This window comes from Metabacillus sp. RB-C-LZQ-3-1, from assembly GCF_058315175.1.
In genome coordinates this window covers 230685-287529 of the sequence record NZ_JBZFLI010000007.1, presented here as the reverse complement: position 1 = coordinate 287529, position 56845 = coordinate 230685, and the positions used below count along the sequence as shown (strand labels likewise).

Genomic DNA, 56845 nt, shown 5'->3' with positions numbered 1-56845 from the left:
ACAGACCTACCGCATTTGGTAGGTCTGTGGAAGTTTTCGTAATTAACCACCAAACTATGTATTTTGGTGGAGACGGAGGGAGTCGAACCCTCGTCCAGACATAACGGCACTTAAGCGTCTACGAGCGTAGTCGATATATTTGCGGTTTCGCTAACTCCTATGCCTATCGACAGGCGTCAGAGCAGCTAGTCTGATTGGTCTCTTCCATCATCCCCAGACGGAGGAATTAGGCGTAGTCCACTAAGAGTGAGTCCCTTACCCTACCACATGGACGATGGAGGGAGGAACAGCTAAGCAGTTATTAAGCTGCTAAAGCTAAGTTATTGTTAGATTTGCCAGTTATTATTGGCGTGACGTTTTTACGAAGACGATCCCTTCGGCCCGCAACCTAAGCTCGAACTATCCCTGTCGAATCCGTAACGTCCCCATGATAAGCCGTATTATACCAGCTAGGGAATACGGGAAGTTTAAAGATAGAATAAGCTTAATTGCTTATGAAGTTTTAAAAGTAAGTTGACTGCCTTACAAAGACTATTATAGCAGATTGACCTAAAATTGCAATTGTAAGGTTTTCCCACTACATTTTCTGACGTTCTCTGAAGGCACGTTCGATATCACGTTTTGCTTCTTTCTTCTTAAGATCCTCACGTTTGTCGTATTTCTTTTTCCCTTTTCCAAGGCCGATTAACACTTTTGCATAACCATTTTTGATGTACATCTTTAATGGTACAAGTGCATAACCCTCTTCTTTTGTGGCCCCAATTAGTTTGGCGATTTCACGTTTTTTTAACAAAAGCTTTCTTGGTCTTAATGGATCATGGTTGTAACGGTTCCCTTGTTCATAAGGACTCACATGCATATTAAGCAAGAAAACCTCACCGCGTTCAATACGTGCGTAAGAATCCTTTAAGTTTACACGTCCATTACGAATTGACTTTATTTCCGTACCTTGAAGGACAATGCCAGCCTCAAATGTTTCCTCAATGGCGTAATCATGATTAGCTTTTTTATTTTGCGCTAATGCTTTTCCCATTCCTTTAGGCATTGTATTCCCTCCCCTCGATATAGCGATACGTACTATTTTAACAAAAAATGGACGGTAACTCAATTATAATACAAAAGCAGGATATGATGTTTACAGTATCGAAACTATTAGGCAAATCGATAGTACGAGGTGAGCTATGGACGTAAAACTAATAGAAAAATCTGCTTTTCAAGGAATAGGTATTATGTGGCAAGGTACATTTAAGCAAGCTGACCAGGGAGATATAAGGAAAGTTCTACATCAATTCCGACAGCAAATTTTGAGCGACCCTGTATTAAAGGATAACCAATCCATCTATGGAATCTCTGTTCACAATATTCCTAACGGGTTTACCTATTATATTTGTGTCGAAGAAAATGATGTATATACATCACATGGACTTTCAGTCTTTGAGTTCGAAGAGAACACATACGCAGCACTTGATTACAAAGGTTCAAAAGTCCAAGAAGCCTACTTTTCCCTTTACAAATGGATCGAAGAGCACGGCTACCAAGTGAATGATCAACACATCGGTCAAATTGATGCTTATCCAATTAGGTATGATCCTTTGAAAGATGATCCTGAACTAACTATTATGGTACCAATTAAGATCTAGGAGAACGAAATGGGGTTAACTTTATTCATATAAAGCCTACCCCATTTTTTCCTTTTATCTCTTTTTCTTTTTCCGCTTTGCTTTTGGAGAATTTTCATAATGCTTTTTCTTCTTTTTGCGTGGTGGACGAGTTGACCATTCTCCATCTCTGTCACTTTCACGTTTTTTTCCATTGGCGCGTGAAGTAGAATCTTTTCTGCCATTCCCCGCCACAATAACTTTTGGTGTTTCTTTAGCCTGAAGTCTTCTTGTCCCTTTCATACCGACAATTTCAAAGTCGATTGAGCGTTCGTCTTTATTTACGTTTACGACACGTACAGTAATTTCATCACCAATGCGGTACACATTTCCTGTACGTTCACCAATCATCGCATAGTGACTCTCATCATAGCGATAATAGTCATCTGTCATATAACTTACGTGGACAAGACCTTCAATCGTATTAGGCAGCTCAACAAACATACCAAAGTTTGTGACAGAGCTGATGATACCGTCGTATTCTTCACCAATTTTATCAAGCATATATTCAGCTTTTTTCAATTCATCTGTTTCACGTTCTGCTTCAACTGCTCTTCTCTCCATATTAGAAGAGTGTTCAGCAATAACAGGAAGACTCTCAGCCCAGCTTGAACGTGTTTCCTCATCGACTTTTCCTTCAATTAAATATGTTCTTATTAATCGATGAACGATTAGGTCAGGATAACGACGAATTGGTGATGTAAAATGTGTATAATACTCTGTTGCAAGTCCAAAATGTCCAAGGCTCTCTGGATCATATTTTGCTTGCTTCATGGAACGAAGCATGACAGTTGAAATCACCGTTTCTTCAGGTGTACCTGAGACTTCCTCTAAAATATTTTGCAGAGCTCTTGGGTGAATATCGTTTCCTGATCCTTTTACTGTATAGCCAAAGTTTGTAATAAACTCTAAGAAACGCTGTAATTTTTCTGCATTTGGATCTTCGTGAATACGATAAATAAACGGTACATTCATCCAGTGGAAATGCTCAGCCACCGTTTCATTTGCTAAAAGCATGAATTCCTCGATAAGACGTTCCGCTACAGAACGCTCACGGAGCACAACCTCTGTAGGATTTCCCTCTTTATCAACAAGGACCTTAGCTTCTTTAAAATCAAAGTCAATCGCACCGCGAGTCATTCTTTTTGTTCGTAACACTTGAGCAAGCTCACCCATGAGTTCAAACATTGGAATTAACGGCTCATATTTTTGTAAAAGCTCTTCATCACGATCCTCTAAAATCTTATTCACATCAGAGTAGGTCATTCGTTCTGTTGTTTTGATGACACTTTGGAAGATTTCGTGATTAACCACAGTTCCTGTTTCATCAACTTCCATTTCACATGATAATGTAAGGCGATCTACCTTTGGATTTAATGAACAAATCCCATTTGATAGTCGATGCGGGATCATCGGAATCACTCGGTCAACTAAGTACACACTTGTCCCGCGGTCTAGAGCTTCCCGATCAATCGGTGACTGTTCTGTTACATAATGACTGACATCCGCGATATGGACACCTAGTTTATAGTTTCCGTTTTCTAACTTTTGAACGGTTACTGCATCATCCAAATCTTTTGCATCTGCTCCGTCAATTGTGACGATTGTTTCGTTTCGAAGATCGCGGCGATCCTTTAGATCTTCTTCTTTTATTGTTTCTGGTACATCGTTTGCTTGTTCCAACGCTTCAACCGGGAATGGACCTGGAAGTCCGTGCTTATGGATGACTGATAAAATATCAACACCAGGATCATTTTTATGACCCAAAATTTCAATCACTTCTCCCTCAGCACTCATTCGTCCCTCAGGGTATGTTGTTAGTTTAACAACAACTTTATGTCCCTCAACCGCTCCATTTGACGCATTTTTCGGAATGAAAATATCATTAGCTATTTTTTTATCATCAGGAATGACAAATCCAAAGTTTTTACTTTCTGTATAGGTACCGACTACTTCGGTTACCCCGCGCTCTAAAATTCTGATAATGGTTCCTTCTTGTCTTGAACCACCTGTTTTGGGGCTAACTCTTACAATAACAACATCTCCATGCATCGCCGTTTTTAGCTCTGTCGGCGGAATAAAAATATCATCTAAGCTTGTATCTTCTGGATCAACAAATGCAAACCCTTTTGCATGACCAATTAATTTCCCCTTTATGAGATTCATTTTTTCTGGCAAGCCATAGCGATTGCTTCGCGTACGAACAACTAATCCTTGGTCTTCCATAACAACTAATGCCTTCACAAAGTCCTTGAACACCGCAGAGTCTTCAATTCCGAATGCTTCTTCAAGCTCCTGAACCGTTAATGGCTTATAGGCCTCTTCCTTCATAAAAGACAGAAGCTTATCAATATGTACTTGAATGTCTTGGTCCATGTCATCATCCTCCTTATATTTTTTATGTTTACCAATCAAGGCTCTCTAAAAATTGATACACATCCTCGTGCAATTGGTCACGCTCTTTATCAAGTGTGATCACGTGCCCGGATTCCTCGTACCATTTTATTTGTTTATGATCATTTTCTACTTCGTTATAAATAATATTTGCACTATCCGTGTTAATCATGTGATCATGTCTAGCTTGTACAACAAAGGTTGGCGAGTAAATCATATCCACATTATTACGCACATCTGCAATTAACTCCTGCAACGCTTTTAATGTATTCATAGGCGTTTTTTCGAATTCCTTCATCTCTTCTTCAATTTGCTCTGGAGTTTTTCCTTCAAACTTCTTATAGTTTCTAGCATACTCAAGTACGCCTTGATACATAACTTCCTCACTTTTAATATACATTGGCGCACACATTGGAATAATACCCTTAACTGGCATTGTATAACCTAATTTTAAGGAAAACACTCCACCAAGAGATAAGCCCCCAACAGCAATATCTTCAAATCCCATTTGTTTTAAATGCTCATACCCCTCTTCGACATCCTTCCACCAATCTTCGGGCCCTGTGTGAACAAGCTCTTCTGGCGGTACTCCATGTCCTTTGTATTGTGGGGCGTGACAGGTATACCCTCTCTCACTTAAGTAGCGCGCAAGCATACGTACATCTGCTGTATTTCCTGTAAATCCGTGTAATAACAACACGGCTTTGTCTCCACCTTCAAACGTAAATGGCTTTGGTAAAACTCTTTTCATTTCTTTGTGACTCCTTCTACATCTTTTATTTAGTTTAACCCAGATGGGCTTTCAGTATTACTTACAGTATGTATACTATTTTAAACAAACTTACTAGAGCTTGACCAATATGTTCACTTAAGAACAAAAGCGCAAGCGCCCGTTTAGCAACGTATGAACTGGAGCACTCCGTATGAGATAAAGGAAACACGAAGAGCGATAGCGATTCGATGTTGACTTATCGTAAGGAGGAGTGTGAAGTTCACTAGTTGCTGGGAGCTGGAGCTGGATGCCGTGCGCTTATCCACAGTACAAGAATTTTATAATTTCCTAGATGATAAAAAAAAGAGCCTGTTTCTACAGACCCTTACTCTTTATCATTATTGTACGACATATGCCACTAAAACTGTCAAAACAAAAAATAATACGGATAATACAATCGTTGCGCGGTGTAAAATTAAATCCAAACCACGAGCCTTCTGCTTACCAAAAAGCTGCTCAGCACCACCAGAGATCGCACCTGATAATCCTGCACTTTTACCAGATTGTAATAACACAACTGTAATTAAAGCGATAGAAACGAGAACAAGTAGAATAATTAATGCTGTATGCATGAGTTGACACCTCCTGAAATGCGCACAAATAGATAGTTTAAATGTACCATAAGTGGGTGGGGGATACAATATTAAGTTGGAAATGGTGGGTAATTAGGGAGCAAGGTTTGAAATTTGTTGTGTTATTTTCGATTTTGGGGGCTTTTTCTCGATAATAAGAATTTATAATCTATTCTTGGATTATATTTTCGATTATCAAGATTTATTCACTATTAGACATTTTTCGACACACTTCACCCCACTCCTTTAAATAGTAAACCCTTCCTTTCTTTTCCCCACTATACGGCAGGTTCATTGATTTCAGTAATCTACTTGCCGATGCTACAGAGTCTATTGATAGAAAATCTCTTAGTTCACAATTTGTTATTTTTGGCTTAATAAGTAATTTATAATCATTAAGAGCTGAAATATGGGCTTGTTTGTCTTTATTTTGACAAGCTGGGCAGTGCCAATTTGCTTTTATTCTAACGAGAGGGAGTGATCCACAGTGCTTACATATCGCTCCTTTTAATAGCTCGCTTTCATTAAGTTTAAACCTTTCAAGTATAGAGGAATCTCTTTCAGTATGTTGCTTAATTAATTTGCGAGAAATTTTTTTCAGTTCTTTTTCATCAAGTGTGTGCTTGTTTTGGGATTTTACTAAAAGAGGTATTTTGGTAGGTAAATCTTCTTTGTGGATAATTTTTTGATGAAGGAATTTCTCTTGTGCAGAGGTGCGGATAATTGAATAAGGATTGCTAATAACGACTAGTGAAGTGATGTTTATTGGATTTAATTTATTTTGCAATAACCACTCTTTTAGCTGTAATTCATGACGCTCTAATTGTGTTAGTGGATAAGGATATCCTTTTTCAACTCCATCCTTTATTTGAATAAGCTGTTTAAATTCTGGATCAAAGAAGATAGTCCCGGAATAATTTTTCACTTCGAGGATAATTGCCACTTTTGAAGTTAAAATCAATGTATCTAGTTGAAAATAGTGTTTGTTCGTTTTTAGTCTTAGGTTGTGAAAGATATAGTAGTCTTTTTCCTCCAAAAGGCTTAGTGGATATTCAATAGCTAGTTCTCCTTTAAAACCAGCGTTTCTTATATTTAATTCTTCAATAATTTGTGGGACTTTCGAATGGTTTTGAGGTAATCTCTTGAGCAAAGCTTCTAATTGAAGGATAGTACGGGGGATTTCTCGGGTTTTTATGATCATGATCTCACTCCATATTTGGTTTTGCTATATATGTTCCATGCTTTTCCCGGAAGTCCTGCTAAGATCTAAGATTTATTTTCTATTTTTGATTTGATTTTTTCGATTCTAAGAAGTTATTTTCGATTCCGAGAACTTATTCACGATTTCCGACTATTTATCTTCGATTAGACAAAATTCGCCAAAACTCCACACACACAAAAACTGCCGCATAAAGCGGCAGTTCCCTCATCTTACATTATTTCTTTAAGTTATAGAAAGTTTTGATTCCATCGTATCTTGAAGCGTCTTGTAATTGGTCTTCGATACGTAGAAGTTGGTTGTATTTCGCAACACGGTCTGTACGTGATGGAGCACCAGTTTTGATTTGGCCAGCGTTTGTTGCAACCGCGATGTCAGCGATTGTGCTGTCTTCTGTTTCACCAGAACGGTGAGAGATTACTGCAGTGTAACCAGCGCGTTTTGCCATTTCGATTGCTTCGAACGTTTCAGTAAGTGTACCGATTTGGTTAACTTTGATAAGGATTGAGTTACCGATTCCTTTTTCAATACCTTCAGAAAGCTTCTTAGTGTTTGTAACGAATAGGTCGTCACCAACAAGTTGAACTTTACCGCCAAGGCGTTCAGTTAATAGTTTGTGACCTTCCCAGTCGTTTTCATCTAAACCGTCTTCGATAGAGATGATTGGGTATTTAGAAGCCATTTCTTCGTACCAGTCAACCATTTCTGCAGATGTTTTCACAACACCTTCACCAGAAAGGTGGTATTTACCGTCTTCTTTGTTGTAGAACTCAGAAGATGCAGCATCCATAGCTAGCATTACTTGCTCACCTGGTTTGTAACCAGCTTTTTCGATTGCTTCGATGATAGTTTGAAGAGCTTCTTCGTTTGAACCTAAGTTTGGAGCGAATCCACCTTCATCACCTACAGCAGTGTTAAGGCCTTTACCTTTTAATACTGATTTTAGGCTATGGAAGATTTCTGCACCCATACGTAGTGCTTCACGGAAGTTTTCAGCACCTACAGGCATGATCATGAATTCTTGGATGTCAACGTTGTTATCAGCGTGCTCTCCACCGTTAACGATGTTCATCATTGGAACTGGAAGAGTTTTCGCGCTGAAACCGCCAAGATATTGGTATAAAGGAACTTGTAAGTAATCTGCAGCAGCACGAGCAACAGCCATAGATACACCAAGGATTGCGTTCGCACCTAGTTTACCTTTGTTATCTGTACCATCAAGCTCGATTAACGCTTGGTCGATTGCGATTTGCTCAGTTACTTCGAAACCAAGTAATTCTGGAGCGATTAATTCGTTTACGTTTTTAACAGCTTGTAGAACACCTTTTCCTAGGTAGCGTTCTTTATCACCGTCACGAAGCTCAACTGCTTCATATTCACCAGTTGAAGCACCACTTGGTACTAATGCACGTCCCATAGCGCCTGATTCTGTGTGTACTTCTACTTCTACTGTTGGGTTACCGCGAGAGTCTAATACTTCACGAGCATATACGTCTACAATGTATGGCATATTGTTTAATCTCCTTTTTATAAAAAATTTATAGTTTGTTCAATTACGGCATTCCGGGTTCCCCTCTGCGGCCGACTTTGGGGTTCCCTTCTTTGCAAAAGGTCTTACTTCTTAATTAAAGTTGTTCCAGTCATTTCAACTGGTTTATCAATGTTTAATAGATCAAGCATTGTTGGTGCCAGATCTCCTAAAATACCACCGTCACGAAGAGTTACTCCATTTTCAGTCACAATGACTGGTACTGGGTTTGTCGTGTGAGCTGTCATAGGCTCACCTTGCAATGTAACAACTTCGTCTGAGTTACCATGGTCAGCGGTGATGATCGCTTTACCGCCTTTAGCGATAATCGCATCAACAATCTTACCAAGGCACTCATCAACCGTTTCGATTGCTTTGATTGTTGGTTCAAGCATTCCGGAGTGCCCAACCATATCAGGATTAGCAAAGTTCAAAAGAATCGCATCAAATTTGTCAGCTGCAATTTCGCCTAGTAACGCCTCCGTTACTTCGTAGGCACTCATTTCAGGCTGCAAATCATATGTCGCAACTTTTGGAGAATCAATTAAGATTCGTTCTTCACCAGGAAACTTCTCTTCACGTCCACCACTCATAAAGAACGTAACATGTGGATATTTTTCCGTTTCCGCAATTCGAAGCTGTGTAAGGTTGTTTTGTGATAATACTTCACCGAGCGTATTATCAAGGTTTGTTGGCTTGAACGCCACATATCCGTCAACTGTTTCACTGAAGTGTGTTAAACACACAAAGTGAAGGTGTTGAGGATGTTTTTCTCCACGATCAAATGAACGGAAATCTTCATTTGTAAACGTGTTTGAAATTTGAATTGCACGGTCAGGGCGGAAATTATAAAAAATCACCGCATCATTGTCTTGAATTGTAGCTACAGGTGAACCGTCTTCTTTTGTCATAACAGATGGAATCACGAATTCGTCAAAAATTCCATTGTTATAAGAATCCTCGATTAGCTCATCAGGAGTGCTGTAAGTAGGACCTTCACCGTAAACCATCGCACGGTAAGACTTTTCTACACGATCCCAACGCTTATCTCGGTCCATTGAATAGTAGCGTCCAGACAATGTTGCAATTTCCCCGACACCGTATTCTTTGATTTTTGCTTGAAGTTCATCCAAGTAAACTTTTGCCGTTTTCGGACCAACATCACGACCATCTAGGAAACCATGGATGTAAACTTTTTCAACGCCTTCTTTAGCTGCTAGCTGTAAAAGTGCATATAAATGTTGAATATGGCTATGAACTCCACCATCAGATAAAAGACCGAATAGGTGAAGGCTTGTGCCATTTTTCTTTACATGATTAATTGCTTCTGTGAATGTTTCATTTTTCTCAAATTCACCTTCACGGATCGCAACATTTACACGAGTTAAGCTCTGGTACACAACACGTCCAGCCCCAATGTTTAAGTGACCAACCTCAGAGTTCCCCATTTGCCCTTCAGGTAGACCAACGGCTTCACCGGAAGCTGTTAGTTGAGCGTGCGGGTACTGATTCCAATAGCGATCAAAGTTAGGTTTTTTCGCATGTGCAACAGCATTCCCTTGTGTTTCCTGGCGGCATGCAAATCCGTCAAGAATAATCAATGCAACTGGTGCTTTACTCATTGCTGCTACCCTCCAAAAGTTGAAGGAAAGATTGTGCTTCTAAGCTAGCTCCACCAACTAATGCACCATCGATATCAGGCTGTGCCATATATTCTTTAATGTTAGCTGGTTTTACGCTGCCGCCGTATTGAATGCGAACTGCTTGTGCAACGTCAGATGAAAATTGTTCTGCAACTACTTGACGGATGTGTGCACATACTTCATTTGCATCTTCAGCAGATGAAGATTTACCAGTTCCGATTGCCCAAATTGGCTCATACGCAATAACAGTTTCTTTTACTTGATCTTCTGATAAACCTTGTAAAGCTTTCTTTACTTGGTCTCCAACAAGATCATTTGTTTTACCTGCTTCACGCTCTTCTAATGTTTCACCACAGCAAACGATTGGTGTTAAACCATGTTTGAATGCAGCTAGAGTCTTTTTGTTAACTGTTTCATCAGTTTCAGCGAACATTTCTCTGCGCTCAGAGTGTCCTAAGATCACGTAGCTAACACCTAAATCTTTAAGTGCAACAGGGCTAATTTCGCCAGTGAACGCTCCATTTTCTTCAAAGTGCATGTTTTGTGCACCTACTTTTAGGTCACTGCCTTCTGTTAAACCTACAAGGCTTTCTAAAAATAGAGCTGGAGCACAAACTACTGAGTCCACATTTTCTGCGTTAGGTACCAGGCTTTTTACTTCTTCAACAAAGCTTCTAGCTTCAGAAGAGACTTTGTTCATTTTCCAGTTACCTGCGATAATTGGTTTTCTCATTTCCTACACCATCCTCATTGCATACAACATGTTTGAAGTCAGGTAGATGCTGCGACTAACCCAGTATCTTTCAAACGTTTTGTATTATTTTTTATTTATCGTTTAATGCTACTACACCTGGAAGCTCTTTACCTTCCATAAATTCAAGAGATGCTCCACCGCCTGTTGAAATGTGGCTCATTTTGTCAGCCAAATTGAACTTTTCGACAGCGGCAGCTGAATCTCCTCCTCCGATAACGGAATATGTATCATTTGCCTCAGCTAATGCTTCTGCAACTGCTTTTGTACCACCCGCGAATGTATCTAATTCGAATACACCCATTGGTCCGTTCCAGATCACAAGCTTAGAGTTTTTGATCACGTCAGCGTAGATTTCACGTGTTTTAGGACCTGCATCAAGACCTTCCCAATCACTTGGGATACTGTCAATTGATACAACTTGTGTGTTTGCATCATTTGAGAAATCATCAGCTACAACTACATCTACAGGCATGTAGAAGTTTACGCCTTTTTCTTTTGCTGTATCAAGGTATGATTTCGCTAAATCAATTTTGTCTTCTTCTAATAGTGATTTACCAACATCATGGCCTAAAGCTTTGATGAAAGTGTAAGCTAATCCGCCACCAATGATTAAGTTGTCCACTTTATCAAGTAAATTATCGATTACACCAATTTTATCTTTAACTTTTGCTCCACCAATGATTGCTGTGAATGGACGATCTGGATTAGAAAGTGCTTTACCTAATACTTCAAGCTCTTTTTCCATTAAGAAACCAGCAACTGCTGGGATATGTTTTGCAATCCCTTCAGTAGAAGCATGTGCACGGTGTGCTGCTCCGAACGCATCGTTTACATAAACATCAGCAAGGTCAGCAAATGCTTTTGCTAATTCTGGATCATTTTTCTCTTCACCAGCATAGAAACGTACGTTTTCTAGTAATAGAAGTCCGCCTTCTTCTAATTTAGCAATTTCAGCTTTAACCGCATCGCCGTAAGCTTCATCTGTTTTTACAACATTTTTACCAGAAAGCTCTTGTAGTTTTTCTGCTACAGCATTTAAGCGTAACTCTTCAACTACTTCACCTTTTGGACGCCCTAAGTGACTAGCTAGTACAACTTTTGCACCTTGTTCACTTAAGTATTGAATTGTTGGTAAAGCTGCACGAATACGTGTTTCATCTGTAACTTGTCCATCCTTCATCGGTACGTTAAAATCAACGCGACAAAAGACGACTTTCCCTTTTACATCAATGTCTTTAACTGACTTTTTGTTCATGAAAAGCCCTCCCTAAATTGAAATGCGTAAGCGCCTTGTTCAGCCTCGACAAGCACAAGACAAGCCTCACAGAAAGGTGTACTTTACCTTTCAGTGAGGATTGGCTTGTGACTCGAGGGCCTAGGCGCTGCAGCTAGACACCAAAACTTAGTATAAAGCCTATGTTTCTAAAATAAAAGGGAAAGGGGATGATCCCCTTTCCCCATTGGTTTATAGCTATATAGTTCGATAACTCTTAAGAATTAAAGACCTTTAGAAGCTAGGTAGTCAGCAAGGTCAACTACGCGGTTAGAGTAACCACTTTCGTTGTCATACCAAGAGATTACTTTTACCATTTGGCCTTCCATTACCATTGTTGATAATGCATCAATTGTAGAAGAGTTGATGTTACCATTGTAGTCACCAGATACTAATGGCTCTTCGCTGTATCCAAGGATACCTTTAAGATCGCCTTCAGCAGCTTCTTTTAATGCTGCGTTTACTTCGTCAACAGTTACTTCTTTCTCTAACTCAGCAACTAAGTCAACTAAAGAAACGTTTGGAGTTGGAACACGCATAGCGCCACCGTTTAATTTACCTTTTAATTCAGGTAATACTAGAGAAACAGCTTTCGCAGCACCAGTTGAAGTTGGGATGATGTTCTCAGCTGCCGCACGAGCACGACGGTAGTCTTTATGTGGTAAGTCTAGGATTTGTTGGTCATTTGTGTATGAGTGAACAGTTGTCATCATTCCACGTTTGATACCGAATTTATCGTTTAATACTTTAGCAAATGGAGCTAAGCAGTTAGTCGTACAAGATGCGTTAGAGATTACATCGTGGCTAGCAGCATCGTATTTATCTTCGTTAACACCCATAACGATTGTGATATCTTCGTCGCTTGCTGGAGCAGAGATGATAACTTTTTTAGCGCCTGCTTCTAAGTGTTTCGCAGCATCTGCACGTTTTGTGAAGAAACCAGTAGATTCAACAACGATTTCAACACCTTGAGCACCCCAAGATAATTTTGCTGGGTCACGCTCAGCTGAAACTTGGATTGTTTTTCCGTCAACAACAAGGTTGTTACCGTCAACAGAAACTTCTGCATCTAATTTTCCGTGTACAGAATCATATTTTAAAAGATGAGCTAACATGTTAGCATCTGTTAAGTCGTTAACTGCTACTACGTCAACGTTAGGATTTTTTAAAGCTGCACGGAATACATTACGTCCAATACGACCAAAACCATTAATACCGATTTTTACTGCCATGATTAATTTCCTCCTTTAATTTGTCCATGATTATATCTTGGACACTTTCATAAGAAATGGTTCTACTCTTAAAGAGTAAGAACTTTTTATAATCAGGGAGTGTTAATCCCTTATTAACTCATTTGCTGCCGCTTCATCTGTTATAAGAACAGAATCCAGCGATTGTTTCATATAGGCTTTAATCGCCTTTGCTTTTGAGGCCCCGCCTGCTACAGAGATAACAGATGGAATTTCCTCGATGTCATCTAATTGAATACCGACCGTCTGAACTTTATGTACAATCTCACCTTGCTGGTCAAAATAGTAACCAAACGCTTCAGCAACAGCCTTTCCTTCGATAATCTTCCGAAAATGTTCCTTCGGAGTTTTTCGACGTTCCGCCATTGTTTTAGCGTCCCCTATTCCATGAACGACCATACTGGCTGATTTCAAGATTGTTAAAGTTTCTTTAATCGACGGTTCTTCAATAATGGCCTGGTAGGCATCTTTACTAAGTTGTTGATCAGGTGCATACAGAAGTCGATAATTTCCACTCGCACGCTCGGCCATTTTGGCACAAATTGTGTTCGCTTGATTTTCAACTGTTTCCCCTAATCCTCCACGTGCCGGGACGAATAAAGTATCGCGGATTTTACTGTCGGGAGTCATCATTTCGGCAACTGCTGCAAGTGTCGTTCCGCCGGTAACAGCGACGATATTATTGCCCGTTAAACGCTCCTTTATACATGTTACACATGCTCTTCCCATTTCTTTTTTAACCCATGGAGATTGATCACTATCACCTGAGACAACAATGACTCTGTTTAAATTGAATTTCTCCTTTAATGTATTTTCCAAAGAAGACAATCCTAAAACATCTTTCATCATTTCTTCGAGGTGAATTAGTAAAGACGTTCCCTCATCTGTCAAGGTCATACCTGAAGTTTGAATGTCAATCAGATTTTGATCCTTCAGAAACTGAACTTCATTTCTTAAAATTCTTTCACTAATGCCCAGGCTAATTGAGAGACTTCTGCGTCCAATCGGCTGCATTAATCGTATGTACTGAAGGATTTGATAGCGTTTTTGCATAACCTGCAAGAGGTCAGGCAATAATTTCTTTTGTACTGTGATAAGTGATTTCATTTTTGCTATCCCTCTCTGAGTCGATATGGACTAAAATGGTCCCTCTGTGACGTATTATGTCCCACCATCTCAAAAAAAAATCTCCCTTGCCATAATTTTATTTTAACAGGGGAAAATGGCATATTCAAGAAATGTTTACTGACTTTTTAAAGTAATCGCTTTCTTATGGAATCTTTATCCAAAATTCCGTATGTGACCACTTCTTCTGCTATTTCTACGACTGGAATCATAATTTGAAACTTCTCCAAAAGCTCATCATCTTGATAAATATCGACTACTTTATACTCAAAATCAAACTCTTCTTGTAATTCATGAATAATGGCCAATCCTTTATCACACAACGAACAATTTTCTTTCGAATAAAAGATTACTTTCTTCACAGCTGCTTAGCACTTCCATTTCGTAATTAATATTCTTTCCTTATTGAAGATATTGGAATATTTAATTGTTCACGATACTTTGTTACCGTTCTTCTGGAAATATCAATATCATACAACGTTTTAAGGGTATTGGCTATTTTTTGATCTGACAATGGCTTTTTCTTATTCTCTGAATCTATCACTTCCTTAAGCTTCAATTTCACTGATGAAGCAGAAACATCTCCTTGATCTTCTGATAACTTTGTTGAGAAAAAAGACTTCATATTCATTAGTCCATGCGGGGTTTGCACAAACTTGTCTTTTACTGTACGACTGACAGTTGATTCATGGATGTCTAACGTATCTGCAATATCTTTTAATGTTAAGGGCTTTAATGCACCTTTCCCTTTAGTGAAAAAATCAATTTGCCTTTTTAAAATTTCATTCATTACATTGATCATTGTTTCTTTTCTTTGTTCAATAGCCCGCACAAGCCATTTACCTTGAGTGACATTTTTGGCGTAATAGCTTTTCGTTTCTTTATCAATTGTAAACGAGCCGCTCGCCACAGAAGGATCATGAACCATTAGTTGCGGGATGATTTTATCATTGTACACGATATGCCAGGCACCATTTACTTCCTTTATCATCATATCAGGTGTCACATATGTGCTCTCATCCACTCCATACTTTAACCCGGGTCTAGGTTCCAGTTGTTTAATGATTTCATGAATTTCTTGTATGTGAGTCATTTTTATTTTTAAGATCTTGGAAAGTTCTTTCCAAGACTTTTCAGCAAATAAACGAAAATGGTCAGAGATAATCGTTTCCGCCAGCTGATTTCTGGTTTTTAGTCGTCTTAGTTGCAGTAAAATGCACTCCTGAAGAGAACGGGCACCGACTCCTGCCGGCTCTAAGCTTTGAAGAAAATACAATTTACTTTCAAGTACTTCTTCGTCTACATTCATGATAAGAGCCAGTTCTTCAAGTGAGTCTTTTATATACCCGTTTGAATCCAATGCATGAATAAGTAGTTCAAGGCAAGCACGGTCTTGCTTTGATAATGAAAAATCTATCAACTGATCGCGCAGATGATCACGAAGATTTGTTTTTTCTTTTACGGTATTTTCAATGAAGGATTGCTTGTTTGAGGAAGATCTTGACTGCCGAAAAGGTGACTGCCTGCTCTCCTTTACTTCAATTAGAGGATTTTCTAGTGTAAGCTCTCGAACATATGAAAGCAAATCTGCCGAGGAATATTGCAAAAGTGAGATGGCTTGTTGCAGTTCTTGAGTCATATTAAGTTTTAAACTCTGTTGGTGCACTAAATCCATTTTCATTTTAGTTTCCTCCTACTTTACATTCTATACGCAATTGTGAATAAAGTGCTCAGAACACAAACGGAAAGCGTTTTCAACAAAATGTTGGTTGCTATACTTATTCAGACCTTTTACAAACTCCTACATACTATCCTACTACATGCTTATGATTCTGTAATTAAAAAATGCAAAATTTACGATGTGAATGATCATCCCATCCAATTTTTCTTTGTACACATATCAATGTACTTGAATACTTTATTTTTCAATAGATGGTTATCTTTGAAAATGGTATATTATTTTTAGAAAAAGATAATAAACTTTTACTGTTTATTCATTTAAAGGAGTTACTTCGATGCAATATAAAAGGAAAGAACCTTTTCGATATACATTTAATCCCTCACTTCCATGTATTTTTACTATTGTAGAGATAGATAACGTACCATTTGAATCGAAAAATGCGGAAGGAAATTTAATTGACATTAGTCCAAGTGGTGCAAAATTAGCTTCTAAGCTTGATATACCTATTAACCAAAAAAACATCAATATTAAATTAAGCTTTAAAATTAATTCAGATATGATTTATGCTGTCGGGACTTTAGTTTGGAGAAAAGAATCTCAACTCGGGATTAACTATGGAGTTCAATTCGTAAATGTATCTGTCCTTACAGATGTCATTATAGAAGAATTAAAGATGTATGCTAAGCAAAAAAAATAAAACTATTTTTATAAAAAAAGCAAGCTACTTTAACGTAACTTGCTTTTTACTCAGTTGATTTGTCTGTCTTAGCAGTTGATTCTTTAATAATATCGTTGATGGCCTCTTCGATTCTATTTAATTCAGAATGTATACTATCAACATAATCTTGTTTATCAGGATTTTGTTGTAGTGACTTCAATAGCCCTCTAATAGAAGTAATCGGATTTCTAATCTCATATGCTGCCATTTCACTAACGATTGATAAATGCTCAGACTTCCACAATTTCTGTTCTACTTCTCTTTTTTCTGTTATATTTCTCGCGACACCAATTACCTGTTTTACGCTTCCCTTATCATCCAATACAGGTGTTAACAAACTTTCAAATAGACACCATCCACCGTCGCGTTTTGCAATTCTTATTTCATGTTGAAGCGGGTGTTTGGATGTAATTACATTCGTAAAGTTCCTTGCTAGATGATCTAAATCATCAGGGTGATACAGATTCGTTGGGCATCTTCCTTCAAAATAGCTCGGCGGATACCCCAAGACAGACTTATGTGATGGAGAAGCGTATACGATATTCTCGTTGATGTCAAAAATAGTGATTAGATCATGTGAATTCTCCGCTACTAATTTATACATGTCCTGGCTTTTTTGTAATTCATTTTCAATTTCTTTTAGGTTGGTAATGTCAATACAGGACCCGATTACCTCTACAACTTCTCCTCCCCTTTTGATCGGAGTCAATGCAGCTAAATAGTAAACACCATTATACCCAGCTTCATAAGTTACATGTTCTTCTCCGTCCCACGCCCTTTGATAATACATTATTTTTTCTTTAGCCATATCTTCCGGTAGGAAATCAAATAAATCCTTACCTAATACTTGTTTCGGTATAAAACCCAATCGATAAACAAGTTCTCCATCACATAGAGTATGAATAAAGCGTCCTTCTTTTTTTTGGAATTTTAACGTCATTCCTTGCTGTAATCGAACTGTTTCCTGAAGCTCTCTTCGCGCATTTTGAATTATTTCCTCTGACCATAATTGTTCATTCAGGTCTTGAGAAATTCCGAACAATATCACCTTCTGCTCAATGTCCAAGAAATTCCTTTCCAGGTCTTTAGGAAGGACTGGTTTACTAAAGAAATATCCTTGACCTACATCACACAGATGCTGCTGAAGAAATACTAATTGCCCCTGAGTTTCAATTCCTTCAGCCACAACATTTAAATTTAGATTATGAGCCATAGAAATGATCGTTTTGACGATCGTTTCATCATTTGGATCATTATGAAGTTCACGTACAAATGATTGATCGATTTTCAGTGTATCGACAGGGAATTGCTTTAAATAGTTGAGTGAGCTAAAGCCTGTACCAAAGTCATCTATGCTAATTCGAACTCCTAATTTTTTGAGATTTTGCAAGGTGATTATAGTTCTCTCAATATCTACTGTCATACTCTCCGTTATTTCAAGTTCCAAAAATTTTGCATCAAGACCTGTCTCAAGTAGAACACTTGCTATCGTACGAATGAGGTTTTTCTGTGAAAACTGACGTGCTGAAAGATTCACAGATACAATTAAATTAGAATAACCTTGATCATGCCATTTTTTATTTTGCTGACATGCAGTAAGCAGTGCCCACTCACCTATAGGTATTATTAAGCCTGTTTCCTCAGCGATTGGTATAAATTCACCAGGTGACACCACTCCCCATTCAGGATGACTCCATCTTACCAGTGCCTCTACCCCAATGATTTCCCCTGTTTTCAAATTCAATTTTGGTTGATAATGCAAAAGCAGCTCGTTTCGTTGAATGGCTTTGTGTAATTCCATTTCTATTTGAAGTGGATTGGTATTTTTTTTATCATTATCACTTGAATAAAACCTAAACGTATTCTTTCCGGCTGCTTTAGCTTGGTACATGGCAAAATCAGCTTGTTTAATTAATGCTTCAAGCTCTTCACCATCAAAAGGGAATAAACTGATTCCTATACTGGGTGTTACAAATATATCATAGTGGTTAATATTCATTGAAGAAGATACTGACTTTAGAATTCTTGTTGCCACCATAGAGGCTACTTTACGATCGGCATCCTCTAAAATGACAATAAATTCATCTCCTCCTTGACGAAACACAATATCTTTTCCATGGACAGAAGCTTTCAACCTTTTTGCTACTTCCTTTAAAAGAAGATCACCAACAGAATGGCCTAATGTATCGTTGATTACTTTAAAACGGTCGAGATCGATAAACAAAACGGCTAGTTTTTGATTTTCTTCTAGCTTGTATTGATTCAGAAAACGTTGATTAAGTAATTTTCGATTGGGCAATCCTGTTAAATAATCATGATTAGCCGTATGCTGGATCATTTGTTCAGAATTTTTTTGTTCTGTAATATCTTTTACAATCCCATAGACTCCAACGACTTCATCATCTATGACGATTGGGATATTCGTTACACTAATATCTATTAGACTTCCATTTTTATGTTGAAGAGCGCTTTGATAGTTCGTCGCTGTCCCTTCAACCGCTTTATGAAAATGATCATTTGTCACGTCTATATATTCCGACACAACAAACTGGTCATAATGTCTGTTAATTAATTCTTCCATTTTAAAACCTGTAATTTTTTCGATAGCTTGGTTTATTGAAATCACGACTCCATCGCGATCAAAATTCACTACGATATCAGGGTTATATTTGAAAAGAGATTGATAATGTTGTTCTGTATGAGCTAATTTTAAAGATTGGTTCTTGAATTTCCTTTCGATAACAGAACTAATTAAAAAAATGAGCAAAATAATAACACTACCAAATACTAATCCCACAGATAAAAATGAATTTTGATGGATTATTTCATTATTTGAATATGAAAGTCGAATGGTTATTCCAATAAATGTAATATAGTGTAAGGTCACCAGATTAATACCAATAAGGAAACTGCTAATTAACTTTGTACGTACAATAGAAAATTTTGACTTGCTCAGCACTGAGTTCAGTACCATTTGCATAAAATAGAATGGCGGCAAAATGGAGATAATGATAGATGCTATCACTGCAATAGGATGGTAAATTAACTGGCCACTAATCGACTCCATACCAATAAAATGAAGAACAAGAAAATTGAGCCCAAATAAAATTCTTGCTGCAAAGGAATATGCTGGACTCTTAAGCCCTTTTGTTAGGATTTCTAGTATTAAATACAAAGATGCAACAGATAGCAATAATGATAAAACCACTAATGGTTTGTCAAATGCCTGAAACATGTGGAAAGACATCATACTCAAAAAATGAGCCGTCCATACCCCAATCCCAATGACAACAGCTCCATATATCTGCCAAAGAACTTTTTTGAATCCTTTACGATATGACAGGTGAAAAAAAAAGTCATATGCTGTAAAAGCTGTTAATATCGATATGATAAATGCAGCTAAGGCAATTGGTAGATTGAATTGATTTACTATGCTTTGAATCATACTTTCCATCCCCCCTCCTATTGAGGGGTAAATAATCTGTTCGTTTGACTCCCAAAAACAATGCAGTCATTATCACACGAAATCTCGACCAAATCACTTCAACACCATAATTATGACTCTCATTAACTGTTAGTGTTGAATTTTACCCCAAACATTTACTAATTTAAAATGATTACTTTACGATAAAACTCTCAATCATCATTACCTATATCAGGATTCTTGAAATGTGAATAAGTGATGATCAAACATTATACAAATACTTCTTCACCTAAAATATCCGGTAGTTGTAAAAGTTCAAAAACCTCCATGACGTCTTCTCTAACATTCATAACGAGAACCTTTGCATTTGAGTCTTTGATTGTTTGCACTAAATTCATTAAAAGTCCCATTCCCGAGGAATCTACAAAAGGTACATGTTCAAAGTTTATTTTAATCAATCGATGGTTTTCTATAGCAGGGAGCAGTTCTTCTTCTATGACTTCTGTTCCATCTATATCTAAATCGCCTTCTAATATCACTTCAATGTAATTCTCTAGTTCATTTAGTGAAAATGTAAGCATGATACTTCCTCCAATTTTCATTATCCAAATACGATTCTTTCATTCTCATCAAGTCGAGCTTTCACTCGATATTTTGTATCTTTAAACGTGTATTTTACATTACCTATTTTAATGGTGACCCCTTCCATCGCTTTGTTCATGGTTATTATTTGGTCACTTGGTACAGATATTGCTGTAGGTGTTCCACTCTCAGAACCAACTTCATTCAATTGAACACCGAGTCTTCCGTAAGCTTCACCGCCACGTAAAACACCGTCAATTTTTAATGTTCCGCCCGCATGAATTTTCGTGTTAATACACCCTTGTCCTAATACCAAGATGTTACCACTACTATATAAACTACTATTTTGTGCGTTAGGTATTGTAATGTAGGAATTAGGTTCAACTTGGACCTTACTGATCTCATGTAGTTGAGCTATTTTTTTCGACAAGAGTTCAATCCGTTCAATAGATGTCACTTCATTCGTTAAAGAAAGAAAAAGCTGTGATAACGAAACCGCTATTTCTCTCCATTCATCATCATGTAGGTATCCTTCTCCCCTTCTCACAATTTCAACATACTTTTTAACCAACGGAGGAAAGTTTTTGAATTTTTTCTCCATTAAGATTCTAATCAGAGGCTGTAATCCTCCTCGTGAAAAATCACTTGATTTAAATGCCGGTGAAATTGTAAGCTGTTTAATCAGAGAAATGATTTTTCCAATGTTTTGATTAATATTTCCAAGTAAATGGCCTAATTCCGTAACGAGAAGATTATTTTTCCCTGCAGAAACCTCTGATCCAATAACACTCCCAAATGTTGTTATGGCACCTGAAGCTGTAATGGAAGAAAAATTCACTGCTCTATGAATCATGATATCTCCTTCTGCTTCAACCACCATTCGCTCTTCTACTTCTCCAAAAATTTCAACATCACCCATAAAACGAATATTTCCACTCGCAAGATCCACATTTCCCATATGAGTAAGCTTTGGCATAATTGCCACTTTCACCAATTGACCTCTTTGTTCAATACGAGGTCTCCCAGGCTCCGTTGAGACAACTTTATCGTCTACAATTGAAACTCCCTGCCCGGCTTTTAAAACAATTGGTAATGTTTGCTTTGCTGGTAGCGGCTCATTCGTGACTGTACAACCTATTTGCCCCGGAATAGGTGGATGAATAACAGCTATAACCTTTCCTCTATCTACTGTGGGAATCGTATGAAGGTCACGAAAGTCAACTAAACCTCCGTCCTTCTCCTTTGGCCCTTTCAGAGAATCTACATTCACTTTTAATTCAACCCATCCATCTTTTCCTGATATAGGGCTTCTTCCACTTGCAATCTCAAATATACCTGGTTCTTTTGTTTCCATTGCCCTTACAATCTCATCCTGGTGAAATCCGTGTTTGACTCGTAAGGATTCTAATCGCTGCATCACTTCTGAGTAATTGATTGAATTCAAAATTTCCTTCTTCTCTTCTACTACGATATCAATATGATCGTCAGGAGCAATATCAGGGACATTCCGTATTATCTTATATCCCGGCTCAACATGTAGAAAGACCTTTAATTTTTGTTCATCCATGGAAACCTTCCATTCTGTAGGCTTCTCTTCATCTTCAACCTTTAATTGATAAAAGTCTTTTTCTGATACAATCAAAGTCTTTTCATTTACACGTTGGTCATTTTTATAAAGCTTGACTCCTTCTGTTATCGTAACCATCGGAAATTGATCAGGTGATGATTTACAGAATACTTGTCCGTTTTTCACCCAAACCTTTCCTTCAAGAGAATCAGGAGACATTTCTTCCATATTCACTTCTTCTAAACTTCCATTTGATGCGGTTGGAACTTGGTCAATTTCTTCATCTGTTAAGTTTGAAATATAGTCCTCAAAATCGATTTCTTTTTCTGATTCAATATCTTCTTTTCTTTCCGATTGATTTTTTTCTAGTTTTGTAAGCTTTACAACTGCTTCTTTAGAGCCAAATCCCATAAATCCTTTTGTTTGATTTTGAATGATTTCAATATTCACTTCTTTTTTGGTTGCATCCAATAACTCGAGTCCAAGCTTTACTGCTTCACTTACATCTTTGCCCTTCGATATAATACTTTGCATAACTTCCCCACCTAAACAGTTAATACTGGTGAATTAAAGCTTGTAATATCGGATTTTTCATGTGTTACCTTTAATATAACCATTGTAATATCATCCTTTTGCGGAAGACCTTCGGTAAAGACATGGATCGAATCCATCACGCGTTTTTCAATTTCTTCAACTGCTTCATCTTGATGTTCTGCTAATGTAGATATTAGTCGTTCTAATTGATATTGCTCTCCATTTTTATCTACAGCTTCAATGATTCCATCTGTATAAAAGAAAACAGTATCGCCATTTCTTAATGTCATCGATTCTTCTTTGTACATCTGATTCGGAAGTCCTCCAACCATAATTCCAGATACTTTAGGAAGTGTTTTCACATCCCGATCCTCTCCACTTATCAATAACGGTAAATTATGCCCGGCATTTGCAAAAGTAAAAATTCCTGTTACCGGATCCCAATCTGCGCAAAATAACGTAACAAATGATTTCAAATTACGTAAATCATCGTATAAAGCTTGGTTCATTGCTGTTAAAGTTTCACCTGGACTTTGTGTACTTTCAGCAGCACTTCGAAAGGCACCTCTGGTTAAAATCATTAACATAGCAGCAGGGATTCCCTTTCCCATAACATCACCAATCACGATTCGAATTTTTCCGTTCACCAAAGGATAAAAATCATAATAATCTCCACCAATTAATCGTGCTGGAAGAGATGTGCCTAACACCTCGCCTCCTTCAAATGTAGGAGTTTTCCCGTTTAAAAGCTTAGTCTGGATATTTTTCGCCAGGTTAATCTCACGTTGAAGTGTTTTAGTCATGTCCTCATGATTTTGTTTATTATTTTCATGTGAGAGAGAGAGATGATCATAATACATTAGACAACCTCCCCTTGAACAGCTTCAAGGATTTGATAAAGTCCTACGGTTTCGAAAACAGTATGGGTCATTTCATCAATTCCTTGAAATTTCAAATTAAAACCTTTCTCCTGTGATAAAAAAATCGCATTCATGATGGAACCTATTCCTGTCGAGTCGATAAATTCCAGACCTGAAAAATCAATCACTAATGTTTCAATTTCCTCCATATTTTCTAAATAAGGATCAATATGATGAGTTGTTGAGATATCTAATATGCCATTTAATTCAAGTATATAAGTGTTCTCCTGCACCACTTTTTTAACGATTAAAGACACTGTTTTCACCTTCTTAAAGTTTAAATTTACTCATAGATTTAAGTAATGTATTTGAAATATCTGATAGTTCACTAGATTGACCATGCAATGATTTTAGTAAATCCGATAACGTAATCGTCATGTCTGTCGTTGATGCTGTTCGTTCATTTGCAAGTTGTTTCATACCTTCTATCTTTTCCATGACAGATAAGACTTGCTGATTTTCTTTATAACTTCCAAGTACATCAGATAATTCATCCAAAAATGACGTAATTTCAAAGAGTTGATCTCTTGATTTCATTGTTGCTTCCGTTGACAATTCATACATTTTTTCAATTGATTCCGAGGCTTCTTCTTCTAACACAACTGAGAGCCTTTGGGTTTTTGAAGCTTGTTCTTGTGTATCTGTTACGAGTTTATTTAATTTGTCTACCATTCGGTTTGTACGTTGAGATAACTTTTCTAATTCGGTACCATCCTGCACATTACTTTTAGCTGTCAAATCTCCTTGTTCCAGTAATTTCATTTGATCCATAATCCTAGAAATACTTTCATAGATTCTATTAAAGAAGCGAGCTGTTAAGAAGATGAGTACAACTAATGAAAGTAATCCTGAAACAATAAGAATGATCGAATGTCTATAAAGAGGTCCACTCATTTCACCATAATCTAAAGCCAAATAAATAACTCTATTTTCATCTAAAGGTAAAAACATTTTATATACCTTATTTCCGTTTACTTTTTCTATATAAGAGATCTTTTTAATAGATGATTGCGTTAACACTTTTGTATCTTTTTTAGTTTTCAGCTTAAAACTGCCTGCTTCTATTTTTTTCATGGGTGGATATAGTTGTTCTTCAAGAGATGGATCAGCAAAAACTTTTGGATTTAAAACGGCTATTTCTTCTACAACTTTATTCTCATTTACTATATTTCCAATTAATGCATCAGGTCCCACAGATTCTGTGTAGTTATGAACTTCATTTGCCTCGATGTAAGGGCTAATGATGTAGTCTGAATTTGGAGCATGGTAGTATGCATATTTAAAATAAGTTGGTTCCTCATGCACAGCTGATTGTGCTATTGGCAAAATTACTGTGTTTTGATCAGTATAGGTAGCTCCTGGAACTTCAACTACTTCTCCACTTAATACCATTTTTCCAAGTTCATAATATCCAGCTTCTTTTAAACTCCATCCAAGTTCTTTTTTATCTGTAGAATCTACTACTATTATATCTTCTTCCTGTTCACTTAAAATAGAGATACCCGCTAATCCTAATCTTTCGCTTATTTCAAGTAATTTCTCTTGATTGATTTGATTAATTGATTGACCGTTCAATAATGTTTCAATATTTTTGGAGTAAGCAATCATTTTCAAATCAATTTGTTGTTCGATCGTTTTCGTACTAAGATCAGTCTGTATAATCCCTTCAAGCACATTGTTTGCAATTGCGGTAGCTTGTTGATTTGTTTGATTGATAATTTGATTTTTCATTAAACTAAGTTGAATTGCTCCTGATACTACAGCAATGATTAGGAGAACAGAAAGTATCCAAAATAGAAATTTTTTACGTAGTGTTAAATATTCAGCTTTCATTGAAAGTACCTCTCTCAAATTGAAGTTGATTAGTAAACCATTTTATTGATATTTTTCGAATCTCATCTAAGCGATTATTACAACAGTGGCCCTCATCATTGTATTCAATTAGTTCTGTTTGTGAAGATATGTTCCGCACCAACTCATACATTTCTTCATTAGGTACCATCATGTCTTTGTTCCCATGAAATACTAGAATAGGATTTTTATAGTGAATTTCATTAAATTTAGGGATTGCTCTTCCATATGCTTCAACAACACATGAACAATTCATGCGGTCCATAAAGTAAGCTGGCATATTCATTTTTTCAAGTTCAACTGCCGGACTAACTGCAACTGCTTTTTCCACTTTTTCATTGGCACTACCATAAAGTACCCAGGAAGCACCAAGGCTAATACCAAATAGATAGATAGGTAGATTCGAAAATAAAGTACTCGTATAATCTATTAATAAATTTGTAAATCTCTCCCACCTGTCCCTTGTACCAATGACCTTATTAAAAATAAAAGTTTCACCTTGTCCCGGTCCATCAAAACTTACCGTTATGAAGCCTTCATTCAAAAAGTCCATTTCATATTTAAACAGCTCTTCTTTAGAAGAATCAATTGGGTTGATGATTAAAATACACCCTTTTGCATTAGAAGGTATTCTTATTCTTCCAGAACAGTGGTCGTCATCAATTTCCAATGTTTTATAAATGGTTTCTACTTCAGATATGTTGTCTGCTTTCTGGATAAAGTGTAAACATTTGTTATACCAATTTATTTTCTCCTGACTATAAGCGGGGTTGATCCAATAATTAAGGTTATATAACAATGCTGTTTGTCGATATACATATTCTGCCTCTGAATAATTCCCTTCTATTTCTAAAAGAACAGCTTTTTGTTCTTTTTCCTTGGCAAGATTGTCCCAAGATTTGTTCCAATCTTCTATAGATGTTAACTCTTTTCTCACTTTAGTTAAATCAGTAGGATCCAATCCGTGAACTATCCACCTTTCCCAAAAAACATCAAATAGTTTTGCGGTTTTTAGTGTCCGTTTGATCGTTCTCGAAATATTGTTTTGATCGATTGTTTGCAAACTGATCACCTCACTTTTTTATTTATTCAACTAACAGCGTTTTGATTGATCGTTTTCTTATTTGACTCAAATATCAAAATAATTGTTGAGCCTTTTGCATTTGTAAACAACAAAACCTGCTTTGCTATTTTCATCATTAATGTAAATCCTTGTCCCATCGATTTTTTCGTTGAGTATCCTGCTAATAAAGTTGTTTTAGGCAAGTCCTCTAATGAAAACCCGGGTCCTTTATCTTCTATCACAAAACGAATTTCATTCTTTTCTACATCATCAATGATGGTCATTCTACCTTCTTCCGCATGCTTGATCGTATTCGTAATTCCTTCTGATAGGACTAATAGCCAACTCATAAGCTTCGCCTTATCATAGCCATGTTGTTCAATGGCCTCTTTAGCAATGTTCCGACATAGTGGAATATCTCCACGGTCTTTTATGGTTCCCTCGCAAAGCACAGTCCCAGCTTTATACTCGTTTATTTCTTCTTCATTAATTAATAAAAATTGCCCTTGAGTTGCAGCATAAATAACGTCTCGATACACTTCCCATTTACTATTATCAGGTTTTGCTCCTGTCGAATATTCATTGTCATTTTTTATAGAAAGTCTCGTAAAACAATCTTGTTTATAGATCTCGTAAGCTTTTAACATCGCATTTTGAATATCAGATTTAATTTCTAAGCTTTTTATTTGTTGTTGGATATTCTTATCCTCTTCAAACCAAATCAGCATTTGTTCACTTAAATGTAGGTATAAATCTTCTTCTCTTTCTGAATCTAAGAAAGTATCATTTGATATCGAGCGATATAACAGGGAATCTCCATCCGTATCTGCACTTAAATAATGAGCCAATTTCCTCGCTAGAAACCCTCTTTTTGTCCTGAAGTTAAGATCTGAGTATGATAAGTCAGAAGGGAGAGACGGAGAAATAGGCTGTTTTTCTTCTATGGAAGAACCATTTAAGACTCTCTCAAAAAACCGTCTCATTTGACCTCCTCCTATAGGATTCCTAGTGGGGGCATGATGGTAATTTCATCAATAAATGCCCCTGGAGGCTGATTAATGATCGATACTAAGTGCTCCGCCACTACTTCTGTTGGAATCATATCTGAAAGGTCCGGTTTTGGTTCTATTTTATCCCAAAAACTGCTAGCTATCGCACCAGGTATTACAGATGTTACTTGAATACCCTTTTGACGAAGTTCTGCCTGCAATACCTTTGTTAACCCCATTAATCCAAATTTAGATGCAGAATATCCTCCACAGCCAGGTAAGGCGGTTGTACCTGCAAGTGATACAATATTAATAATATGACCTTTTCCTTGATCGAACATTTTTTTGCCAAAATATTTACATGTTAAATACGTACCACGTAAATTCACATTTAGCATTTGATCAAAGTCTTCTGTTTTAGAATCTAATAAGCTTTCAAACATCCCGATCCCTGCACAGTTGATTAAAACATCAATTGTGTTAAATTGGCGGATAGCAATTTCAAAGAAGTCTTTTACTGAGTTTTCATCCGTTACATCAAGTGGAAGTTCTAAAACATTTCCACTTAGAAGGTGTTTATTATTTCGACTTCCAATCACAAGATTTGCTCCTTGATTCTTGAGTAGAGTAGCCGTTTCTTTTCCGATTCCTTTGCTTGCTCCAGTAATAACGATTGTCTTACCCGATAAATTTGCATCCGTCACCATCAGCTACTCCTTTTCCGGCCCATAATATTCAAAATAGTTCTTCTCTGTTTCATATAAGCCGATTTTATATAGATTTGTAAGTTTAGGAGATAATAAGTTCCAAGCCACTACAGCGACATTTTCGGAGGTTGGATTTAACTCTTTAAATTCTTCTGTATCGAGATTCAAGTTCTTATGATCAAATCGTTTCATGATTTCTTCTTCCACAACTTCATCCAGATCTGCTAAATTTGTAATCATTCCTGTAACCGGATCAGGCTTTCCACTAACCGTTACCTCTAAATAATAATTGTGACCATGTCCATATGGGTTATTACACTTGCCGAAGAGTGCAAGGTTTTCTTCTTTACTTAATTGATCACTGTTTAAGCGATGTGCCGTACAAAAATGATATTTCCTTGTAAGTCTAACCATTGAATTGTCCTCCTTTTCGGAATATAAAAAGTCATTTTCTCTTAAGCGAATTTTATGAATATCGCAATGATCAATTTTTCCATCTAATGAATCCCAAATATATGAAATAATGTTTTCTGTTGTAGGGATATTTTCTTTAAAATATGGAATCTCTTTATTTAAGAACTTGCCATCTAATTCATTTTGCACAAAAGATTTTACAACTTTATCAATATCTGTGATATTTACAACAATTCCCGATTCACTGTTTAAATGACCTTTTACCATGACTTCAAGTGTATAATCGTGCCCATGACCGTGTTTGTTACTACACGGCCCAAACACCTTAATATTTTCCTCTTCACTCCAATCTTCAATGCGGTAGGAATGTGCTGCTGAAAAATACATTTTTCTTGAAAGGTAAAGCATGAAGGTGTCCTCCTATCAATTTTTTCCTATAGGGAAAATATTGCTTCATTATTAAGTTAAGATAAAATCTAAATGATGTAGGAACCTTTATCTTTTAGGATCTCTTCTTCATCATGTAACTATATCCGAATACATCTGTTATTCTTATCACTTCTTCATCAATTTTCTCAATGGTTTGAATCCAATCATTATTAATTTGTTTTTCAATTTCTTTAGCTTTTCTTAATAAAGACTCTTTTTCTATTAAATAAGTATTAGATTCTTGATTTATTTGAATCATACTAAAATGATTACGTTCAACATGTACAACATGATAGAAAATCCATGCTAATGAATCTTCAATTCTTAACAAATATCCTTCTTTTGTTTCTATTGGGATAGGCCTCGTAATCGTATTTTGAATGACTTCTTGAAGATTGTCATCCGCTATAGAAGGCATCAGAAGTTTAAATGTGAATTGCTCATTATTATTGAAGTCAACATCTGATAAATAACTAAAAGCCTCAATTTCCAGCTCTTTTTCTCCAACAAATTCCTTTAGTTTTGTTAGTTCGTATAAAGAAAAGGGTATATCAGATTTTTTGATATAAGATGATCCGCTTAAATATTCAGGATTAAAGTCTTCAATAAACGAATGAAGATTGATATTTATATCCATCTTTGAGAAGCGTTTCTGTGTTGTTCTTATCGAAAAGGCATGATTATCACACGCAAACCAACGTCGTTTTAATTCCTCTGCTACATAGGGCATCGTCCCGCTTCCACAATAAAAGTCACCTATTAAATCCCCTTTTTTTGTAGTAGCTTCAAGGATCCTTTTTAACAATGCTTCGGGCTTTTGAGATGGAAAATACGTATTCTCTTCTCCTAAATCATAACCGCCTAGATCATCCCAAACCGATGGATATACAACATCATCTTTTTTAAGATAATTCCTAGTTTTACTATAAAAGAACAGTGTTTCATGTTGATATCCGAACTGATTTATACCAGTATTCCATGGCGTTTGGGCATGTTTCCAGATAACCTCCATTAAGAAGTTCTCTTTGCCAAAAACTTCATCTAAAACTACTTTGACGTAATGAGCCATAAATAGATTAATTTGTAATACAACTGTTCCTGTATCACTCAGTAATTCTCTCGCAAGTTCTATTCTTTTTTTATAGTCTTTTAAATACAATTCGGGTTGAAAATAATCTCGAACAGTCCTTAATTCATCCCAGGGATGAACAAATTCAATCCCCTTATCATTTTGCATAGAAAATATTAATCCAGAATTAAATGGTCCATCTAAGTAAATCATGTCAAACTTTCCGGAATAACCATCTGCAATTAACTGCTGCATAATTCTTTGATTATCACCAAAAACAATAGAACGATGTAAATTATTTATTTCTGGGTAAATGAACAACGTGATCTCTCCTTAGCATTTACCGATATGAGCGGCAATCCTTTTTATCATTATTTTTATCTTCTGGACCTATCAATCTCTCTGCAAAGCTCTCTCAAATTCATCTACAAGTGCAACATTTTCTTTAAAAACACCTTTTTTAATCGTTGTTACTGTTGAGCTTCCTGGTTTTTTCACCCCTCTAGCACACATACATAGATGCTGGCCTTCGATGCTTACGATCACTCCATCAGGTTGCAGAACATTCATGACAGCATTTGCAATTTGTTGTGTCATACGCTCTTGAACTTGCGGTCTTTTGGAGACTAATTCTACCAGGCGGGCAAACTTACTTAACCCTACGACTCTGCCATTTGGAATATAGCCGATATGCGCCTTACCAAAAAACGGAATTAGGTGATGTTCACAAAATGTATAATAGTTGATATCTTTCACAACAACGATGCCTTCATACTCTTCTTCAAAAGTTGTTGTTAAAGCTGTTTCAGGATCAACACCTACTCCCGCAAATACTTCACGATACATTTTTGCCACACGTTTTGGTGTATCTACTAATCCTTCTCTATCAGGATCTTCTCCCAATAACTCTAAAATTCCACGTATATGTTCCTCTAATAAAGCCTTTTTCATTTCAACAGTCATAATCTTTCCTCCTCATAAAAGTATAAAAAAATGCCTACCAAAATAAGATTGGTAGGCATAGCTTTTTTCCAATCCTTTTCGGTAACCCGGCGACCGTAGAGAAGTTCTCCTTAGGCCCGTAGCTTTGCGTCCCCAACTTTCGAAGGGTTTGCCATTATCGAAGGTATGTCATTTTTATTTATATCGTCAAATAGTCCTGAATTGTTTAGTGGTACTTTTACCCTTTTAGTATATAACTACTATATTTTCAAGTAAATATATTTTTATTTTTTATAATTATATGATAATTCAAGCGTGTTTCAGTCGAATATTGTCGACAATCTGCAACTTAACTTCTACAGTTGTTCCATACCCTTTTCAATCACTTTTATGACGGTGTTTACTTTCATATTAACTTTTTTCACCATAAACATTCACATTTATTTTTATAGAAACCACTTGATTATGTTGAATAACTATTCTTAAACGAAAGAGCCGATCCCCTTATCGGAATCGGCTCTCCATATTATTATATCGTTTTAGGCTTCATCTGTGGCTTAGCCTCGTTATTTAATTTCTGAACAGCTTCTTTGCTTGTATCTACACGTTTTACAAAGATAGAAAGAACTAATGCCACAATATTTATTCCTAAAGCAACGTAGAATGAATATTGAATTCCCGCTAATAATGATTTCTGCATGAGTAATGCCTGACTAGAAGCAGTTAAAGTTGTTGGATCTACACCAGACATTAAGTTTTCTGCTTCTGATGTTGTTACGGAGTTCATGATCGTTACAAGAATAGCCGTACCAATGGAACCGGACACTTGTTGTACTGTATTATTAACAGCTGTACCATGTGGGTTTAATACGTTTGGTAATTGATTTAACCCATTTGTCATAATTGGCATCATCACCATTGACATCCCAAACATACGAAGGGAGTATATGAAAATGATATGACCATAACTAGTGTCAAGCTGTACATTTGCTAACATGTACGTGGAAACAGCTGTTACCGATAAGCCTAAAACTGCAAGAACACGCGGTCCAAATTTATCGAATAACTTACCTGTAATTGGTGACATCAATCCCATAATGATCGCACCAGGTAACATCATTAATCCTGAATCAAGCGGTGAAATACCTCTAACATTTTGCACATAAGCAGGTGTTAAAATCATACCGGAAAACATGGCTACTGCATTCACAATCATAATAACTGAGCCAAGTGCAAACATTGGATATTTATAAACGCGTAAATCTAATAATGGTTTTTCCATTTTCAATTGACGAACAACGAAAATAACTAAAGCAATCACACCAGCGATCAGAGTTGTTAAAACGATTGGATCTGTCCAGCCATCTGAGCTTGCTGAACTGAAACCATATAATAGACCTCCAAAACCAATTGAAGATAAAACAACTGAGAAGTAATCAAGCTTCGCTTCTTTGTTTTGCTCCATTACATTTTGGAATTTAAAGAACGCTAATAATAGTGTTATAACAGCTAATGGTAAAATCATTTCAAATAGTAAACGCCAGTCATAGTGTTCAACAATATAACCTGATAAAGTTGGTCCGATTGCCGGAGCTGTAATCATAACTAATCCAAAAACACCCATTGCTGCACCACGTTTTTCACGTGGAAAGCTGACAAGCATAACATTCATTAATAAAGGTCCCATTACAGAAGAACCTGCTGCTTGAATCATACGACCTGTAAGTAATAAACTAAAGTTAGGTGAAAATGCTGCTAATGCTGTACCTAACGTAAAGATAATCATCGATGTGATAAACAAGCTACGGTTAGAAAATCTTGTGAGTAAAAAGGCCGAAGCCGGAATTAATACACCACTGACAAGCATATAACCAGTAGCAAGCCATTGGATTGTTGAATAATCCTTAATTCCCAAGTCCACCATCATAGAAGGTAATGCCACATTTAACAGTGAGTTATTTAAAAATGAGACAAATGCTCCAATAAATAAAATGGCGATCATTAAATAAGGCGGTTTCTTTTGTTGTAATGTTTCTTCCATCATATAACCTTCTTTCCTATCGTAATACTTTTAGTATTCTTTCTTATAAAGTCCTCTTTTAAGTAAATCAATTTGTGCCATATAAGTTCTTAACGCTTCTTCATTCGTTAAATCTTGACCAAACACCTGAACAAAATTTTGCGAAGTAATGGATCTTAGAATTTTAACAACCTGTTGCAGTTCTTCTTCATTTTTAATATTCAACTGGTCCTGATTGATTAAAGATAGGATGTTTTGATACTGCTTTTTCTTGTTCTCGTACATATGATCTGCCAGTTTGTTTTCCAACTTGTAATTCATATTGAGAAACACATTTTTAAAGAAGTTTTTATACTCCTGTTTTCTTTGGTTCTTAATCACTAATTTAAACAATTCAATGAATGCCTCAAATATATCTCCATTTTTATCCTTTAATATCGTGATAAATCGTTCATTATTTCTTTGAATCAACTGATTTGTTAGATAATAAAATAAATCCTCTTTATCCTCAAAATATTGATAAAAGCTACCTCTGGGAATTCCGGCACTTTTAATAATATTAGCAATAGATGCTTCATGTAGCGGAACTCTCGAAAACTCCTCTTTAGCAGCTTGAATTAATGTTTCCTGTTTTTCTTTTGATATTTGAAAAAATGTTTGTTTAGGCATATTTACACTTCCTCTCCAACAAGGTGACACAGTGTCACAATCGACCGCAAGAGAAATTATATAATGACACGGTGTCATAAGTCAACAGAAAAAGTGACATGTTGTCACTTTTTTTAAAAAAAGAAAATAGAAAGCCTAAAAACCTTATTGTATGGTTTTTAGGCTTCTGTAAAAGAATAAAAATTGCTTCTTATGTTATGAAAGACATATTTCTTAACCGGTTAAGATGCTTTTTATGGCAACATTAAACCTTGAACTTACTAACTATTTTTTGCAAATCTTCCGCCAGCGCAGATAAACTATTTGCTGAAGCTGTTATTTCTTCCATAGAAGCCAATTGTTCTTCAGCAGATGCCGCTACATTTTGTGAATGCTCTGAAGTGTCAGCAGATATATTGGCAATACTATTGGCAGTAGCTGATACTTGCTCTGTGCTAGCTGAAATTTGTTGTGCTGTTGCAGCCATATTTTGAATTTCACCTAAAAGCTTGTTCATGAATAGAAGAATTTCTTTAAAGTTCCCTTCTGTTTGCTGTACAATACTAAGCCCTTCTGCTACCTCTACAGAAACTTGCTCCATTGATTGGTTAGAACGAATCATATCCTGCTGGATTTCTGAGATTAATCCTGATATTTGGGAAGATGACTGTTCTGACTGTTCTGCTAATTTTCTTACTTCATCGGCTACTACTGCAAATCCCTTTCCATGTTCCCCTGCTCTTGCTGCTTCTATTGCAGCATTTAAAGCAAGCAGGTTGGTTTGTCCTGCGATCGAAGAAATGGCTTTCGTGATTTCACCAATTTCTCTAGATCGATTTTCCAAAGACTTAATCACATTACCACTTTCGGTCACGGAATGATTGATTGATTGAATTTGCATCACCGTTTTTTCTACATACGTTCCCCCTTCTTTTGCTTTATTGGTCGCTTCTGAACCGAACTCTGATATAGATAGAGCGTTGTCAGCAATTGATTGAACTCCTTTTGCTACTTCATCTAGCGCTTTCGAACTTTCCTGAACATTTAGAGTTGAACTTTCTGCTCCGCTCGCTACTCTTTGAATGGAATCAGTGATCGTTTCCGTTGCTTTACTTGTTTCTTCTGAACTTGCCGTCAACTCTTCAGCAGAAGATGCTACTTGTTCTGATGTAACGATTACTTCATTTAGTAATGTTTTCAGATCATTAGCCATCACGTTATAACTGTTTGCAAGAATGCTCAACTCGTCACCTGTTTTATCTTCAATCCTAGTTGTAAAGTCTCCATCACCCGCAAGTTGCATTGCAGAGGTTACTTTAGTTAAACGTTTTTTTATTCTATTCGTAAACAAGTACACCACTATACTAGCTAACAAAATGATAATGACCAACCAAAGCAAAAATGTTTTAACAAAATTATCAATAATACTTTTAATAATTTCTTGAGAAGCTCCTACATAAAAAATCCCGACCGCCTCTCCGTTGCCATTTTTAATCGGCATATACGCTGTTTGATACATATTGCCTGCTACATTTGCCTCGCCGTAGTAGTTTTCACCATTTTTTAAAACAACATCAGCAACCTCTTTTGATACTTCAGTACCTAATACACGTTCACCATTTTGTATAACATTCGTCGCAATTCTTGTATCATACTGAAACAAAGTGACTGTATCACCTGTATCTTCCCCAATTTTATCAATATATTCATTGTTGCCGTTCATTAGTGTCTCGCCTTTGTAAAGCTTATTGTTTTTAATTTCCCACTCACCTGGATATTTATTATCAACATACCTATAAGCAAGTTCTAAATCACCTTTTGCCTTTTCAGTTGCAAATGTTTCAATCCCCGACGTAATTTCCTTTACCACAACAAAACCAACAATAATTGATAACATAATGATAACACCTAGAACCATCATATTAATTTTAGTTCCAAGCTTAAACTTCAAACTTTTCATCTGATATATACTCCCTTTTATTTAGATAGTATATATATCGGTTTAAAACGAATAAGGGTTAATGAATTTATTAAGAAATTTACAATGGAACTTTAAGGAAGGGAATCTTTTACAAGGACAAAAAAATAGCAAGGGCCTGAGATCAACTCAAACCCTTGCTATTTTGACGCGCTCGAAGGGATTCGAACCCCCGACAGACGTGGTACCGGAAACCACCGCTCTATCCAACTGAGCTACGAGCGCACAATAATATGTCAGTACGAAAAATTATACGGCAACTTTCACTTAATTTCAACTGTCTTTTCAAGTATTTCGCTGGAAAAGACTCCAGGTCATTTCAAAAACAAAGTTCTAACTATCTCTATTTTAAGCATATTTTACTTTATAGGCAAAAAGAAGGGAGTTGGAGTATGACATTTTACTCATTGTTGTTAGTGATCCATTTAGTTGCAGCTGTAGTTGGACTTGGTGCTAGTTTTGGAATGCCTGTTTTAATGAGTAGTGTTAAAACTGTTACACAAGCAAAGTTTGCGCTTGCTGTTTCAAAAGGGATTGAAAAATTTGCAAAGGTTGGGAGTATTACATTATTGATTACAGGAATCATCATGGCCATTATTCAGCCTTATTTATTCAAAGAAATTTGGTATATTGCCTCCCTTGTCATTTATGCTGCTGTTCAGCCAATAGCAGCAGGTTTATTACCAAAAAAAGCAAAGCTTCAAATGGAGATCCTTGAAAACTATCTAGGAGAGGAACTGCCTGATGAATACAATACTCTTGCTAAGGAATCTGTTCCATTGAATAATGTTTTACATATCGCAGCTATTGTTTTAATCATATTGATGACATTAAAGCCTTTTTAATTTTTATATGATGCAGCATCAAAAGGTGCTGCATTTTTTCATGCGTTTATAATCAGAAAAATGTGGGAAACATGATTACATGTTATGCTATTACCATACATAAAATAGTAAGAGGAACACATGGATATGCATTTTAAAAAATTCATTTTACTGCTTCGGTCTTTTCGTTTGACCTTTATTGACCTTAGTTGTATGATGGAGATACATAAAGTTTTATCTTTTGTTTTATGTCTATGTGTAAGTCTTAAAGGATTACATAGTATCTAAATTTTCTTTTAAGGCGAAAAATCTTTCTTATATTAAAGGAGGAATACAAAAATGAATTTAATCCCTACAGTTATTGAACAAACAAACCGTGGTGAGCGTGCTTATGACATCTACTCCCGTCTTTTAAAAGACCGTATCATTATGCTTGGTAGTGCAATTGATGATAATGTAGCGAACTCTATCGTTTCTCAGCTGCTTTTCCTAGAAGCAGAAGATCCGGAAAAAGATATCTCGATCTACATTAACAGCCCGGGTGGATCTATTACAGCTGGTATGGCAATTTATGATACGATGCAATTTATTAAACCTAGTGTTTCTACAATTTGTATCGGTATGGCCGCTTCAATGGGCGCATTCTTACTTGCAGCCGGAGACAAAGGAAAACGCTATGCTCTTCCTAACTCTGAAGTGATGATTCACCAACCACTTGGTGGAGCTCAAGGACAGGCAACTGAAATCGAAATTGCTGCAAAACGCATCTTGTTCTTGCGTGATAAATTAAACAAAATTCTATCTGATCGTACTGGTCAATCATTAGATGTGATCGAGCGTGATACAGAGCGTGATAACTTTATGACAGCTGAACGTGCGCTTGAGTATGGTTTAATTGATAAAGTATTGGATCGTAATACGTTAGGGAAATAATGTGAGAGAAAAGCTAAAGCCGGATGGTTTTAGCTTTTTTATTTCCCTAAAAGAAAGACACACCGTCTAAAAACCTTTCGGTGTGTCTTTTCATTAACTTTCCTGCTGAACAAATTTCTCTAATGCTTCAACAGCTTCCTGCTCATCGCTGCCTTCTGCAATGAGATTGATTTCTGCTCCGGAGCTAACAGCTAAACTCATTAACCCCATGATGCTCTTGGCGTTTACCTTTTTTCCATCTTTCTCTAAAAAAATATCTGATGCAAAACGATTTGCTTCCTGAACGAATAACGCTGCTGGACGCGCCTGTAAACCTGTTTTTAGATTTACTTCAACTTGCTTTTCAACCATTGTAATCTCCTCTTCTCTTTTAATTATTTTATAGATAACGGCTGGCCTGATCTAAGTTGTTCAGCTATTTCGTCTAGCTTTCTTAAACGATGATTAATGCCTGATTTGCTAATTGTACCGCTTGATACCATTTCTCCAAGCTCTTTTAACGTAACATCTTGGTACTCAACTCGAAGTTTGGCGATTTCCCGCAATTTATCTGGTAATGCATCTAACCCGATTTTATCATCGATATAGCGGATATTTTCGACTTGTCTAAGGGCGGCTCCTATTGTTTTGTTTAGATTGGCTGTTTCACAGTTAACTAAACGGTTAACAGAATTCCTCATATCCCGGACAATTCGAACATCCTCAAATCGAAGCAATGCCTGATGAGCACCGATAATGTTTAGGAACTCGGTGATTTTTTCTGCTTCTTTTAAGTAGGTGATAAACCCTTTTTTTCGTTCCAGGGTTTTGCTGTTTAATTCAAATGTATTCATTAACTCACAAAGGGAATCATTATGTTCCTTATATTGTGAGAAAATTTCAAGGTGATATGATGAGGTTTCCGGATTATTAACAGAACCTCCTGCAAGAAAGGCTCCTCTAATATAAGAGCGTTTGCAACATTTCTTTTTCACTAAATTTTCAGAAATACTTCTATAAAATGTAAAGCCTTCATCAAGAATATTAAGATCTTCTAAGATGTCCTTAGCTCGTTCAATAAGGCGGACAATGTAGACATTGTTTTTCTTCAGACGCATCTTTTTTCGAACAAGCAGCTCCACAGATATTTCATATTGTTTTTTAAGAAGAGTATAGATTCTTCTTGCAATCGCTGCATTTTCCGTTTGTATATCTAAGATTAACATACGATTTGAAAATGAAAGAGAACCATTCATTCGAATAAGTGCTGATAGCTCCGCTTTTAAACAGCATAGCTTTAGTTCTAAGTTTGTTAATTCTTTTTTTGTCTCAGATGCAAATGACAACTCTGCACCCCCATTCTTTCCCAGGAACTCATGTCATCTCTTGTTGTAGAATTCCATATAATAGCTTCGCAACCTTATTTGTATCATGTCTAATCACATTATTTTCATAACTAATAATTTTATCTGTTAACACTTCAAGCCCTAATGATTTTAGGTTCTCAATATCATAATGCACTGGCTTTGCCAGCTCTTCCTCATAAAGTGATTTAATGTTTTCAGGAATTTCTTCTTCATTGACAAGGATCGTATCAATGAATGCTTCCTGCATATGATCGTATAAGGCTTTAACGTGATCACTAGCTGAGAAATCCAAGGTTTCTCCAGCTTGTGTCATCACATTGCAAATGTACACCTTTTTTGCTTTTGCTTTGCGAACCTCTTCTCCAATTTTAGGAACAAGCAGATTCGGCAAAATACTCGTGTACAAGCTGCCAGGTCCGATAATAATTAGATCAGCGTCCCGAATCACTTCAACCGTTTCTGGCAAAGGTTCGATCTTACTCGGACTAAGAAAAACCCGCTTGATCTTCTTCCCTGAAAATGGAATCTTTGATTCTCCTGATACAACCGTTCCGTCTTCCATTTCTGCATTTAAAATAACACTTGTGTTTGCCGCGGGTAATACTTTTCCTCGTACATTTAACACTGTGCTCATTTCTCTGATTGCATGAACAAAGTCACCGGTAATGTTCGTCATTGCTGCTAGGATTAAGTTTCCTAAGGAATGACCAATTAAATTGCTTCCTTTATTAAAGCGATGCTGAAACAGCTCTTCAACAAGAGGCTCAACATCTGATAATGCCGCTAATACATTGCGTATATCTCCAGGAGGAGGGATGTTTAACTCATTTCGGAGCCTTCCTGAGCTCCCGCCATCATCGGCAACAGTTACAATTGCCGTAATATCAACAGGGAATTTTTTTAATCCTCTTAATAGAACTGATAATCCTGTTCCGCCACCGATGATGACTACCTTCGGTAATGTTTCTGCTGCCATTCCTTAGTGATGCTTTCTTTTCTCAATGTCTCGATGCGAAACTTGAGTATGGTAATCGTTTTTATAGAAATTGGCAATGTATTCAGCTAATGTTACTGAGCGATGTTGTCCTCCTGTACATCCAATCGCAATAACAAGTTGGCTTTTTCCCTCACGCTTATAGTAAGGCAGCATAAAGGTAAGCAGATCCTGCAGCTTCTCTAAAAACTTCTGAGTTTCATTCCACTTCAGTACATATGAAGAAACCTCTTCCTGCAAACCGGTTTTTGGTCTCATATGGTCAATATAATGTGGGTTAGGTAAAAAGCGTACATCAAAGACAAGATCTGCATCAATAGGTATTCCGTATTTAAAACCAAAAGATGTAACATTAACAGTAAATGTATGCTCTACACTTGAAGAGAACTGTTTAAGAATTTTTTCTCTTAGCTCTCTTGGTTTTAGATCTGATGTATCATAGATGAGCTGCGCTCTGCCTTTTAACTCTTCAAGAAGCTCTCTTTCAAGTCCAATTCCTTCTAAAGGAAGCCCTTTTGATGCTAATGGGTGGGAACGTCTTGTTTCCTTGTACCTTGTTACAAGTGTTGAATCTTTTGCATCCAAAAATAAGATATGTGGTGTTAACCATGCATTCTCGGCTAAATCATCAAGCGCTTCAAACAAACTATCAAAAAACTCTCGTCCTCGAAGGTCCATCACAAGCGCCACTTTATTCATTTTCGAACCTGACTCTTTCATTAGCTCTAAAAATTTAGGTAACAAAGTTGGCGGCAAGTTATCTACACAGAAATACCCTAAGTCCTCAAAGCTTTGAATGGCAACTGTTTTACCAGCCCCAGACATGCCTGTAATAATTACCATTTGCACTTCCTGCGGTGACTGTTGTTCATTTTGTTCAATGGTCATTTCATATCCTCCCCTCTTTCTTCCCTCGTATTATTTTCACTCTTCAGCTATAGCCTCTATTGTCACGTTACCATGTTTTATCTAACGTTCATGTACGTTTGTGAGAAAATGTGCCGCACATCTGACTTTTATCGTCTTATTGAGGATCTAGACGGTAGGAAAGCAGCTCATAATCAGGTGTGTATGTAAAGGTACCATAAAGCATTCCTGTTCCTTTAATAACATATTCTAAAATGTGATGATCTCCCGGTGCCATTGGCAACTCCTGAATAACATCTTTATCATGCCATTTTATCGATCCTTCTTCAGATTCCAATACATTTGTTCCTTGATAATCTGTTGCTAAGAAGGTAAACATCATCCATTCAGAAACAATATCTGTTCCATCTTTTATAATGAAGGTAAAGATCCCTTTTAGCTGTGGGTTTTTAATATATATGCCTGTTTCTTCACGGAATTCTCGTGTGACCGTATCCTTCACGGATTCTCCCAGTTCCATTTTCCCACCAGGAGCTACCCACCAGCCTCTTCTAGGTTTTTGCAGGAGTAGAACTTTATTTCCTTCCATTAAGACGCAATTGGTTACTCTTTGCAAATTCTTCACCTCTATTTTTCACATAACATTATTCTAGCTAGCAACGTACTTTTTCTTTCATTATACTATATTTCAAATTATCTTCACAACGAACAGGATTGGTAATCTTCAACAAAATACCTTTTTTCACAAGTGGTTAAATCTTTGGTTATTTTTTATTACCTACGAGAGAGAGTTTAAGAAGAGGTCTACTAATATGTATATACGTTTATCTTGAAAAACTGTTTCATTTTTTTGCAGAGAAAATAAAAACACCGGATGGACAAAAAAAGGGAGCATGGGAAAGGGCGCCCATGCTCGAAAATAAGTCTATTTATAAAAGGGGGTCAATTACTACTTATATAGTACCTCATAATTGTTTCACTCATGTTACAAGATAGTTAAAACACAATTACGAAATTGTTAATCAGCCTTCGACAACCTTTTACAATCATGTCCTGTTTATTTCACAGCCTTTAATTTTTCAGCTAATTCTTCTACATAATGTTGAGCACTTTGTGCCGCTATACTTCCATCACCTGTTGCTGTAACAATTTGGCGAAGCATTTTTTCACGAATGTCACCGGCAGCAAAAATTCCCGGGACTTTTGTTTCCATGCGCTCATTTGTCTCAATATAGCCATTTTCGTTTGTGATTCCAAGGTTTGCAAATGGTTTTGATAATGGCACCATTCCGATGTAAATGAACACACCATCAGTTTTAAATTCTTGTTCTTCTCCATTTTGTGTATTCACTAAAGTTACGTTCCCAACTTTACCGTCTTGCTCATGAATTTCTTTTACAGTGTGGTTCCAGATAAAGTCGATTTTTTCGTTATCAAACGCACGTTGTTGGAGAATTTTTTGAGCTCTTAATTCATCACGACGGTGAACAATGGTTACTTTTGAAGCAAAGCGTGTTAAGTATACCCCCTCTTCTACTGCAGAGTCTCCTCCACCTACAACCACTAATTCTTTTCCTTTAAAGAATGCTCCGTCACAAACAGCGCAATAAGAAACTCCGCGTCCACCTAATTCTTTTTCACCAGGTACACCGATTTTCTTATATTCTGCACCAGTTGTAATGATCACAGCTCTTGTTTTATATTCTTTTTTTCCAGCTTTGACAATTTTATATTCTTCACCATCAACGATTTCCTGAATATCGCCATATGCATATTCTGCACCGAATTTTTTCGCATGGTCAAACATTTTTGTTGATAATTCAGGCCCTAAAATGTGATCAAATCCAGGATAGTTTTCTACTTCTTCTGTGTTAGCCATTTGACCGCCCGGTACACCGCGTTCAATCATAAGTGTTGACAAGTTAGCACGTGAAGTATATACAGCTGCTGTCATACCAGCTGGACCTGCTCCTGCTATAATAACGTCATAAATTTTTTCTTCTGACACGTTTATTCACTCCTTAAATAAACCTATACTCTGATTATCTGCTTTTTCGAGAAGACAAATACCCTTCAATTTATCTTCAACATTTTTGTGCTATAAACATCGTATTAAATATAAGATAATGATGCCATTTTTTTGCTCAAAAGGGAAGAAAGGTGTTGCGGAATTTGGTCGATTTCCGGGGAAATTTGTCCAAACGAAAATAAAAGTTTAAATCCAGTTTGTATATTTATCATAGTGGGACAAGGGACCTGTCCCTCTGACCCACTAAAAAAACCCGCCGTTTGGCGAGTTTTAGAGTAGCATGTTCTTAACAAGTTTTGCATATTTCCCTACAGATGATACAGATACTCCGTATTGGGAAGCGATATTTGTTTGGCTTACAGGTTGATTTGCTTCGTTTCTCCAAACATATTCTAACGCAGCAGCCCAGCCTTGGTGATTTTGTAAAGCTATGTTTTCTTTGTAGGCCTTCATAAGCACACGGAAAGAAAATAAAAATAATTCATCTTGCTCTGAATGAGCAAATAAGGATTCTGCTATTTGATGAAGTGAGGACACTTTATCAAATTTGTGATAATCCTTTGATAAGGCAAATTTAATGAATTCCTTTTCAAGCTGAGACTGCGGTACAGTTGATGCTTGATACTGGGAAATCTCATTTAAATTATTTGTTTGAATGGCAAGAAAGATTGCATATAAACGCTCTTCAAGTGTCATACTACTTACACGATGATTCGCATCTCCTGACGCATTCCACGGCTCTGAGCCTTCTTTAGCTTTGTTTTCCTTTAGTACCCGCTCCCACATTTGTTCAGCAAATGCGACATTTCCTGTAAAGTAGGCAGCATACGATAACCAGTAATAAAAGACTTCATCTCCCTCAAAGCCCTGTTTATAAAGAGATCGCAGCCATTTATAAGCAATTGGGTAATGTCCTACTAAAGCAAAAGTTGCCCCCAGCTTATAGCGGTGTTCGAATAAAAGCGGATGTACATTTGATAATACTTTTGCAATTTCTTCTACTTTGTCATCCTGGCGTTCATAATAATAAAAAACTAAAAGATTACAGTATGCATGAAGATTGCCGGGATTTCGTTCTAGAACTGTTTGCAAGTATTGCTTTGCTTTATCCACTTCTCCTACATAAAAATAAGCCAAGGAAAGATTGTTGTGTGCTGACCAAAACTCCGGGTATTCTTCAACAATTTCTTCAAGTAATGTGATTGCCTCTTCAAAATTACTTGATTCTAGAAGAGATTTAGCCGCATCCTGTTTTAAAATTAAATCATCAGGATCTTTTAAAAATGGTTCTTCTTCGTCATCTTCCATTGTTAAAAGATCAATCAAATCCTCATTTTCCTCAATAAACTCTCCAAACGGATCTATTCTTGAATACTCTGTTGCGCATTTGTATGCTTCCTGAAATAATCCAAGATGTGCGTAATTGTTTGCCATAAAGTAGTGACATTCCGTCATATCTTTATCAAGTTCTTCAAGTATATATGAAAGCAATTCATTTGATTGACTGTATTTTCCCATATCAGTATAAATCGTTGCGAGCTGGGAGAGCTTGATGGAATCCTTCGGGTCTAGCTCAACAGCCTTTTGTAAATATTTACTTGCTTTTTGATAGTTTTGCTCTCGGTATGCCTTAAGACCTTTATTATAATAATATTGTCCATCTTGGAGAAACGGGACAACCTGTGCGTTTTTTTGTTGTTTGCTCAATTGTTTTCCCACTGAAATCCTCCATTTCATTCATTTCACCGTACGTAAGTATACCACAAGTTGTGTTTCCAAAGTAGTAGGTAAATAAAAAGACATGTGTACTCTTCATTTGGAAAAATACTTCCAAATTTGTAAATAGCAAATATTCACTTAAAAATAAGTGAAGAATATGTGTAGTACAATATCAGGAGGATTTTTGAATGAATGAAAAAGGGTTATCACCACATCATATTGAACTAACATCTTCTGAAATAGGTGCAATCTGGGCTACGTATATGACAGAAAGTGCTAGCAAACCAGTGTTAACATACTTTACCCATATCGTCGAAGATGTTGAAATAAAAGGGCTCATTGACGTAGCCTTAGTAAAATGTAAAGAGCATATTGGAACATTAACTGAGATTTTCCTTAAAGAAAAGTTCCCTCTTCCTATCGGTTTTTCTGATCAAGATGTAAATATTAATGCGCCTAGACTATATTCTGATTCCTTTATGCTTTACTTTATTCGTCAATTAGGTAAAGCTGCAATTGCTGCTCATGGCATGGCTTTTTCAATGTCTGCAAGAAAAGATCTTCGCGACCTATATTTTCATTATTTAACAGAAGCTGCAAAGATAGAGGAAATGGCAAAAGAAATTGAGCTTTCGAAAGGATTGTTTATTCGCCCACCTTATCTGGGAAAAACTGCAGAAGCTAGCATGGTGGAACAACAGGGATTCCTCCGCGGCTGGTTTGGAGAAAGACGAACATTAACAGCCGCAGAAATAGCCCATATTTCAATGAATTATATGAACAATGCTTTAGGGAAATCATTACTTATTAGTTTCTCTCAAACAGCCAAAGCCAAGGAAATAAGAAACCATTTTATAAAAGGAATCGAAATTGCCGGTTCTATTATGGAGGTTCTCCGCAGACTCTTAGAGGAAAGTTCATTACCCTCTCCAATGACATGGGATACAGAGGTTACGGATTCAACTGTTGCACCATTTTCGGATAAATTAATGCTTTTTCACATTACCGCCTTAAATGGAATTGGACTAGGAAATATCGGGGGCTCCTTGGCGTTATCTATGAGACATGATTTATCAGCAAAATACTTAAAAATGATAAAAGACATCGGATTTTATTCTGAAGACTCGGTCAATATCATGATTAAAAACAACTGGTTTGAACGCCCGCCGCAAGCAATGGACAGAAACTATTTATCAAAACAACATTAAATGAAAAAAGGACTGTCCCCTACCACACTTGCTGGAGACAGCCCTTGCCCTTTATTTTTTTATATGTCGCTCTTCAAGTACGTTCAGTACATCATCTAGCGGAAGCTTCTGCTCACGTAATAGCACCATTAAGTGGAATAGCAGATCTGCCACTTCCCATTTTAACTCTCCATGGTCACGGTTTTTAGCAGCAATAATCACTTCCCCAGCTTCTTCACCGACTTTTTTCAAAATCTTGTCAACCCCCTCGGTAAACAGGTACGTTGTATAAGAACCTTCTGGAAGCTCACTTTCACGTTGTGCAATTAAGGCTTCTAATGTATTTAGAATCTGGAAACGATCTTCTGAAACCTGACTCTCTTGCTTTGTGATTGTTTCGCTAAAGCAAGTATAGGCACCTGTATGGCATGCTGGCCCTGCTGGTTGTACAAGGACTAAAATGGCATCTTGGTCGCAATCGTATCTCATTTCCACAACCTTTTGTGTGTTTCCGCTTGTTGCACCTTTATGCCATAGCTCTTGGCGGGAACGGCTGTAAAACCAAGTTTCCTTTGTTTCGATGGTTTTTTTCAACGATTCTTCATTCATGTAAGCCAGCGTTAATACTTCCTTACTAGCTGCATCTTGCACGATGGCAGGCACTAAGCCGTTTTGGTCAAATTTAATTGATTCTATCATCGTACATTCACCCCCTGTTGATCTAAGTATGCTTTAACTTCCTTCACAGATGTTTCTTTGTAGTGGAAAATTGATGCCGCTAGTGCTGCATCAGCTTTTCCTTCTTGAAAGGCATGTAAAAAGTGTTCAGCATTTCCTGCGCCGCCAGAGGCAATCACAGGGACCGATACCGCTTCACTCACTGCCTTATTTAACGCGAGATTAAAGCCGCTTTTTTCACCATCACTGTCCATGCTTGTAAGCAGAATTTCACCAGCCCCACGCTTCACGGCTTCCTTCGCCCACTCAACAACTTCCCACTTTGTCGCATTTCTGCCGCCATGGGTGAAGACTCTCCAGCTTCCAAGCTCTTCATCGTATTTTGCATCGATTGCTACGACAATACATTGAGAACCGAAAAACCCGGCTCCTTCTGTAATTAAATCCGGATTCAATAAAGCAGCAGTGTTAAGAGAAACCTTGTCAGCACCTGCACGCAGGATGCGTTTCATATCCTCTAATGAATTAATACCGCCGCCAACCGTAAATGGAATCGCAAGCTGTGCTGCAACCTGTTCCACAACATCCACCATCGTTTTGCGTCCTTCATGAGAGGCTGAGATATCTAAGAAGACGAGCTCATCTGCCCCTTCTTTGTCATAAAACTTTGCAAGCTCAACCGGATCTCCGGCATCACGGAGCCCTAAAAATTGAATGCCTTTCACAACACGGCCTTCTTTTACATCAAGACAAGGAATAATACGTTTTGTAATCATGATGTTGCGCCTACCTTTAATGCATCTGTTAAACTAAATTGATTTGTATATAAGGCTTTTCCAACGATTGCACCAGCTACACCAGCTTGTTTGTATTCAGAAAGAGTTTCCAAGTCTTTTAGAGAGCTAACTCCGCCAGAAGCAATGACTTGTTTCCCAGTCGCTTTCGCCATTTCCACTACTGCTTCAACATTTGGACCTGACAGCATGCCATCTGTTGCGATGTCTGTGAAAATAAAAACCTCCGCACCAGCATTTGCAAGCTCTTTACCTAAATCAGTTGCTTTGACATTCGATGTATTTAACCAGCCTTCTGTGGATACATAGCCGTCCTTTGCATCAATTCCAATCGCGATTTTTTCACCGTATGCAGCGAGCATTTTTTTTACGAAATCAGGATTTGAGATGGCAGCACTTCCTAAAATAACACGGTCTACGCCATTTGATAGATAATACTCAACATCTTCCTCTGTACGGATTCCGCCGCCAATTTGGATGTTCGCTGATAGTTTTGCAGCCGCATCGATAACATGCTGATGATTCACAAGTTTTCCTTCCTTCGCACCGTCTAAATCGACCATGTGAATCCAGCTGGCACCTTGATCATCAAATTGTTTTGCCATATCGAAAGGAGAATCACCATAGACAGTTTCCTTGTTATAGTCTCCTTGAAGCAATCGAACACATTTGCCTCCGCGCATATCAATTGCCGGATAAATGATAAATTGGCTCATCGTTTTTCTCCCTCCACAAGGTTGATATAATTTTCTAAAATGGCTAGACCTAATTCACTGCTTTTTTCCGGGTGAAATTGTGTTCCATACACATTTCCACGTCCCACAACGGCAGGAACGTCAACACTATAGCTTGCTGTCGCCAGCAGCGTGTCTTCATCTGCAGCGTCAACATAATAAGAGTGGACAAAATAAGCGTAACCGCTGTATAATCCTGCTAACAAAGGACTTTCGTTTTTGATCGTCAAGTTGTTCCAGCCCATATGCGGCACCTTGAACGATTCACCGTTTGCAGACTCAGGAATGCGAATAACTCTGCCCGGTAAAAGAGAAAGACCTTTTGCTTCCCCATTTTCGATACTTTCATCAAATAATAACTGCATCCCAAGACAAATACCTAGTAGTGGTTTTCCCTCTGAAACGACCTTTTGAATAAACTGTGTTAATCCTGTTTCATTTAAAATGGACATCGCATCATTAAATGAGCCAACCCCAGGTAAAATATAGCCATCTGCTTTTGCAAGCTTGTCTTGATCACTTGTTAAAATATAATCAGCATTCATCCGTTCTAACGCTTTGCTGACGCTATAAAGATTTCCCATTCCATAATCAATAATTGCGATCATGCTTATAACATCCCTTTCGTTGAAGGAAGCTTTCCTTCCATACGTGGATCAACCATTGTTGCTTCATCAAGCGCTCTTGCTAATGCTTTGAAAATGGCTTCAATAATATGGTGTGTGTTCCGGCCATAGTGGACAATGACATGTAAATTCATTCGAGCTTCTAATGCAAACTTCCAAAGAAATTCATGCACGTTTTCAGTATCAAAAGTTCCGACTTTTGTGCTTGGAAGCTCTCCTCTGAACTCCAGGTGCGGTCGGTTACTTAAATCGACAACAACTTGAGCCAATGCCTCATCCATAGGAACGAATGCACTTCCGTAGCGCTTAATCCCTCTTTTATCACCTAATGCTTCACGAAGAGCCTGTCCCAAGCAAATTCCGATATCCTCTGTTGTATGGTGATCATCAATCTCAACATCACCATTTGCATCAACAGACAAATCAAATTGCCCGTGCTTTGTAAACAAGTCAAGCATATGATCCATAAATGGTACATCTGTTTTTAAAGAAGATTGACCTGTCCCATCAATTGAAAAGGACAAAGAAATTTGTGTTTCCTTTGTATCGCGTTTAATTGAAGCTATTCTTGTCATTTTGGTTTTTCCTCCTATTTAAGCCTTTCTTCCATTGCACGAGCATGTGCTTCCAAGCCTTCTAATCTTGCAAGCTTTGCCACCTTTGCATAATTGTTATAGAACGCTTGCTCACTATATTGGATGATGCTTGATTTTTTCATAAAATCATCTACATTAAGGGGACTTGAAAAACGAGCTGTTCCATTTGTCGGTAAGACATGGTTTGGTCCTGCAAAATAATCACCAACGGGCTCTGAGCTATAACGACCTAGGAAAATTGCTCCCGCATGGCGAATCTCGTTTAGGCTGGCCAATGGGTTTTCTGTTAGTACTTCAAGATGCTCAGGTGCAAGCTCGTTTACAACCGCAATTGCTGTTTCAAGATCTTCTGCTACGTATATGTGTCCGTACGCTTCAATTGAAGCCTTCGCAATCTCTTTTCTTGGTAATGTATCAACCTGCCGTTCAACTTCAGCCTTTACTTCTTCTGCTTGCTCCATTGATGTTGTCACAAGGATGCTTGATGCCTGTTTATCATGTTCAGCTTGTGATAATAGATCTGCCGCAATTTCGTTCGCTTTTGCTGTTTCATCACTTAACACAACAATTTCACTAGGCCCTGCGATCATATCGATATCAACGTTCCCAAACACTTCTCGTTTTGCTAGGGCAACAAAGATGTTTCCCGGACCCATGATTTTATCAACAGCTGCAATTGTCTCGGTTCCATATGCTAACGCTGCAATTGCTTGGGCTCCTCCAACCTTATAAATCTCTTTAATGCCAAGCTCTTTAGCAGCAACTAGTACACCTGCTGGAAGTGTCCCTTCTTGATTTGGCGGTGAGACAAGTACAATTCGCTTAACACCTGCTACTTGCGCAGGAATGACATTCATTAACACAGAAGATGGATATGCTGCAGTCCCACCTGGTACATACACACCAACTGCGTCAAGTGCAGTCATTTTTTGTCCAAGCATTGTTCCTTCTTCATTATAGCTAAACCAAGATTCTCTCTTTTGTTTTTCATGGAATGAGCGAATGTTACCTGCAGCTTCACGGATGATGTCTACTAGTTCTTGATCTAACGCTTTATATGCTGCTATATATTCAGCTTCCGTTACTTTTAAGGAATCAAGTGAGACACGATCAAATTTTTCTGTATAGGAAAATAACGCAGCATCACCGTCTTCACGAACAGCTGTAATGATCGATTGAACGATTTTTCGTTGTTCTTCTGTTCCGGTATCAATTGTTCTTCTTAAACTAACTTTTTTATCTGTAATTTGAGTAATTTTCATCGATTAGCCCCCAATTACTTTTGATAGACGCTCAACTAATTCATCGATTGGCTCGTCCTTCATCCGGTAACTTACCGGATTAACGATTAGTCGGGATGTAATGTGGCAAATATGCTCAAGCTCGACTAGTCCGTTTTCCTTTAATGTTCGTCCTGTTGATACGATATCAACGATACGCTCTGCTAGCCCAATTAACGGTGCAAGCTCAATCGATCCATTTAATTTAATGATTTCCACCTGCTCACCCTGCTCGCGGAAGTAGCTTGAGGCAACCTTTGGATACTTTGTTGCCACTTTTGGAGCGACATTTGATATTTTCGCATCAGGAAGACCAGCCACTGCCAGGTAGCATTCACTGATTTTCAGATCAAGGACCTCATATACATCACGATCTTCTTCAAGCATCACGTCTTTTCCAGCAATTCCAACATCCGCTACACCATGTTCAACATATGTAACTACATCCATTGGCTTCGCTAAAATAAAGCGAATGTTTTCGTTTGGAACATCTAAAATTAGTTTTCTAGATTCATCGAATTCAGGAGGAAGCTGATAGCCTGCTTTGCGAAGCATGTCTGCTGCTTCTTCAAAAATTCTCCCTTTTGGCATCGCAATTGTTAGCTGTTGATTCATGTTACAGCTCCTCCTTTCTTGAACCGATAAAATAACTTACTTCTTCAAATTTCTTTGTATAGGCATCAACATCTTTAATGCCCGTAATATCCTGCATCACAACGCGTTTATTTGATTGTCTTAGCTCTGTTGCATAGGAAATCGCTTCTGCGCGACGCTCCTGGCTGTAGATGACACATTGAAGTGTTGCTTCCTCTGTAACATTCAGTGCTTCAATTAAACGGTCTAAATGCAGACCAAATCCGGTTGCTGGTGCAGCACGGTTGAACTTTTCAAATAAGTGGTCATAACGTCCGCCATTTCCAATTGGGAATCCAACATGTTCTGCATAAACTTCGAATAAAACGCCTGTATAATAGCTCATATGGCTGACGATATTTAAATCAAGCTTTAAATAATCTGTTACCTTATAAGCCTCAAGTGCATTCCATATTTGTGAAATTTCCTCTAAAGAGGCAAGGGCTTCCTGCGTGGTAACAAGCTCTTTTGCTTCATTTACTTTTTCGATACCGCCGCGAAGGGTTAGTAATGTAAATAAACGCTCTTTATCAATAGAGGATAAAGGTAAGCTTTTTACATGTTCACGATAGCCCACATAGTTCTTCTCATAAAGGAAACGTCTTAATACATCCGCACGTTCTTGGTTTCCTAATACTTCTTTGAAAAGGGCATTCGCATAACCAATATGACCGATCGCAATTTTAAAGTTTGGCAGACCTGCCTTCTTTAATACTGAAACCATCAAGGCAATCACTTCGGCATCTGCACTTGATGTACCATCACCAATTAATTCCACCCCAACTTGTTCAAATTCAGCTGGACGCCCCCCTTCATGCTGTTGAGCACGGAATACATTTGCTGAATAGGCAAGCCGTTGCGGATATAGATTGTTAAATAGTTTTGAGGCTGCCACACGTGCAATTGGTGCTGTCATATCTGGACGAAGCACGAGTGTATGGCCTTGTTGATCTAGCAATTTAAAAAGCTGCTGATCTAAGATGGCTGATTGAACACCAACTGTTTCGTAATATTCTAGTGTTGGTGTTTCGATAAATTCAAAGCCCCATCCTTCAATTTCGTTTGTCATTTTATTGCGGGTTTTCTTTTTTACTTCATATAAATTTGGTAATGTATCAACCATTCCAAGCGGTTTTTCAAACATAAACATGTGTGTCTGTACCCCCGTCATTGAATACTTCGTTAATTTTCAGAATCCTTTACTTCGCTAATATGCTAATATATTACCAAAGTGAAGAAAGGATTTCAAGGAATTACTAGTTTTTAGGATAGATTTGTTGATTTTACTTATTATTCTGACTTTTGAGTGTTTAAACAAACGTTTAATTAAGATAAGTTTACACCTTGATGCTATGTAAGAATGATTGTCGTTGGTTGATTGCAGCTTCAGGATGCTCGCTTTCCGCGGGGCGGGCGGTGAGCATCCTCGCCGCTTTGCGCCTGTGGGGTCTCACCTGTCCCGCTACTCCCTCAGGAGTCTCGCACCTTCCGCTTCAATCAACCTAAATAGTTTCTGCTAAAGAGCCCCTTAATAAAAATGACAAACATCTAAAAGAAAAAGCTACTAGTCAATACTAGCAGCCTCTTCTCTTTTGGCCAGCTCTTCTTTTGTATAAATGATGTTCATCGGATTTCCACCTACAAATGCACCAGGCGGGACATCTTTGTGGACAAGGGTTCCTGCTGAAACGATAGCACCGTCACCGATTGTTACACCTGGTAAAATCGTTGTGTTTGCTCCGATCATGACCTCGTCCCCAATATGAACATCACCGAGTCGGTATTCTTTGATCAAATATTCATGGGCGAGAATCGTTGCGTTATAGCCGATTACGGTGTTTTTTCCGACCGATATTTTTTCAGGAAACATCACATCAAGCATGACCATCAGCGCAAACGACGTTTGATCACCGATCTTCATATGTAAAAAAGTGCGGTACAACCAGTTTTTCACGGCTAAAAAAGGTGTGTAGCGTGCAATCTGGATAACGATAAAGTTTCGAACAACCTTCCAAAATGGTACGGTTTTATACACATGCCAAAGGGAATTGGCACCTGAAACAGGATATCTTGTTGTCCGCCTCACATTACTTCACTCCAACAATTGGAAGTAAATCACTCATTTTTTCAAGTAAATAATCCGGGTTGTAACTGCTAATATACTCTCTACCTTTGATACTCCAAGCAACACCGGCTGTTTTTGTACCAGCATTTTTCCCTGCTTCAACATCATGATGATTATCTCCTACCATGATCGCTTCCTCCGGCTTGGAGTCCAGCTGTGCCAATGCTTTTAAAACAGGCTCTGGATGGGGCTTTGCGTTCTCAACATCATCAAGTGTGACGACAACATCAAAGAACTGATCAAGCTTTGTAAGGCTTAGGCCCATATTTACAGTATCACGGATTTTTGTCGTCACAATGCCTAGCTTGAATCCATGCTCTTTAAGGGCTCGAACTGTTTCAAAAACCGTTTCATATTCTGTTACAAGCACATCATGCTGCTCATGGTTAAACTTTCGATACACCTTTACCATTTCTTCTGTTTTTTCAGGATTGATGCTGTTAAACGTATCATATAAAGTCGGACCTATAAACGGCAGAACATCTTCTCTTTTGTATTCGTTTGGATAATACGAATGTAGTGTGTGGAGAAAGGATTCAATAATTAATTCATTTGTATTGATTAATGTTCCATCTAGGTCGAATAATAGTGTGTTAATTTTCATACGTCGCTTCCTTTCTTCTAGGTGTTGATTCAAGTTTTCGCCAAATCGCTGCAATGGTCATGGTTAGGATAATCGCTACAGACAAACGAGTCACTAGCAAAGGCCATACAGGAATTCCTAATGGAATAAAAATTAAAGTATCCTCTACAACGGCGTGACAAGATACGAGAAAAATAAAAGCTAGTGTTAAATCTTTATAGCTTACTCCATCTTCTTTTACCGCCTGAATCATGACACCTGCACCATATGCTAATCCGATTGTTAATCCGGCAACTAAAGTCATCGATGTATTTTCTTTCATTCCAAGCATTCTCGTAACTGGTGCCATCCAGCGAGTAAATACGTCTAATAATCCATAATCCTTAAGTAATTGAATGACAACCAATAGAGGAATCACAATTAAAGCTAGCTGTATGATTCCTAGTGTTGCTTTTTGTAAAGCTAGCCCGATAATTTCAAGCCATCCATTTGGATTGTCACTTGATTGGCTAACAAACCCATATTGAGCCGTTTCGCCTCCACCTTGCCATGTCAGATTTACCACAATAGCAGAGACAAACGCTAATCCAAGCCTTACGAGCAAAATAATCCACAGTTTTAATCCAACTTTTGCAGCAACAGTTGATTCTACAAGTAAATTATGTGAAAACGAAAGCATTAGCGCTAAAATAAAAACTTCCTTCACTGTTAACTCAAGGGAGAAAATTGCTCCAATTCCAGCATAAAGATTAAGGAAATTTCCAATAACAAGTGGAATTGCTGCTTCGCCCGATAATCCAAAAATCCGCATCAATGGGGATATGAGCTGAACAATCCATCCTAAAACAGGTGTATATTGCAGCAAACTGACAATCAATGTAATTGGAAAAATTACTTTACCTAATGTCCAGGTTGTTTGCAGACCAGCCTTCAGGCCTGTTTTCAAGCTATTCACCACTATAACCCTCTCCCTTGGTGTCCATATTTGATTGGCTAGGGTTTATCCCATTCTTAACGGGCAGTAAGTCCTCTCCTTCAAGCTTCTAAGTTTACAATGAAGAAAAGCAGGGGATAACTGCCCGTTAAGGTCCGATGGGTTCAACCAACCATCAGTAGGGGATGAAGCCCCCACACTGATGGAAGTTTCACTTTATTGACTAGCATCTAAATATCGTTCATTAGAATATCCCTTCATTCGGCGGTAAATCATGACTCCTACCGCAATAATGATGAGAACAATTGAAATCACCTGTGCGATTCGCAACGTATCCGTCAACATTAAACTGTCTGTTCTAAGTCCTTCGACAAAGAATCGGCCAATTGAATACCAAATCACATAGGTTATGAAAAGCTCTCCACGTCTAAAGTTTGCCCTGCGAAGCAACATCAGACCGATAAACCCGACAAGACTCCATAATGATTCATATAAAAATGTCGGGTGATAATATTGACCATTTATATACATTTGATTCACGATAAAATCAGGTAAAAACAGACCTTCTAAAAACTCTCTTGTTACAGGTCCTCCATGTGCTTCCTGGTTCATAAAATTACCCCAACGACCAATTGCTTGACCTAAAATAATACTTGGTGCCGCAATATCGGCTAATTTCCAAAAAGAAATCTTTTTTATACGGGCAAATACAGCCCCTGTAATAAATGCAGCGATTAATCCTCCGTGAATCGCAAGTCCGCCATTCCATATTTTAATAATGTCACCTGGATTTTGAGAATAATAATCCCACTGAAAGATGACATAATAAATTCTTGCCCCTATGATGGCAATTGGAATAGCAAACAGCACAAGGTCCACAAACGTGTCTTTATGTAATCCACGTCTTTCACTTTCCTTCACTGCGATGTATAGCCCAAGTAATGCACCGAGACCAATAATCACTCCATACCAGTGAATTTGCAGTGGCCCAAGTTCCAGAAAAATCGGATCAAGAGGCTTGATACTCTCTTCCATTTCTTCATCTCCCTATCTGCGTATGATTGTTGCTTTCTCTAATTTCTTCACCCAGGAGATGGTATAAAAACACAATCATACTTATTTTACTTGTTTTATATATAGATATCTACCTAATACTTCCATTTAAGAAGCAGAATATTCCCAATTCCACTGTCAAATACATTCATTTGATGAGAGCTTATTCCTCTTCATGATCTCCTTCTTCAATCACACCAGCCAGCTTGTTTGTAAACTGCTCAGCTGCATTAACACCCATTCTTTTTAAACGGTGGTTCATGGCAGCTACTTCGATGATAACCGATAAGTTTCGTCCAGGACGAACAGGAACGGTTAGCTTTGTAATATCTGTATCAATGATTCTCATTTTATCTTCTTCAAGGCCCAAACGGTCATATTGTTTATTTTGATCCCATAGTTCGAGATTAATAACTAGTGTGATGCGCTTGAAGCTTCGAACAGCACCTGCACCAAATAGTGTCATCACATTGATGATTCCCAGTCCTCTAATTTCTAATAAATGCTCAATTAACTCTGGTGCACTACCGATTAGTGTGTCTGTGTCTTCCTGACGAATTTCTACACAATCATCGGCAACAAGACGGTGTCCACGTTTTACAAGCTCAAGTGCTGTTTCACTTTTTCCGACTCCGCTTTTTCCAATGATTAAAACCCCGACACCATAAATATCAACCAATACACCGTGAACAGCGGTTGTTGGAGCTAATTTTCCTTCTAGAAAATTCGTTAAATGGCTCGATAAACGAGTTGTTTTCATCGGTGAGCGTAATACAGGAACTCCTTCTCGTTCAGATGCTTCAATTAGCTCGTGAGGAGTTTCCATTTCTCTTGTCACAATGATTGCAGGGGTTATATCTGTACAAAGCTCGTCCATGCGATGCTTCTTTTCTTGTGGAGATAGCTGATGGAAAAACGATAGCTCTGTTTTTCCAAGTAATTGAACACGTTCTTTTGGATAGTATGTAAAAAAGCCGGCCATTTCAATTCCAGGACGTGACAAATCACTGGTTGTAATCGGACGATTGATTCCTTCTTCCCCACTTACAATTTCAAAATTAAATTTATCAACAAGATCTTTTGTGCGAACTTTTGGCATGATGTATCCTCCTTTATGTACATGAAAAGCAAATGATCCTTAATTTCTTTTAGTTTTGGCTGTTTCCACAAACTTTGTTGCGCTGTA

The 56845-nt window shown here is 37.4% G+C and carries 53 protein-coding genes, 1 tRNA gene, 1 other RNA gene and 1 riboswitch; of the genes, 5 read left to right on the top strand and 50 right to left on the bottom strand.

All coding sequences use genetic code 11. The annotated features are described in order from the left end of the window. Positions 1–64 precede the first annotated feature (64 nt). Positions 65–427, bottom strand: a transfer-messenger RNA (tmRNA) gene (gene ssrA, locus AC4GZ8_RS14045). Positions 428–577: 150 nt separating this feature from the next. Next, positions 578–1045, bottom strand: coding sequence for an SsrA-binding protein SmpB (gene smpB / locus AC4GZ8_RS14040; RefSeq protein WP_491082509.1), 468 nt, complete (start codon positions 1043–1045; stop codon positions 578–580). A 136-nt stretch (positions 1046–1181) separates the two neighbouring features. Here smpB and AC4GZ8_RS14035 point away from each other — a divergent pair, with 136 nt between their 5' ends. After that, positions 1182–1640 (top strand): GyrI-like domain-containing protein, encoded by a 459-nt coding sequence (locus AC4GZ8_RS14035; protein ID WP_491082508.1) that lies wholly within the window; start codon positions 1182–1184, stop codon positions 1638–1640. Positions 1641–1694: 54 nt separating this feature from the next. On the opposite strand, the gene rnr is transcribed toward AC4GZ8_RS14035, so the two are convergent. The 12 genes from rnr to rpoN form a co-directional block, all read right to left on the bottom strand. Then, on the bottom strand, positions 1695–4034 hold the full coding sequence (gene rnr / locus AC4GZ8_RS14030; protein WP_491082507.1) for a ribonuclease R: 2340 nt from the start codon (positions 4032–4034) through the stop codon (positions 1695–1697). Between the two features lie 28 nt (positions 4035–4062). Then, on the bottom strand, positions 4063–4803 hold the full coding sequence (locus AC4GZ8_RS14025) for an alpha/beta hydrolase (RefSeq protein WP_491082505.1): 741 nt from the start codon (positions 4801–4803) through the stop codon (positions 4063–4065). Between the two features lie 359 nt (positions 4804–5162). After that, a complete protein-coding gene (secG, locus tag AC4GZ8_RS14020; RefSeq protein ID WP_491082504.1) occupies positions 5163–5396 on the bottom strand; it encodes a preprotein translocase subunit SecG in 234 nt (77 codons plus the stop codon). Between the two features lie 202 nt (positions 5397–5598). Beyond that, the gene (locus AC4GZ8_RS14015) at positions 5599–6597 is read right to left on the bottom strand and encodes a nuclease-related domain-containing protein (RefSeq protein ID WP_491082502.1); all 999 of its coding nucleotides are present in this window, start codon (positions 6595–6597) and stop codon (positions 5599–5601) included. Positions 6598–6832: 235 nt separating this feature from the next. After that, positions 6833–8125: a phosphopyruvate hydratase gene (gene eno / locus AC4GZ8_RS14010; RefSeq protein WP_491082501.1), complete on the bottom strand. Its 1293-nt coding sequence runs from the start codon at positions 8123–8125 to the stop codon at positions 6833–6835. A gap of 104 nt (positions 8126–8229) precedes the next feature. Further along, positions 8230–9765 (bottom strand): 2,3-bisphosphoglycerate-independent phosphoglycerate mutase, encoded by a 1536-nt coding sequence (gene gpmI / locus AC4GZ8_RS14005; protein WP_491082500.1) that lies wholly within the window; start codon positions 9763–9765, stop codon positions 8230–8232. Next, positions 9758–10519 carry a triose-phosphate isomerase gene (gene tpiA / locus AC4GZ8_RS14000; protein ID WP_445089045.1) on the bottom strand — a complete coding sequence of 254 codons (762 nt, stop codon included), beginning with the start codon at positions 10517–10519 and terminating at the stop codon, positions 9758–9760. The genes gpmI and tpiA overlap by 8 nt, the downstream gene beginning before the upstream one ends. 91 nt (positions 10520–10610) lie before the next feature. Next, complete coding sequence (locus tag AC4GZ8_RS13995; protein WP_491082498.1) at positions 10611–11795, bottom strand: phosphoglycerate kinase; 1185 nt, start codon at positions 11793–11795, stop codon at positions 10611–10613. Positions 11796–12037: 242 nt separating this feature from the next. Further along, the gene (gene gap / locus AC4GZ8_RS13990; protein WP_175640353.1) at positions 12038–13045 is read right to left on the bottom strand and encodes a type I glyceraldehyde-3-phosphate dehydrogenase; all 1008 of its coding nucleotides are present in this window, start codon (positions 13043–13045) and stop codon (positions 12038–12040) included. A gap of 102 nt (positions 13046–13147) precedes the next feature. Beyond that, complete coding sequence (locus tag AC4GZ8_RS13985) at positions 13148–14170, bottom strand: sugar-binding transcriptional regulator (RefSeq protein ID WP_491082496.1); 1023 nt, start codon at positions 14168–14170, stop codon at positions 13148–13150. A 146-nt stretch (positions 14171–14316) separates the two neighbouring features. Beyond that, positions 14317–14550 (bottom strand): glutaredoxin family protein, encoded by a 234-nt coding sequence (locus tag AC4GZ8_RS13980; RefSeq protein ID WP_491082495.1) that lies wholly within the window; start codon positions 14548–14550, stop codon positions 14317–14319. Between the two features lie 26 nt (positions 14551–14576). Then, the gene (gene rpoN, locus AC4GZ8_RS13975; RefSeq protein WP_491082494.1) at positions 14577–15869 is read right to left on the bottom strand and encodes an RNA polymerase factor sigma-54; all 1293 of its coding nucleotides are present in this window, start codon (positions 15867–15869) and stop codon (positions 14577–14579) included. Positions 15870–16203: 334 nt separating this feature from the next. On the opposite strand from rpoN, the gene AC4GZ8_RS13970 reads away from it, so the two are divergent. Further along, positions 16204–16566, top strand: a complete 363-nt coding sequence (locus AC4GZ8_RS13970) for a PilZ domain-containing protein (RefSeq protein ID WP_491082493.1) — start codon at positions 16204–16206, stop codon at positions 16564–16566. A 46-nt stretch (positions 16567–16612) separates the two neighbouring features. Here the strand turns inward: AC4GZ8_RS13970 and AC4GZ8_RS13965 are convergent, their stop codons facing one another. The 16 genes from AC4GZ8_RS13965 to AC4GZ8_RS13890 form a co-directional block, all read right to left on the bottom strand. Next, positions 16613–20032 carry an EAL domain-containing protein gene (locus AC4GZ8_RS13965; RefSeq protein ID WP_491082492.1) on the bottom strand — a complete coding sequence of 1140 codons (3420 nt, stop codon included), beginning with the start codon at positions 20030–20032 and terminating at the stop codon, positions 16613–16615. A 248-nt stretch (positions 20033–20280) separates the two neighbouring features. Then, positions 20281–20592, bottom strand: coding sequence for an STAS domain-containing protein (locus AC4GZ8_RS13960; protein ID WP_491082491.1), 312 nt, complete (start codon positions 20590–20592; stop codon positions 20281–20283). Between the two features lie 20 nt (positions 20593–20612). Then, positions 20613–22694 (bottom strand): flagellar assembly protein A, encoded by a 2082-nt coding sequence (locus tag AC4GZ8_RS13955; RefSeq protein ID WP_491082490.1) that lies wholly within the window; start codon positions 22692–22694, stop codon positions 20613–20615. Between the two features lie 11 nt (positions 22695–22705). Next, positions 22706–23554, bottom strand: coding sequence for a PP2C family protein-serine/threonine phosphatase (locus AC4GZ8_RS13950; RefSeq protein WP_491082489.1), 849 nt, complete (start codon positions 23552–23554; stop codon positions 22706–22708). Next, the gene (locus AC4GZ8_RS13945; protein WP_491082487.1) at positions 23554–23871 is read right to left on the bottom strand and encodes an STAS domain-containing protein; all 318 of its coding nucleotides are present in this window, start codon (positions 23869–23871) and stop codon (positions 23554–23556) included. Before AC4GZ8_RS13945 ends, AC4GZ8_RS13950 begins: the two co-directional genes overlap by 1 nt. A 13-nt stretch (positions 23872–23884) precedes the next feature. Further along, positions 23885–25447 (bottom strand): sensor histidine kinase, encoded by a 1563-nt coding sequence (locus AC4GZ8_RS13940; RefSeq protein ID WP_491082485.1) that lies wholly within the window; start codon positions 25445–25447, stop codon positions 23885–23887. Beyond that, positions 25437–26528, bottom strand: coding sequence for an alpha/beta hydrolase (locus AC4GZ8_RS13935; RefSeq protein ID WP_491082483.1), 1092 nt, complete (start codon positions 26526–26528; stop codon positions 25437–25439). Before AC4GZ8_RS13935 ends, AC4GZ8_RS13940 begins: the two co-directional genes overlap by 11 nt. Before the next feature lie 26 nt (positions 26529–26554). Then, on the bottom strand, positions 26555–27511 hold the full coding sequence (locus tag AC4GZ8_RS13930; RefSeq protein ID WP_491082482.1) for an ATP-binding protein: 957 nt from the start codon (positions 27509–27511) through the stop codon (positions 26555–26557). An 11-nt stretch (positions 27512–27522) separates the two neighbouring features. Continuing rightward, on the bottom strand, positions 27523–28224 hold the full coding sequence (locus tag AC4GZ8_RS13925) for an SDR family oxidoreductase (RefSeq protein ID WP_491082481.1): 702 nt from the start codon (positions 28222–28224) through the stop codon (positions 27523–27525). Positions 28225–28227: 3 nt separating this feature from the next. Further along, positions 28228–29046, bottom strand: coding sequence for a 6-carboxytetrahydropterin synthase (locus AC4GZ8_RS13920; protein WP_491082479.1), 819 nt, complete (start codon positions 29044–29046; stop codon positions 28228–28230). 94 nt (positions 29047–29140) lie between these two features. Further along, positions 29141–30457, bottom strand: a complete 1317-nt coding sequence (locus AC4GZ8_RS13915) for a DNA methyltransferase (RefSeq protein ID WP_491082477.1) — start codon at positions 30455–30457, stop codon at positions 29141–29143. A 72-nt stretch (positions 30458–30529) separates the two neighbouring features. Further along, positions 30530–31099, bottom strand: a complete 570-nt coding sequence (gene folE, locus AC4GZ8_RS13910) for a GTP cyclohydrolase I FolE (protein WP_491082476.1) — start codon at positions 31097–31099, stop codon at positions 30530–30532. A gap of 77 nt (positions 31100–31176) precedes the next feature. Continuing rightward, positions 31177–31262, bottom strand: a riboswitch (cyclic di-GMP riboswitch). Positions 31263–31607: 345 nt separating this feature from the next. Further along, on the bottom strand, positions 31608–33119 hold the full coding sequence (locus AC4GZ8_RS13905; protein WP_491082475.1) for a DHA2 family efflux MFS transporter permease subunit: 1512 nt from the start codon (positions 33117–33119) through the stop codon (positions 31608–31610). A gap of 30 nt (positions 33120–33149) precedes the next feature. Then, positions 33150–33767: a TetR/AcrR family transcriptional regulator gene (locus AC4GZ8_RS13900; RefSeq protein WP_491082474.1), complete on the bottom strand. Its 618-nt coding sequence runs from the start codon at positions 33765–33767 to the stop codon at positions 33150–33152. Positions 33768–34011: 244 nt separating this feature from the next. Continuing rightward, positions 34012–35706: a methyl-accepting chemotaxis protein gene (locus tag AC4GZ8_RS13895; RefSeq protein ID WP_491082473.1), complete on the bottom strand. Its 1695-nt coding sequence runs from the start codon at positions 35704–35706 to the stop codon at positions 34012–34014. Positions 35707–35873: 167 nt separating this feature from the next. After that, positions 35874–35949, bottom strand: a tRNA-Arg gene (locus tag AC4GZ8_RS13890). Between the two features lie 167 nt (positions 35950–36116). Here AC4GZ8_RS13890 and AC4GZ8_RS13885 point away from each other — a divergent pair. Further along, positions 36117–36569 (top strand): DUF2269 family protein, encoded by a 453-nt coding sequence (locus AC4GZ8_RS13885; RefSeq protein ID WP_491082472.1) that lies wholly within the window; start codon positions 36117–36119, stop codon positions 36567–36569. 318 nt (positions 36570–36887) lie between these two features. Next, a complete protein-coding gene (clpP, locus tag AC4GZ8_RS13880) occupies positions 36888–37481 on the top strand; it encodes an ATP-dependent Clp endopeptidase proteolytic subunit ClpP (protein ID WP_078431657.1) in 594 nt (197 codons plus the stop codon). Between the two features lie 93 nt (positions 37482–37574). On the opposite strand, the gene AC4GZ8_RS13875 is transcribed toward clpP, so the two are convergent. The 7 genes from AC4GZ8_RS13875 to AC4GZ8_RS13845 all read right to left on the bottom strand — a co-directional run bounded on the left by AC4GZ8_RS13875 (position 37575) and on the right by AC4GZ8_RS13845 (position 44436). After that, positions 37575–37832 carry an HPr family phosphocarrier protein gene (locus AC4GZ8_RS13875; protein ID WP_078431658.1) on the bottom strand — a complete coding sequence of 86 codons (258 nt, stop codon included), beginning with the start codon at positions 37830–37832 and terminating at the stop codon, positions 37575–37577. Positions 37833–37855: 23 nt separating this feature from the next. Beyond that, entirely contained in the window at positions 37856–38806 is a 951-nt protein-coding gene (whiA, locus tag AC4GZ8_RS13870) for a DNA-binding protein WhiA (RefSeq protein ID WP_491082471.1), read from the bottom strand. 28 nt (positions 38807–38834) lie between these two features. Next, entirely contained in the window at positions 38835–39803 is a 969-nt protein-coding gene (locus tag AC4GZ8_RS13865; RefSeq protein WP_491082470.1) for a gluconeogenesis factor YvcK family protein, read from the bottom strand. Between the two features lie 3 nt (positions 39804–39806). Beyond that, positions 39807–40709: an RNase adapter RapZ gene (rapZ, locus tag AC4GZ8_RS13860; RefSeq protein ID WP_491082469.1), complete on the bottom strand. Its 903-nt coding sequence runs from the start codon at positions 40707–40709 to the stop codon at positions 39807–39809. Between the two features lie 136 nt (positions 40710–40845). Next, positions 40846–41313, bottom strand: coding sequence for an 8-oxo-dGTP diphosphatase (locus AC4GZ8_RS13855; RefSeq protein ID WP_491082468.1), 468 nt, complete (start codon positions 41311–41313; stop codon positions 40846–40848). A 432-nt stretch (positions 41314–41745) separates the two neighbouring features. Continuing rightward, complete coding sequence (trxB, locus tag AC4GZ8_RS13850; RefSeq protein WP_491082467.1) at positions 41746–42696, bottom strand: thioredoxin-disulfide reductase; 951 nt, start codon at positions 42694–42696, stop codon at positions 41746–41748. 291 nt (positions 42697–42987) lie between these two features. After that, positions 42988–44436, bottom strand: a complete 1449-nt coding sequence (locus AC4GZ8_RS13845) for a tetratricopeptide repeat protein (RefSeq protein WP_491082466.1) — start codon at positions 44434–44436, stop codon at positions 42988–42990. Positions 44437–44624: 188 nt separating this feature from the next. Between AC4GZ8_RS13845 and AC4GZ8_RS13840 the strand changes: the two genes are divergently transcribed. Continuing rightward, a complete protein-coding gene (locus AC4GZ8_RS13840; protein ID WP_491082464.1) occupies positions 44625–45644 on the top strand; it encodes a DUF3231 family protein in 1020 nt (339 codons plus the stop codon). A gap of 51 nt (positions 45645–45695) precedes the next feature. Here the strand turns inward: AC4GZ8_RS13840 and hisIE are convergent, their stop codons facing one another. From hisIE to hprK, 13 genes are all read right to left on the bottom strand, one after another. Then, positions 45696–46322, bottom strand: a complete 627-nt coding sequence (hisIE, locus tag AC4GZ8_RS13835) for a bifunctional phosphoribosyl-AMP cyclohydrolase/phosphoribosyl-ATP diphosphatase HisIE (protein ID WP_491082463.1) — start codon at positions 46320–46322, stop codon at positions 45696–45698. Next, a complete protein-coding gene (hisF, locus tag AC4GZ8_RS13830) occupies positions 46319–47077 on the bottom strand; it encodes an imidazole glycerol phosphate synthase subunit HisF (protein WP_491082461.1) in 759 nt (252 codons plus the stop codon). The genes hisIE and hisF overlap by 4 nt, the downstream gene beginning before the upstream one ends. Further along, entirely contained in the window at positions 47074–47811 is a 738-nt protein-coding gene (gene hisA / locus AC4GZ8_RS13825) for a 1-(5-phosphoribosyl)-5-[(5-phosphoribosylamino)methylideneamino]imidazole-4-carboxamide isomerase (RefSeq protein WP_491082460.1), read from the bottom strand. The genes hisF and hisA overlap by 4 nt, the downstream gene beginning before the upstream one ends. Continuing rightward, entirely contained in the window at positions 47808–48443 is a 636-nt protein-coding gene (gene hisH / locus AC4GZ8_RS13820; protein WP_491082516.1) for an imidazole glycerol phosphate synthase subunit HisH, read from the bottom strand. Before hisH ends, hisA begins: the two co-directional genes overlap by 4 nt. Next, positions 48440–49030, bottom strand: coding sequence for an imidazoleglycerol-phosphate dehydratase HisB (gene hisB, locus AC4GZ8_RS13815; RefSeq protein ID WP_491082459.1), 591 nt, complete (start codon positions 49028–49030; stop codon positions 48440–48442). The genes hisH and hisB overlap by 4 nt, the downstream gene beginning before the upstream one ends. 14 nt (positions 49031–49044) lie before the next feature. After that, positions 49045–50313 carry a histidinol dehydrogenase gene (gene hisD / locus AC4GZ8_RS13810; protein WP_491082458.1) on the bottom strand — a complete coding sequence of 423 codons (1269 nt, stop codon included), beginning with the start codon at positions 50311–50313 and terminating at the stop codon, positions 49045–49047. Positions 50314–50316: 3 nt separating this feature from the next. Beyond that, positions 50317–50946 (bottom strand): ATP phosphoribosyltransferase, encoded by a 630-nt coding sequence (gene hisG, locus AC4GZ8_RS13805; RefSeq protein ID WP_491082457.1) that lies wholly within the window; start codon positions 50944–50946, stop codon positions 50317–50319. Between the two features lies 1 nt (position 50947). Further along, positions 50948–52114 (bottom strand): ATP phosphoribosyltransferase regulatory subunit, encoded by a 1167-nt coding sequence (locus AC4GZ8_RS13800; protein ID WP_491082456.1) that lies wholly within the window; start codon positions 52112–52114, stop codon positions 50948–50950. A 414-nt stretch (positions 52115–52528) separates the two neighbouring features. Then, on the bottom strand, positions 52529–53050 hold the full coding sequence (locus AC4GZ8_RS13795) for an acyltransferase (RefSeq protein WP_491082454.1): 522 nt from the start codon (positions 53048–53050) through the stop codon (positions 52529–52531). A 1-nt stretch (position 53051) separates the two neighbouring features. After that, positions 53052–53693, bottom strand: coding sequence for a pyrophosphatase PpaX (ppaX, locus tag AC4GZ8_RS13790; RefSeq protein ID WP_491082453.1), 642 nt, complete (start codon positions 53691–53693; stop codon positions 53052–53054). Beyond that, positions 53683–54630 carry a nucleoside recognition domain-containing protein gene (locus tag AC4GZ8_RS13785; protein WP_491082452.1) on the bottom strand — a complete coding sequence of 316 codons (948 nt, stop codon included), beginning with the start codon at positions 54628–54630 and terminating at the stop codon, positions 53683–53685. Before AC4GZ8_RS13785 ends, ppaX begins: the two co-directional genes overlap by 11 nt. A gap of 192 nt (positions 54631–54822) precedes the next feature. Next, a complete protein-coding gene (gene lgt / locus AC4GZ8_RS13780; RefSeq protein WP_491082451.1) occupies positions 54823–55641 on the bottom strand; it encodes a prolipoprotein diacylglyceryl transferase in 819 nt (272 codons plus the stop codon). Positions 55642–55822: 181 nt separating this feature from the next. Further along, positions 55823–56758 (bottom strand): HPr(Ser) kinase/phosphatase, encoded by a 936-nt coding sequence (gene hprK, locus AC4GZ8_RS13775; RefSeq protein WP_491082450.1) that lies wholly within the window; start codon positions 56756–56758, stop codon positions 55823–55825. Positions 56759–56845: the final 87 nt, after the last annotated feature.

Excerpts from the sequence above, each read along its gene's own strand:
- smpB (WP_491082509.1), bottom strand. The coding sequence starts at position 1,045 with ATGCCTAAAGGAATGGGAAAAGCATTAGCGCAAAATAAAAAAGCTAAT.
- AC4GZ8_RS14035 (WP_491082508.1), top strand. The coding sequence starts at position 1,182 with ATGGACGTAAAACTAATAGAAAAATCTGCTTTTCAAGGAATAGGTATT.
- rnr (WP_491082507.1), bottom strand. The coding sequence starts at position 4,034 with ATGGACCAAGACATTCAAGTACATATTGATAAGCTTCTGTCTTTTATG.
- AC4GZ8_RS14025 (WP_491082505.1), bottom strand. The coding sequence starts at position 4,803 with ATGAAAAGAGTTTTACCAAAGCCATTTACGTTTGAAGGTGGAGACAAA.
- secG (WP_491082504.1), bottom strand. The coding sequence starts at position 5,396 with ATGCATACAGCATTAATTATTCTACTTGTTCTCGTTTCTATCGCTTTA.
- AC4GZ8_RS14015 (WP_491082502.1), bottom strand. The coding sequence starts at position 6,597 with ATGATCATAAAAACCCGAGAAATCCCCCGTACTATCCTTCAATTAGAA.
- eno (WP_491082501.1), bottom strand. The coding sequence starts at position 8,125 with ATGCCATACATTGTAGACGTATATGCTCGTGAAGTATTAGACTCTCGC.
- gpmI (WP_491082500.1), bottom strand. The coding sequence starts at position 9,765 with ATGAGTAAAGCACCAGTTGCATTGATTATTCTTGACGGATTTGCATGC.
- tpiA (WP_445089045.1), bottom strand. The coding sequence starts at position 10,519 with ATGAGAAAACCAATTATCGCAGGTAACTGGAAAATGAACAAAGTCTCT.
- AC4GZ8_RS13995 (WP_491082498.1), bottom strand. The coding sequence starts at position 11,795 with ATGAACAAAAAGTCAGTTAAAGACATTGATGTAAAAGGGAAAGTCGTC.
- gap (WP_175640353.1), bottom strand. The coding sequence starts at position 13,045 with ATGGCAGTAAAAATCGGTATTAATGGTTTTGGTCGTATTGGACGTAAT.
- AC4GZ8_RS13985 (WP_491082496.1), bottom strand. The coding sequence starts at position 14,170 with ATGAAATCACTTATCACAGTACAAAAGAAATTATTGCCTGACCTCTTG.
- rpoN (WP_491082494.1), bottom strand. The coding sequence starts at position 15,869 with ATGAAAATGGATTTAGTGCACCAACAGAGTTTAAAACTTAATATGACT.
- AC4GZ8_RS13970 (WP_491082493.1), top strand. The coding sequence starts at position 16,204 with ATGCAATATAAAAGGAAAGAACCTTTTCGATATACATTTAATCCCTCA.
- AC4GZ8_RS13965 (WP_491082492.1), bottom strand. The coding sequence starts at position 20,032 with ATGATTCAAAGCATAGTAAATCAATTCAATCTACCAATTGCCTTAGCT.
- AC4GZ8_RS13960 (WP_491082491.1), bottom strand. The coding sequence starts at position 20,592 with ATGCTTACATTTTCACTAAATGAACTAGAGAATTACATTGAAGTGATA.
- AC4GZ8_RS13955 (WP_491082490.1), bottom strand. The coding sequence starts at position 22,694 with ATGCAAAGTATTATATCGAAGGGCAAAGATGTAAGTGAAGCAGTAAAG.
- AC4GZ8_RS13950 (WP_491082489.1), bottom strand. The coding sequence starts at position 23,554 with ATGTATTATGATCATCTCTCTCTCTCACATGAAAATAATAAACAAAAT.
- AC4GZ8_RS13940 (WP_491082485.1), bottom strand. The coding sequence starts at position 25,447 with ATGAAAGCTGAATATTTAACACTACGTAAAAAATTTCTATTTTGGATA.
- AC4GZ8_RS13930 (WP_491082482.1), bottom strand. The coding sequence starts at position 27,511 with ATGAGACGGTTTTTTGAGAGAGTCTTAAATGGTTCTTCCATAGAAGAA.
- AC4GZ8_RS13925 (WP_491082481.1), bottom strand. The coding sequence starts at position 28,224 with ATGGTGACGGATGCAAATTTATCGGGTAAGACAATCGTTATTACTGGA.
- AC4GZ8_RS13920 (WP_491082479.1), bottom strand. The coding sequence starts at position 29,046 with ATGCTTTACCTTTCAAGAAAAATGTATTTTTCAGCAGCACATTCCTAC.
- folE (WP_491082476.1), bottom strand. The coding sequence starts at position 31,099 with ATGACTGTTGAAATGAAAAAGGCTTTATTAGAGGAACATATACGTGGA.
- AC4GZ8_RS13905 (WP_491082475.1), bottom strand. The coding sequence starts at position 33,119 with ATGGAAGAAACATTACAACAAAAGAAACCGCCTTATTTAATGATCGCC.
- AC4GZ8_RS13900 (WP_491082474.1), bottom strand. The coding sequence starts at position 33,767 with ATGCCTAAACAAACATTTTTTCAAATATCAAAAGAAAAACAGGAAACA.
- AC4GZ8_RS13895 (WP_491082473.1), bottom strand. The coding sequence starts at position 35,706 with ATGAAAAGTTTGAAGTTTAAGCTTGGAACTAAAATTAATATGATGGTT.
- AC4GZ8_RS13885 (WP_491082472.1), top strand. The coding sequence starts at position 36,117 with ATGACATTTTACTCATTGTTGTTAGTGATCCATTTAGTTGCAGCTGTA.
- clpP (WP_078431657.1), top strand. The coding sequence starts at position 36,888 with ATGAATTTAATCCCTACAGTTATTGAACAAACAAACCGTGGTGAGCGT.
- AC4GZ8_RS13875 (WP_078431658.1), bottom strand. The coding sequence starts at position 37,832 with ATGGTTGAAAAGCAAGTTGAAGTAAATCTAAAAACAGGTTTACAGGCG.
- AC4GZ8_RS13865 (WP_491082470.1), bottom strand. The coding sequence starts at position 39,803 with ATGGCAGCAGAAACATTACCGAAGGTAGTCATCATCGGTGGCGGAACA.
- rapZ (WP_491082469.1), bottom strand. The coding sequence starts at position 40,709 with ATGACCATTGAACAAAATGAACAACAGTCACCGCAGGAAGTGCAAATG.
- AC4GZ8_RS13840 (WP_491082464.1), top strand. The coding sequence starts at position 44,625 with ATGAATGAAAAAGGGTTATCACCACATCATATTGAACTAACATCTTCT.
- hisIE (WP_491082463.1), bottom strand. The coding sequence starts at position 46,322 with ATGATAGAATCAATTAAATTTGACCAAAACGGCTTAGTGCCTGCCATC.
- hisF (WP_491082461.1), bottom strand. The coding sequence starts at position 47,077 with ATGATTACAAAACGTATTATTCCTTGTCTTGATGTAAAAGAAGGCCGT.
- hisA (WP_491082460.1), bottom strand. The coding sequence starts at position 47,811 with ATGAGCCAATTTATCATTTATCCGGCAATTGATATGCGCGGAGGCAAA.
- hisB (WP_491082459.1), bottom strand. The coding sequence starts at position 49,030 with ATGACAAGAATAGCTTCAATTAAACGCGATACAAAGGAAACACAAATT.
- hisD (WP_491082458.1), bottom strand. The coding sequence starts at position 50,313 with ATGAAAATTACTCAAATTACAGATAAAAAAGTTAGTTTAAGAAGAACA.
- hisG (WP_491082457.1), bottom strand. The coding sequence starts at position 50,946 with ATGAATCAACAGCTAACAATTGCGATGCCAAAAGGGAGAATTTTTGAA.
- AC4GZ8_RS13800 (WP_491082456.1), bottom strand. The coding sequence starts at position 52,114 with ATGTTTATGTTTGAAAAACCGCTTGGAATGGTTGATACATTACCAAAT.
- ppaX (WP_491082453.1), bottom strand. The coding sequence starts at position 53,693 with ATGAAAATTAACACACTATTATTCGACCTAGATGGAACATTAATCAAT.
- lgt (WP_491082451.1), bottom strand. The coding sequence starts at position 55,641 with ATGGAAGAGAGTATCAAGCCTCTTGATCCGATTTTTCTGGAACTTGGG.
- hprK (WP_491082450.1), bottom strand. The coding sequence starts at position 56,758 with ATGCCAAAAGTTCGCACAAAAGATCTTGTTGATAAATTTAATTTTGAA.